Raw genomic sequence first — 50,553 nt, 5'->3', positions numbered from 1 at the left:
GAAGGCGAAGAACCAGCTGAGCCAACCGAGCCAACCGAGCCAACCGAGCCAACCGAGCCAAAGGACAACGAAACTGAGAACGTAACTGAGCCAACCGAGCCAACCGAGCCAACCGAGCCAACCGAGCCAACCGAGCCAACCGAGCCTGAGGAACCAGCAACCAACGAAACTGAAGAACCAGGAATCCCTGGATTTGAAGCAGTCTTCGCAATCGCTGGACTTCTGGCAGTTGCCTACCTCGTAAGGAGAAACTAAGCAGACTTGAATGATAGAAGGGACTAATCCCTTCTACTTCTCTTTTCTTTTTTTTGGTTTGTGTTTTATTCTTTTTTTGATCTGCTCATTGCGGATTACTTTTAAATATCTGAATCTAAATTACAATCCATCCACTTTGGAAAAGGGATCTTTTATGAAAATGAGAATAGTAGCATTGCTTTTGGCCATTACAATGATAATGCTTGCAGTGTCGGGATGTACCGATACAGGCAGTACTGGTGAAGAAATCGATAATCCTGAGATCGGGTCTGTTTCAGATGCAGTGTCACTTGATGAAGTGCCGGCAGGATTTGAGATGATAGGTGAGCGCCAGCTGGACTCTGGAAGTGTGCTGGACGGTGTGGGCAGTGAAGATACGGTAGTTGAAGCCACGCAGGGTATCTACAAAAACGGGGATAGTGTGGAAGTGCAAATCAGCGCCATTGAATGCACTGACACGGAGGCTGCCCAAACCCTGGTCAACGACTACAAAAACGAATTTAATCCAATGGCACAGGGAGAGAGGTTCACCGAGCACTCCATCAATGACCACTTTGCCACACGCATCATCTGGCATGTGACCGAGGGCGGCGAGGACGTGCCACGTTATGCCTATGTCTGGAACAATGACAGCATGGTAATCCAGGTCAGGGGCACTACTTCTGATCCCAACCTGCTGCTTACCTTTGCAGAGGCCACAGGTTACTGATGGGGAGTTTTTCCCCATCTTCTTTTTTTATTTTGGGATTCATGTTAGGGATAGGGCGTAAATGGCACAAACTTATTCAATCAACAACATGATTTTTCAGAAAACTCAATAAAACAAACTTACTTAAGCGCTCAACGATATATTAGAATATACCAGAGCAATGAGGAATTTACATGTCAAAAATAACCGAACCACCAAATGTTCAATCTAAAGTCAGTGAACAAATCGGCACATCAGCATGTAGTAATAGCCTGTCAGATGACAGACAATCTGAACACATTGAACAAATGGCACGAAAGGCAACAACCCGTGCAGCAAATGATGCTCTTAAAAATGGCAGGGCTATTACAATCCAACAGGGTAATGCTATTGTCAGGAAACATCCGGATGGTAGAATCGAAGTGATCAAAACACTAGAAAACGCATTCGTTGTCCCCAAAAAACGTATGTATAAACTATGAAGCGGATTCGAATATTTGCGGGACCAAATGGATCAGGTAAATCCACCCTGGTCCAACAATTTATTGAAGATGACCCGAAATTAATAAATCCACAATTACATATTGATCCTGACAAACTTAATACTCAAAACATTATTAATTTTGAAAATCTTGGAATACAAACGGATATATCTGAATTCCAAGAGCATCTTTTAAATTCAACCCTGTTCCCAATAAGTAAAATTGACATTAAAGATATCAAATTTGAGAATAATTGTCTTATTAATAATATCAACAATTCCTATATGGGGTCTTTGATAGCAGATTTTATTAGAGATAAACTAATAGATCTGGATATCAACTTGTTTTCATTTGAAACAGTATTTTCACATGAATCTAAAATTGAATTCATGGAACGGGCCAGACAAAAAGGTTGGAAATTGTATCTTTATTTTGTAAGTACATCAGACATTGCAATCAACCAGGGACGAGTGAATGAACGTGTTCAAAAAGGACAACATAACGTCCCTGATCATAAGATAAAAGATAGATATAAGCGATCAAATAACTTTTTGTTTGATGCATTAAAATTATGCAGAAGAGCATATGTATTTGATAACTCAAATGATACTTCTGTTTTGATTGTGGAAAAAGATATAGATGGAAAGATCTGGATCAAAGATGAAAATGAACTACCACAATGGGTTGATACATATCTCCTTTCGAAATTTGAATAAGTTACAATCGGTAATGCTATTTTAATCGATACTTTTTAATATCACTTTTACCTTCTGTATGTGCTACCAGGCCCGGATAGCCTAGTTGGTTGGGGCGCCAGACTCATAGGGTAAACGATTGGGTGCTCCCATGTCTCCTGAGACATCTGGAGGCCGCGTGTTCGAGTCACGCTCCGGGCACTTTACTTTCTCATTTTTAGTTCCCTTTTTTGCTAAATAGAACTTAGAGGCACAGAAATTATCTGTTGTTTGGATCTCTGACTCATTCTCACATCGTATAACCACTTACATATCATTTGGCTCACATTCTATCATCCATCAAGACTAAGATATCAACACCATTTGAAATTATGAGATTCTATTTATAGAGCAAAACGAAAAATGTTAGTGGGTTTGAGAGTATAATTAAGCATCTGTCTTAGCTTATTACTTGATTAGTTTTTTTGATAAATCTGCTAACATTAACTAGGAAGTTGGGCACCGCAGTACGGATAATCATAGCAGCACAGTGCATAAACTCAAACAATGAAAGGGAAAAAATCATGAACGAAGATAGCAAAGCCCCGGTAATGGAATCTACAGTCCGAGGTGGCACATCGATACGGGACTGGATGTAAAGGAAGTTGAAAAACTTGCATTCAGGAGAAAAAAGAGCGTTACAAAGACAACTGAAAAGTAAATCATATTCAACTATGATTGCGGTCTTCCATCGCAGGATTAAATTGTGGCTTTGCATCAACATACTAAAATATTTTGCGTGAGGGTTGTTTGGTATGAATTCCAAACACTTTGGCTTTTGTAGATATGTCACGGGGTTTAAGTTATAAATAAGAAATCTCATACAGCAACCCATAATCAATCATCTTTCACAGTGAAAACCATGACCACAAACCTACCTGATCAATTAGAGTTCCAGCTCATAGATGCCGACTACTTCAGACAGGACAACTCTCCTGTAATCCGCCTGTTTGGGCGTTCTTCAGAAGGTAAAAGTATATGCTGTCAGGTACCCGGCTTTGAACCTTATTTTTATGTAAATTGTAATGCAGATCTGGAACAGGTTGCATCTGATATAAAGCAAAAGTTCGAGCAGGTAAAAGCCATTGATGAGGTTGAGAGATTTGAACCGGTAGGCTACCAGACCACACCCACCCGCATGTTAAAGATAATCACCCATGATCCGGGTAACGTGCCGGAGATCAGGGATGATATAGCCGCCATGCCTGCTGTAAAAGAGATCTACGAGGCAGACATCCTATTCAGGAATCGCTTTCTGATTGACAGGGGCCTGCATGGGATGGGCTGGATGCGGTTGACTCCTCAGACTGCCCTGCAGGACCTTCCTCTCTGCAATATAACCTGCAGCAGTGAGGACGTGGAAGAATTTGAAAGAAAGGAACCTGCCCCTCTGAGACATCTGGCCTTTGACATCGAGTGTTTACCAGTGGATGGCAATATGCCCACTCCTGAAACCTCTCCCGTGATAATGATCAGTATCTCCTTTGCACCGGCCTATCAGGGCAAAGAAACCATAGTCCTGATAGCCAAACCAGCTGATGGCGTGGACACTGATGTGGAAGCCTGTCAGGATGAAGCTTCCATGTTGTCCCGGTTTTTTGAGATCTTCAGGGAATATGATCCCGACGTAGTGACCGGCTACAACAGCAATGATTTTGATATTCCCTATATTACCGACCGTGTATCCATTCTTAGCAAAAACGGCCACAGGATCAAATCCGATGTGGGCAGGGACGGCAGGAGCCTGGGTTACAGGAAAATAGGCACTCGCACAATGGTTGATATCACCGGCAGGGCCGTTGTCGATGTTTTGCCCCTGATCAGGCAGGAATTCAGCCTGAAACGCTATACACTCAGGAATGTCTCTCATGAATTGCTCGACAAGGAAAAACTGGATGTTTCCCCTCAGGACATGGAAGAATATTGGGAAGATGATGGCACCAAACTCTATGAATTCATTAATTACGCCAGACGTGACTCCGAGCTTGCCCTGGAGCTGCTCCTGCAACTAAAATTACTCGATAAACATATAGCGGTATCCCAGGTAAGCGGCACTCTGCTTCAGGACGTTATAAGCGGTGGCCAGACCAATATGGTCGAACAGTTGCTCCTGAGTGAATATGGCAAGCAGAACAGGGTCATGTCATCCAAACCCGATGAACATACATCCCAGCAAAGAAGGAAGCTGAATGAGAATCTTAAAGGAGGTGCAGTTCTTGAGCCTCATAAGGGGTTACATGAAAATGTTCTTGTGCTGGATTATAAGTCACTTTATCCCACCATTATAATGGCCCACAATCTCTGCTATACTACCGTTGTGGAAAACACCAATTTACAAGCAGATGACCTTATAGTCTCTCCTACCGGGGATAAATTTGTCAAACCCCATCTATACAAAGGCATCGTACCCTCGGTACTCGAGGAACTTTTGAGAAGGCGCAGTGAGACCAAGCAAATAATGAAAAAGACCCGGGATGAAAATCAACACCGTGTTCTTGATGCCACCCAGCTTGCCCTGAAAATCCTGCTCAACAGTTTTTATGGATATTCCGGTTATGCCCGGGCTCGTCTGTACAGTCTGGGAATGGCCGGTTCAGTAACAAGTATTGGCAGAGAAAATATCGCCCGCACAGAGGAGATTGTCTGCAGCCAGATAGGCAGTGTGATTCTCAGGAATGACGAGGTCTATTTCAGGGATGAAGCAGGCGAGATTAGACCTGATGACAAAAAAGTTAACCTTTCCATTGTTTACGGAGATACGGACAGTGTTTTTGTGCATTGCATGGACAGGGATAACAGGGAAATGTCTCCTGATGACCTAACCCTTGAGGAATCTGCCCGGGTTGGCAGCAAAGTTGCTTCCTTGGTAACCGCATCCCTGCCGGATCCCATGGAACTGGAGTTCGAAGCCACTGCCAGGCGTGTCCTGCTTGTAGCGAAGAAACGCTATGCACAATGGCTTTTTGAACCTGTGGGGGATGGCTGGGAGGATAAAATCAAGGTCAAGGGCCTGGAAACCGTCAGGCGTGACTGGTGTGAGCTTACATCCAATATGTTAAACCAGGTACTGGAATATGTCCTGAAAGAAGGTAATGTCGAAAAGGCAGTGGAACATGTGAAAACTACTGTGGACAGGGTACGCAATCTGGATGTCTCCCGTGACTCTGGTATTATTGATGACCTGGTGCTGACAAAGACATTTTCCAAGAGTCCTTCCAGTTACAAGAACAAGCAACCCCATCTCACCGTGGTGGAGAAAATAGAGCGGCGTACCGGAATGCGTCCTTCCATCGGAGAGAGGATTCCCTTTGTGATAGTTGCGGGGAAGGATCTTTTTGTAAATCGTGCGGAAGACCCTGAGTATGTCAGGCAGCACAACCTAGCTCTGGATGTTGATTACTATATACAGAAACAGCTCCTTCCGCCGGTGGAACGTATCCTTTCAGTATTCGGTGTGAATATGGCAACCCTGGATCATGACTCCAGGCAAAAAGGGCTTTTTGATTTTGCAAAATCCAAACCTGCTGACAAAGGATGTCAGATGAATGCCGAAGTAAGGGAACCTGAAAAGGAAAAACTTCCAGAAAGCGGCAACCAGAGTTCCCTTCTTGATTTCTGAATCATATACTTTCTATAGCTTCCACGGGATTCAGTTTTGATGCTTTTGTTGCCGGATAGACCCCGGCGATCATATTTATTGTAAAAGCAAAAATGGTGGCATAAAAGAAATTCATTGCCGCAATTTTCATGGGCATACATGTAAGTACCAGATACGTTTCAGCAGGCAATTCTATTTCGTGGGATCCAATTGCTAAAGCTGTAAAATATTCCAATACAAGACCCAGCAGCAGGCCGAAAGCTCCCAGGATTGTGGATTCTATCAGGAATATTTTAGTGATGCTTTTCCTGGAAGTATCCATTGCCATGAGCATTCCGATCTCACTTTTCTTGTCCATGAGAATATTGATCAGTGTATTGGCAATATCAAATCCGGCAGTTATATAGATCAGGATATAGTAAAGCCACACAATTACCTTCTGGGTATTGAGTAGATCCAGGAGTTGACTGTTGATCTCAATCCAGCTATCAGCCTTCAGACCTGTTTCTTTTTCAATTTCTAAAGTGGTTGTCTTTGCATTATACGGATCTGTGACATGCATGGATATTGCAGTAATTGTTCCCTTCTCATCATAAAAATCCTGCAGGGTTTCCATTCTTGCATAGGCATCACTTTTATCCCGGCCGGTACCGCTGTCAAAAATCCCGATAACTTTCAGGGAAAGCTCGCCTGCTTGAGGGGAGGTTATCTGTACCCACTCATCGGGTCATCCCCTATAAGGATACCTTTACCACTTCCGGAAAGCTCTTCATGATTTCCCTCAACGATATCGGGTTTAAGATGCATCACTTTATTTTCATCCGGAGGATCCACTCCGAATATGTTGATTCCTGCGGAATTGTCCCGGTATGTAATCACGGCCTGTTTTTCAAGGAATGCAGAAAGCAATAACGGTAGGTGTACTTACGATTACAGACTTATAATGATCATAGAGATGTATGCCTGCATCCTTGTCTTCTGCAGGATACACCCACTATATGAGGAGAGTTTTCCACTGTCTTTTCTATCAGTTCACGGTAAATCCGGTCATAAGGGACATGAGGACTACAATGAACACTACAGCAAGAATGGAAAAGAATGTATTTCGTTGTTCTGAAGCGATATGCCTGCGTGCAATCCTGAATTCGAACATAAAGTTTCAGAGCTGCACATAACGTGCAGCATCTCCCAGGTTTTCTTCAATACGCAAAAGCTGGTTGTACTTGGCAGTTCTTTCCCCTCTGGCCGGAGCTCCGGTCTTGATGAGATCCGCTCCGATTGCCACTGAAATATCTGCAATCATTGTATCCTCGGTTTCTGCAGACCTGTGGCTTACCACTACATTATAGCCGCTGCGGAATGCCATGCTTGCAGCATCAAAAGCCTCAGAAAGAGTACCGATCTGGTTTACCTTGAGCAGAAGAGCATTTGCAGCTTCCATCTCGATACCTTTGGCAAGTCTTGATACATTTGTGACAAACAGGTCATCTCCCACAATAATGGTTTCCCAGGCTTCATTGGTGAGGTTTGCAAAATCCTCAAAGGCTTCCTCATGGAAAGGATCCTCAATCATTACTATAGGATATGTGTCAATCAGGTCGACATAGAAGTCGGTAAGTTCTGCTCCGGTCATGGTGGTCCCGTCGATATTGTAGTTATCCCCATCGAAAAATTCGGAGGCAGCAGCGTCCATCCCGATGGTAACCTCTGACTCGGTATATCCTGCTTCTTCGATGCCACTTACCAGAGCATCCAGGGCATCCACGGTCTGGTCAATGGGTGGAGCATATCCTCCCTCATATCCCACATTGGTTGCAGAAGCACCATATTTGTCTTCCAGGACCTTTCCCAGGGTATGATAGGTCTCGCTTCCCATCTGCAGGGCATTTGAATAAGTATCAGTCCCTTTGGGCTGGATCATGAATTCCTGGATTGCAAGACCATTGCCTGCATGTTTGCCGCCGTTGAGGACGTTCATTGTGGGAACGGGGAGTGCAAAGGAATTCGATCCTCCAAGATACCTGTACAGGGGCATATTGAGCGAATCCGCAGCTGCATTGGCAACAGCCATTGAAACACCCAGGATGGCATTTGCACCGAAAGTTATCTTGTTGTCGGTTCCGTCAAGGGCAATCATTAACCCATCGATCTCTCTCTGGCTGCGTACATCATAACCCGTCAATTCCCCGGCTATTGTTGTATTGACATTGTCCACGGCATCGAGGACACCTTTACCATTGTAGCGTTCATCCTCCTTATCCCGCATTTCAATGGCTTCATTTGTTCCTGTGGAAGCTCCTGAAGGGACACTGGCCCTGCCAAAACCCTTTGGCGTGAACACATCAACCTCCACTGTGGGATTTCCCCTGGAGTCCAATATCTCTCTTGCATGAATCTTTTCTATCCGGTATCCTGCTTCTTCTGCCCTGTAACTCATGATAATTCCGCCTTGGACTTTGTTTACTGAATAGGGAATTACTGTATATATAATATTCTTGTCCCTGAAATCCTTGTTGCTAATGCTTTGTACATCCTTTCCTATAATACATTCATAAAATATATATTAATGGAGCCATTTTTCTTCCTTTATGAATGATGCTGCTTTCATACAGCTTGATTCCAGCAAGAGGGAAATTGCAGGCCTACTTCAAAACCTCTCCCTCTCCCGGATAGAAGCTCTAGCTATGACCTGCCTTATTGATGGCGATTCGCTTACATCAAGCCAGATTGAAAATCTCACCGGCCTGAGACAGCCTGAAGTAAGTGTTGCCATGAAACCTCTATGTGAAAAAGGTATAGTGGAGTCCTGGGATCAGAAGTTATCAAAGGATCGGGGCAGGCCCCGGCGTTACTACAAATTAAAATTAACCTTTGATACATTCATGAGAAATCTGGAAAATGACATATCGGCCGAAATAGAGTGTAAATCCCAGGCGCTCAATAGGCTAAAACAGATATGCATTTAATTCTCTTTTTCCCCGAAATTGATAGGGGCAAATCCTCTTGTACTGTCAAATTTGCGCAAAACATCCATCCCGTCGATTTCAAGAAGAAGGATTTCCGTTACCATGAAGGCTTCATTGTGTTCTCGCATGCATCCAATACTGGCTTTACCGTCTCTGCCCAGACCGGTATGGAGGTGAACTACGGGTTTTTTGTTCTCAAGCATTATGTTACCAATACCGATTATTTCATGCGGGTCCACAAATGAATTCCATATGGGCTCCGGAGGAATCATATCTTTGAGTGGGCCGGTGACCAGATTTGAATTTCTGCATGCTCCCAGCATGAAAAGAAATGCCTTTTCTATAGTTTTTTCTTCTGCAAGGGCGGTTATACTTTCCAGTATGTCTTCACCGTCATCTACCCTGAGGACAAATACTCTTCCTACTTTTCCTTCTCTGTATTCCATGTTATTCCCTTATTCAGTAATTTTGCCATCTACGATCCTGACGATTCTGTCAGTTTTGCGGGCCATGTTTTCATCATGGGTCACCAGGATGAATGTCTGGTCAAATTCTCGGTTCAGTTTCTTTAAAAGTTCGTAGACCTTGTCACTGGAATGGCTATCCAGATTCCCTGTAGGTTCGTCCCCGATAATGATCTTTGGCTGGTTAGCAAGTGCCCACGGCGACACGCTGGTTTTGTCTCCCTGAAAGCTGGTCTGGAAAATGATGCAGACGGTCTTTAAGTCCAACTTCATTGAGCAGTTTTTCAGCTTCTCTGGTAGCTTCATCCTTTTTCTTGCCGGCTATCAAAAGAGGCATCATGACGTTTTCCAGTGCGGTGAAGTCAGGTAAAAGATGATGGTACTGGAATATAAAGCCAAGCAATTCGTTTCGTGCACTGGATCGCTGCCGGTCATCCATGCTGGTGATATCCTGGCCATCAATCAGGATAGTGCCTTTTGTGGGCGTGTCCAGAATATCTATCATGTGGAGCAAGGTACGAAGGTACTTTTGTCGGATCCGGAAGGGTAACTATGGAAAGGATTTCTCCTTTTTTACATCAAGGTCCAGTCCATCAAGCGCCTTCACCTCGACACCATCTCCATAGACTTTTTCCAATCCGCGGATTTCGATTACATTGTCTGCTTGTGACAATGTCCTTTCCTGGAAACATTGCACATCATGTCAGTACTGCGGTTCCAGCCCTTCTATCTGGGAGAATGCTTTATCGACTTCCTTATCTTCCTGGACTCGTTCCTTTTTCTCTTTTTCGGTATTGATAGCACCGACTGCAAGATGATAGAGTTCTTCCAGCTCGGAAGCGGATTCAAGGGTAAGGACAGACAGTACCCGGGGATATTCACCTTTGCGGACAATTATTCCTTTGAAAACATGGCCTACTGAATCAGAAAGTTTCTCAACTTCCGTAGAGATTTCATCGATGCTCAGGGAACTCTTGTCACCTTTGATGATTATCATGGACCTGCTTGCTTCCTCGTAAACATTGGTATTAAACAGTAATCCGCTTGGGGATACAGCCTTTTGTATGGCTGTTCTGATAGGTACTTCCCCGTCTGCTTCGTAGTAACCAATTGTTGCAATCCCGGCTCCCCCACTCATAACAGTCTTGAAATCACCGAGGTCTGTGACCATCATCATCTCGCTGTCCAGGGAATCCAGCAGGAAGAGCAGCCTTTTTGCAATCATCTCATTTATGGAATCATAGGCAGATTCCACATCCCCGCCCATCTGTTTGAGGTACTGGTTATCTGCAAGGATTATCCCGTCAACTCCACTTCCCCTTATATCCCTGAGGGCAAATGCAGCGTTTTGCAGGTACAGTGTCCCTTCTTCCCTGAAGGGGAGGACAACTACTGCATATACAGGATAATCATTTTGTTCTTTCAATTCCCGGATCAGGGAAGGAGTAAAAGATGATCCTGTACCTCCGGAGGCAGAAGTTATTACAAAAGCAATATCGAAACTGCCTCTCTCATCGAGGTTGCGCATAATCTGGGATTTATTTTCATCAAAAACTTTCCTTCCCACATTTCGGTTTGCACCAACTCCATGCAGGTGAGGTATATGGATTCGATCCTTTGCCTTGGTATATTTCATTTCCTTGAGGTCGTTTACGGCAGTATTTATGGCAAGGGTTTGTACATTACTTTTATACTGTTGTTTTGCGTAGAATTTGGCAAATCGACTTTTGGAGCCGAATGCCTGCCTGTTTATAGAGTCCAGAATACGGTTGCCACACTGTCCGTTTCCGACCATAAGTATATTGAGCAATTAATTCCTCCAGGTGATATTTAAAAGCGGTATTGTTGGCGGCGGTAATATATCCATGCTGCTGCCCCAAGGATAATGACTACAGGCACGATATATACATATAGCGGCTGCTCGAAGATCACATCGTATTTGCCTTTTGTGACTTCCAGTGCATTTGTTGTTGTTTCACTGTTTACTTTTTCTGCTTCAGGGTCCTCAGTACTGATGTAGGAATAGGAGGCTGTTACCGGATAACTTCCCATTTCCTCTGCTTTGACGTTGAAAGTGAATTCCTTTTCCTGTTGCACTCCCAGGGTTTGCAGGTATATTGTGGGGGTACCACTGATAATCTCGATCTCACTGTCCCCGCTTTCATACTCAAGTCCATCGGGAAGCTGGATGTCCACGGAAACTGCTTCAGCACCCCCTTCACCGTTATTTCTTATGAGTAAAGTTACTTCAGTACTCTCGCCCCGCGGTATAACAGGTTCCTGAAGCTCTGCCGAGACTTCCACATCTGCCATGGCTGCGGGTTCGCCTTCCACTGTGATTGTAGGAGTATTGGAACTTGCCTGCGGGAAATCAACTCCTGCATTGTTAGAAAAGGTTGCAGTAGTAGGTTTGAGTGTAAATGTGCCGGGTTCTGTCGATTTGATGCGGTAGACAAAAATTTGCTGAGATTCCCCAATGCTCAGGGACATCTTGCCGGATTGGCTTACGAAAGTTTCCTCCAGGATGAATTTCTCGGGGAGGTTGTTGGAAAATCTGAGATCAGTTGCCTCGTCATCCCCTTTGTTTTCTGCGCTGACAGTAACGGTTACTGAATCACCTGCTTGTATGGTATTTGAACTTGCACTTTTGGTAATTTCTATAATGGGTGTACCGGAAAATTCCGCCTTTTCATGACCACCATCGACAACTCCCTTTGTATTGATTATGTCCTCATCGGTAATTGTAATGAGTATATTGACAAGATTTAAAGTAGCTTTCTTTGTATCGAGAAGTTTTACTTCAACTTCTTCATTATCGATTTCAAAGGTAAAAGTGTCGTTAATATCCAGCCCTTTGTCCATCAATTCAGTGTCCTTTTCATACACATAAAACGATGCATATTCGTTTGAAGGGAACACATCGGCTACATCTATTACATGATTGTTTATCTGGTACCCGTCACCGGCTTGTATCTCTCCTTCATAAAGAACACTTTTTGCAGAGGCAGAGCCCACAAATGCCACTGAGGACAAGGCTGCTATCAAGAGCAGGCATACGATCATTTTTTTGAATTCCATGTTCCCCTCGCCATGATTTTTTCATAATTTATTATCTGAATACTGCCTAAATACACTACTGGAAACCAATATAAAGTTTATGACATAAAACTGTAGCCCGAGTTAAAATCCCTTTCACCTTGCTAAGGTTGGGCTAAAAAAGTACACGGATACTAGAGCTCTGTCATGAGTATTTATTCTTACGATACTGCATGCACTAAAAAAGGTAGAAGAAAGTGTAGAACAATCACCTTTTTGTGTCTGCCAGAAGTGGCACACACTCCTTAATCGTGTACCTAAGGGTACGGCAGAATCAAAAGCCAGAGGCATTACGTAGCATGGAAGATGCCGGGTACTGGGTATTTTGAAAAGAGGAGTGGTTTAGAAATCGCTATCAGGGAATTTGTGGAATAAAAATAGAGGGATTATTTTTGCCACGCCGGGCACTTTTGTGTTCGAGTGGAAATGGTGTAGGGTTAACAGGCTTGACTGTCATTTATATGGTTAATTACTTTCACATCAGTTGAAACATTTGTTTAAACTGGGAGTACAATTTTCAATTGGTGTAATAATGATTGAATCTAAAGAAGAATGAGATAAATTGCCAGAATTAAAAATACCTAATATTAGTGATGGTAATGAGGGTCAAATATATAATGTCAAAAAGGTGGCTTTTGTAAGGCATAAGACCAAAGAAGCAATAGAAAATCTTCCTTTGGCTCACTTGAAAAATGGTCAAATTTGTAAATTACCTCAAGAATTATCTGGATGGGCATATGATTGTGTTGCTTTAGCACATAGTGGCCTTAATGCATTTCCTGCAAATGTTGAGTTTGGGATTCAAGATAATGAATATTATGCAGAAATAATCTGAATGGGGTGATTATGATGACTGCCAATTGTCCAAAATGCAATACACAAATGAATTTTGTTTATATAGATAAAATAATGGTTGATTGCGATCCTGATGATTGGAGAGAGGCTCTTTGCTCCCACTTCCCTCCACTCTACACACACCTAAGGCCGAAAGATTTTAAGAGAGTTGCAAACAGGGTAAAAGAAAAGGAAGAAACCTTAACCCGGCTACGGAATTCATGGCATAAAATACCCTTTCATCTCCATACTCAGATCGGCCCATTGTGCTTTATGGATCAGGGAGCCCATAGAGATTACGTCAATTCCGGTTTTTGCGTATTCGGCAAGGTTTTCGGTGTTTATATCTCCCGATACCTCTACTATTACCTTATTCCTTAATCCTTCGTGACGCAACTTTTCCACGGTTGATATTATTTCTGAAGGGGACATATTGTCCAGCATAACGATGTCCACTCCCATCCTTGCAGCCAGGATGGCATCGGTTGCGGATTCAACTTCAGCTTCTATCTTTTGGGTAAAACTTGCCATTTCCTTTGCTTTGAGGATTGCATTTTCCAGGCCCATTATATTCCTGTGGTTGTCTTTTATCATAATGGAATCGGAGAGGTTGAACCTGTGTGGGTCACCTCCACCTGCGATTACGGCCAGTTTTTCGAACTCCCGGATTCCCGGAGTTGTTTTACGGGTTGCAGCCACAACTGCTTCAGAACACTGATTTACAGCTTCCACGCAATCTCTTGTAAGGGTTGCAATACCGCTCAGGTGTCCCAGGAAATTCAAACTCAACCTTTCAGCACGTAATAAGGATACCGTTCCTGCCTTAAGTTCAAAGACCACATCGTTATTCTGGACTTTTTCCCCGTCTGCAACCTTTCTTGTATATTCGATATCAAAATAATCAAAAATGGCCTCTGCAACCTCCACACCGGCAACCACACAATCCTGCTTTGCAAAAACCACGGCTTCTGCAATAGTATCCGGTACCATCTGGCATGAGATATCATGATAACCCAGATCTTCCCGGATGAAATTCTCTATCTGTTCTCTCAGCATCCTTTTCACCAGTTTTACTTTATGTTCGGGGAGTTTTAATATGCTTTGTAATGATAATACTTTTATGCGCTGGCCCTCTAGAACATAAAGGAGTCTCATTTATGCTTAAAATAGGAGTTTTCGGTTGTGGTGCCATTGGTGGAGAGATCTGTAGGGCTATTGATAATGGCCAGATTGAAGCAGAACTCTATGCTATATATGACCACCATGATGAATCCCTGGAATGGGTGAAAAGTTCACTGGAAAATTTTGACCCGCAGATCATGGAAATTGTTGAAATGGTCAGGGAGGTAGACCTGGTGGTAGAATGTGCTTCCCAGCAGGCGGTTTATGAAGTGGTTCCCGCGGCGTTGCATGCAAAATGTGATGTCATGGTAGTAAGTGTAGGGGCCTTTGTTGACACACAACTTCTTGAAATGGCCGAAAACATAGCCCGTGAAAAAAATTGCCGGATTTACGTCCCTTCTGGTGCCATTTGTGGAATAGATGGGCTGATATCCGCATCAGCAGCTGCTCTGCATTCAGTCACCCTGACAACCGAAAAACCCCCAGAGGGATTAAGGGGTGCCCCCTATGTCCTTAAAAATAATATCGATATTGATTCCATAACTGGCAGAACTGTTCTTTTTGAAGGCTCTGCAACCGAGGCGGTACAGTCATTCCCTGCAAATGTGAATGTGGCTGCTACTCTAAGTCTTGCAGGGATTGGATTTGATAATACCAGGGTAAGGATAGTGCTCAATCCTGCCCTGACAAGAAATATCCATGAAATCGCAGTTGAAGGTGAGTTTGGAAGGTTTACCTCCAGAGTGGAAAACGTGCCTTCTCCCACAAACCCAAAAACAAGTTATCTGGCTCCTCTTTCCGTAATTTCTACTTTGAAGAAACTGACTCAATCCTTCAACGTGGGGACCTGAAATCGCATAAACTTATATGTTATATAATCTATGTATTCGCCCGGAATTCATTATCCCGGGATTGCAGTGGTAATATGCAGGATAAGCAGGCTATAATAGACAGGATTAATGTCTTGAAAAAAGAAAAAAATGCGGTGATCCTTGCCCACAATTACTGCCGTGGCGATGTACAGGATATAGCTGATTTTGTAGGTGATTCACTCGGCCTGAGCCGTCAGGCAGTCGAGCAGGCCACTGATATCATTGTTTTTTGTGGTGTGGATTTCATGGCGCAAAGCGCTGCTATCCTGAGTCCCCTCAAGAAAGTCCTCATTCCCGACAGGTTTGCCCGCTGTCCGATGGCGGCAATGGCTACTGCAGATGAGGTAAGGAAAGCCAAAAAACAACATCCTGATGCGATGGTTGTGTCCTATGTAAACAGCAGTGCAGAGGTGAAAGCAGAGAGTGATGTATGCTGTACCTCCGCCAATGCGGTGGAAGTTGTCAACTCACTGGATTGCTCGAAAGTACTGTTCATTCCTGACAAAAACCTGGGGGACTATGTGGCCAAAAACACTGATAAAGAAATAATTCTATGGGATGGCTACTGTCCGACTCACAATCATATGCTTGAATCAGATATGCATTTATCTAAGATATCCCATGCAGACGCTGAGATTCTGGCCCATCCGGAATGCAGGCGTGAGATACTTGAAAAAGCTGATCACATATTCAGTACCACAGGAATGACAAGACACTGCTCCTCTTCGGGTTCAAAAGAATTTATTATAGCTACAGAAAACGGCCTTCTCCATCGCCTGCGCAAGGACAATCCGGATAAGCACTTTTACCCCTGCTCCGAATATGCTATATGTCCGGATATGAAAACCATTGACCCTGCATCTGTTCTGGCTTGTCTGGAAAATGAAGAATATGAGGTAAGAATAGAGGAAAAGGTCACAGCGCAGGCCAAAAAAGCCCTTGATCGCATGCTTGAAGCAGGAAGAGCATAAAGGCGGGCCAGTTCCATGCACCCTTATCTTCAATTAATGCGTATTGCCAATTGTGCAATGGCAGCCTTTGCCGCAGTTATCGGCGTGTTAATTGCCTTTAGAATCATTTTTGAACAACCCTTTCAGGCCCTTCCATTCTTTGAGACAGGGGGTGTGGGAATTGCAGTAATACTTGTAACAGGGGCCGGCAATACCATCAATGATTATTTCGATGTGGCTATTGATACTATAAACAGGCCTGACAGGCCAATTCCTTCTGGAAGGGTAAGTAAGAAACAGGCTCTTTTTTTCGCTGCATTCCTTTTCATTGTTGGAATAACCATTGCCTGGTTCATTAATCTGGTCTGTGCTTTAATAGCGCTTTTCAATTCTCTCCTGCTTGTCCTGTATGCCCGTAATCTTAAGACTACTCCCTTTTTTGGCAATGCTGCGGTGGGTTACCTGACAGGGTCCACTTTTCTTTTCGGTGCCGCTGTATTTGGGATAGAAGGATTGTATGCCCTTTCGGTATTATTCCTGCTTGCAACTCTGGCTACAATTGCACGTGAAATTGTGAAGGATATCGAGGATATGGAGGGGGACCTAAATGCAGGAGCAACCACTCTCCCCCTTCTCATCGGGGAAAAAAAAGCAGGGCTTGTAGCTTCGGTTCTTGCCCTGATAGGTATTGCTGCCAGTCCTTACCCTTACCTGAATTCCATGCTGGGTGAATACTACCTCCCTCTGGTGGGTATTGCTGACCTGCTTTTTATCGCGGCTGTCTATGCAGTGCTGAAAAATGACCCGGCCCTTTCCTCCAAACGCTTCAAACTGGCTATGTTCATGGCATTGTTTGCCTTTGTGGCAGGTGCTTAACGGGATGTATGTCTGAGATATTCCTGCAACATCCGGGGAAATGTTTCGGCGGGAACAAACCTCACTCCCAATTGTTCGGCCCATTTCTGAATCCCGTAATCCTTGGCAACTACGGCTGCATCAAGTTCTTTTGCCAGCAGTAGCACATCGATATCCGGTGCACTGTCCAGTATTCCGTAACGCAGGGCTGAGCGATATTTGTTGCGGAATTTGCCCACAACGGGACCCACTACTTCGCGATCGATATCCTTTTCCACCATATGTTTGGTTTCTGCCTGTGAATTCTGGATAAGACATTCGCGGGAAGCCTCACGTATTGCTTCCTCTGCCACATTCATGCCTTTGTTGATCCTCTCCCTCATGTAGGATACGTATTCGTGGAAGATGCGAGAGGGAATCTGTACCTCATACCTGTCAGGGGTTTTCTTGACAAGCCAGGTATCGATCTTTGCCACTACTTCAGGGTCACAGTTATTGTTATTGGTAAATTCCTGAAGTTCATTATAAACAGAAGGGAAAGGGACATAGCAGCTGATCTGGAGATGCAGCCGGGCATCGGCTATCAGGTCCAGAATATCTTTCATACCTGCGCAGATGGTATCCTGTCCCAGTGACTGACGAGCCTGGATATCGGTAAGCCCGGTAGTATCCATTATAAACCTCTGTCTCAACATGTTACCTCCCCGCTAAAAAATATAATATGAAATAGCCCTGCTGTTTAAAAAAGTTTGTCTGCATGTCAAGCAGGGATTCACGAGCGTAATAAAAAAAATTAGCCAAGGCGGGCGCGAAGCTGTTCTACAAGTTCCTGCTTGATGGATGTACTACGATCCCCCCCACAGACAATACCCCTGACACCCAGGATATCCGGCTTGATGGCTTTTATTGCTTCTATATCCTCGAATTTGATACTGCCTGCCAGAGCCGTCTCCAGTCCATTTGCATGTGCTTTCTCAACGAAATCCTTAAGCTGTGCTTCATTGAGAAACTCGAAGGTGGAACGTCCGTCTTTTACTCCCGTATCAACCATGACCAGGTCAACTCCTGCTTTTGCACCGATTGCCGGTAAGAGGGCCGGGTCGATGGAATTGATCCTCGCATAATCGGAATATGCACATGCGACAACTTTCGCAACATTGTCCATTGTCCTGACAGCTTCAGTAATTCCGGCAAGCATCTCATAGGCCTGTTCCTCGGTCTGGATATCATACAGGCCGATTTTGACATAATCCGCACCTGCAGCTGCTGCACCATAGGCAGCAAGGGCAGCGGTGCCGGGTTTGTAGTTAAAATCCCCCAGGGCGGCACTGATGGGTTTTTGGTTTCCTACAGTTTCCTTTACTTCTTTGATCACTCCCGGGAAATTGGCACCAAGAGAGCCTTCCTTTGGATTTTTGACATCGATTATATCTGCACCGCCTTTTAGGGCGGAGATTGCTTCTTCGTTATTTATTGGACTAACCAGCAGTTTCATGTAATGGCCTCTTTTTTATAGGATGGAATAAAGTGTCATATTAAATATGTTTCGAATTGTCTTTGTATTGGATATATATAATGGTATTGCAGTCCATGCCCGGGGAGGTGACCGGAAAAACTACCAGGCGGTTCATCTATCCAGCCAGGTATGTGAAACTTCCAGTCCCTGTGGTATAATAGAAGCTCTCAGTCCGCGGGAAGTCTATATTGCCGACCTCAATATCCTGCAGGGGGAAGGGGAAAACAAAGCAAATATTGATGAACTAAAATCCCTTTCATCCACATCTAATGTCATGTTGGACGCTGGTGTAGACAGACAGGAGGATGCGGATAAATGGCTGCGAATTGCCGATACTCTGGTGCTGGGCACTGAAACGGCTTCAATGGATGTGATCAGGAACCTGGCAGGCCGGTATCCGGGCCGCATAAGTGTGAGCATTGATCGCAAAAATGGTCAACTATTGTCTAAATCATCGGATATCCCTGAAAATCCTGATCGGGCAATAGAAATGCTCAATGATTTACCCTTGAAAGACATAATTTACCTTGATCTGGACCGTGTAGGCACCTCTTCAGGGATGGACATTGATATGCTTTCCCATCTTGCTAAAATATCCCGTCATCCCCTTCTGCTGGGGGGTGGTGTGCGGGATATGGCAGATATTGCAGAACTTGAAAACGCCGGGATTTCAGGTGCACTTGTCGCAACGGCAGTGCACAAACAAGTTATACCAGTAAAACAACTACGATAAAAATCAGGTGATAACTATGGATGAAGATTCATTTGAGGATGTTGAAGCAGCGTATCATGAAATAAAAATGGGTGGAGGGTGGTATCTTACCATCTCACTGGAAACCAGTGAAAAGTATGAAAAAGAATATGTGGAAATTGCAAAGGAAAGAGGAGGCCAGAAACGGGGTCGTTTTAATCTCAATCCCAAATATGCAAGACAGCTGGGAGAGGCCCTTATCGAATTTGCCGACTCCAATGAGCTTTGATCATTCGAGTCCATTGATGACTTTATCTACTTCCTTTTTCACTTTGTCCAAACTCTGTGATGCGTCGATGATTACAAATCGTTGAGGATTCTCCTCTGCAAGTTGCAGGAATACATTGCGAACCTCCGAAAGGAAATCCACCTTTTCAAACTTGGTTTGTGCATCACGACTGTTACATCTTGATACGGCAATTTCGGGGTCGATATCAAGTAGTAAAGTAAGGTCCGGTACAACGGTCCATCCCCTGTGCAGTTGCTTGATCCACTCCACCGGCTCATCTAACCTGTCTTTAAGGGTAGACGATTGGTAGGCAACTCTGCTGTCTGAGTACCTGTCTGAAATTATCACTCTACCAGTTTTAATTGCAGGTTTGATCGTATTTCGGATGTGTTCTGCATGATCGGCTGTAAACAATAAGAGCTCTGCAAGGGGATCAACGTCCGAATGGATTGCCCGCATTACAGCCTGGCCGATCCAGTCTTTTGTAGGTTCCCGTGTAAAAATAATATCCGAATAAACGGGATTTTGTTTCAGGTATTCCATAATGGTGGTCTTGCCCGACCCGTCGATCCCTTCAATGGTGACAAGTTTTCCTTTCATTTATACCTCTCAGGTACGGACAGTGTCTTCACTGCCACATTGGGGACATTTTATAGGTATGAAGTTGGGGTCTGCCTGAAATACGAAGCTGCATGTATTGCATACAAAATATACCTTTGATTGGTCTATATCATCCATATTTTCACCTGCATAATATTTATCGGTAAATAATATAACTACTTATTCTCCATTTCCAGTGTATGACGATTATAGGAGTAATTACAAGGGGTAAGTACGGCAACAGATTGATAGACACGCTACATCAACATTCGGATTTTTCTGTCAAAACTGCCTCCCTGCCCGCCAGGTTACCCGATTTTCTGGATGAGCCGGAAGAATTTGTAAAGAAACTGGATATCAATCCGGATGTATTCAATGCAGACACCATTATAACTTACTCTCTGCATCCCGATATTACACCGGTGATTGCCCGCCTGGCCGGACAGGCCGGTGTGTCATCATTGATCGTACCCGGAGGCTCGTCCCGGGCCCCGCTTGTCGAACTGGATAGAATATCTTCGGAATATGGTATCTATATCGAGGTGGATGAGGTATGCTGTACTCTTGCGGAAAAGGAAGAAACAGCACCATATTCCAGTGTCTTTGGTCTTCCGGAATTCGAAGTCTCCACTAAAAGCGGCTATATATCGGATGTCCGGGTCCGGAAGGGTGCACCATGCGGCAGCACATGGAAAATGGCGGAAAAACTAATCGGTACAAAAGTAGAGGATGCTCCCGCAAAGGCAGGTTTGTTAATCCAGCAATATCCTTGCAGAGCCGTCAGAGGGCAGCTGGGAGGAATTCATGATTCGGCGGAGTTACATAAAAAAGCAATGGAGAGGGCCCTAATAACCCTCTCCGAAAAATAAAATTACTGGTTTTGCAATTTTATCCTGTCCTTGAGGATGCATTTTCCACCTGTATGGCCGCCCAGGGGATTATGAGGCGTTCCCAGAGAGTTCATACATCGTGCCATAACGGCTGCACCTCTGGCTAGCCCGTCATCGACAAATACGACTTTTTCTTCAATTTTATCTCCCAATCCCATTGTTTCCAGTTTTTCAAGGATAAGTTTGGGTTTATCTCCTGATATGCCGGCCCTTCCGGTGATTCCAATGGAAGTTTCAGGAAATACAACTCCTTCTTTCTGTGCCACTTCCACAAGGCGGTAGATTACACCTGCCATCACTTCATCGATTACTGCGAACAGTACCTTGAGTCCCTCTTCCTTGTATATCTGTGCACCCAACTCTGTTAATTCATGCATTTTTGAACCATTGGTGCCCACGTCACATCCAATGAGCACGACTCCGATTTCAGCTGCAGCGGCAGGATTTACAGGGACACTTCCATAACGGGTGACATTTTCAGGTACCTTTTCGATAGATATTTTTTCCATTAAGCGGTTTGCATATTCTTTTATTTTCTTCCCCTTCAACAACATGGTAATCATGCCCGGTGGTCTTTCGTCAAAGACATCCAGAGCGGTTCCCAGTTCCAAATCCACAAGTTGGGTCCCACGGATTATAGCATCGGGAATGGCTCCGGCATAGCCACAGAAGTTGCCAATGGTCTTTGCATAGGGTTCCTCCGGGCTGATGACACGCCCGTCAAGTGTGGTTCCAAAATCCATCGATAAACAGGGATTACGGAAATCCACATCCACCCATTTAGCTCCTTCTTTTATACCGGCGGTTGCAAGTTCTCCCTCCATCTCATTGGCCACGATTTCCACACCTGTGGCCCCTGTGGGAGGAAGGACACTGGCAACTGCACCATCAAAAATAACTTTATTGAGTTTACTGAACTTCTTGAATCTGGGGTTTATGTTATCCTGGGACATCGGAGGCGTCATGTTCCTGGGTGGGACACCCGCCATAAGGCAACCGTCTGCAAGAGCTTTGATAAATTCTCCCACTTCTTCCGGTACATCGAATCCGGCCACCACGCCGGTGGAGCGGACAACGAAGTGAATATCTTTTTTAATATCCAGATTGGCTTTCTTTACAGCCTCCTGAAGCGTATTCTTGACAAGCTCTGCCACGGATTCGCGGCTTAATTCCACACCTGTAAGCGTCTTGCCGAATACTTTTTCTCCAGGTTTTGGTTGTCTTACATCCCTTGTCATCCTTACGGTTTTCACCACATGGTATGTCGTACCCTTTTCGAGGTCTGTGGCCGTAAGGATGCATTTGGTGGTCGTATTGCCCACCTCTACAGAGGCCACGATGAAATAGGAATTGGATTTTGATTTCAGGTCTATCAGTCTAACGGAAGGAGTCTCGGCCATCCTGGGTTTGTGTGACATAAGGTCTGTCCCTCAGAGGTATGATTTAATTTTTTCCTGTATGCTTACCTGTGGCAATGCACCCACCATTCGGTCTGCAAGTTGCCCATTTTTGAACACAAGAAGGGTTGGAATTGCAGTGATCTGGAATTTTCTCGCAGTAACCTGGTTCTGGTCCGTATCAAGTTTGCCAAAAACAACATCTCCCTGCATCTGCCCGGCAAGGGAATCTATTATCGGTCCGACCCTTTTGCAGGGACCACACCATTCTGCCCAGCAGTCCACTACAACAAGTGGATAACGGCTTACAAAGTCTTCAAAATCGGCATCTGATATTATCATGGCTTCTGCAGGCCAGTTGGTCTTTTCGAGATCTGTCTTAATCTCTTCCATTCTTCTCTTTCTTATTTCTTCGAGTTCGTCCATGCTTCCCCTCGCATCATTTAGATATTTCATAAGCTATATCTGTCATTCTGATTAATTACGAATTATATTGTACTGCATACATTTAAAGGTTTGTATGGTTATTCACAAATAGTGCACAACCAACAATTGCCCGTCCTGGAGGGGTTTCCATTACAAAAGCAGATAGTGAAAAATCAAGCAACCGCACAATATTCGATCAGAAATGTGTAACCTGTGGCACGTGGATGGATAGGATAGAGAATAAAAATAAAAATGCTACCACAACAGTAACATATTCCTGTCCGGAATGTGGTCTGTCCTATACCGTGGATGAATGATTTGATGTGGGAAATTAATCAACTGCTCAATATTGACCCGTATGATTTTGAAAGGCTCGTAGCTCACCTTTTTGATAAAATGGGCTATAATACCCGCTCGACACAACAAAGCAGGGATGGTGGTGTAGATATCGAAATATCTATCGATAATTTTGGTCTTTCCCATCGATGGCTTGTCCAGGCCAAACGTTATTCAGGACCCGTCGGAGTCAAGGAAGTACGTGAATATGGCAGCCTGTCCTACAGGGAAAATGTGGATGGAGTAATTATTGTTACTACTTCCAGTTTTACCGGTGAAGGAAGGAAAGAAGGGGCAAAACACAATCTCAAGCTGATAGAAGGCCCACTGCTTACTGAAATGCTTAATCATTATTGTCCTGATGAAGGAGAGAGTTTCCACCGGAAAGGAAGGGGTGTTGATGTACTTGAAACAGGAGAGGAAGTGTTTGGAAGACATAGCGCAACAATTGAAGGGAACAAAATCTGGCTGGTACTCACAAAGAAACATATCTATTTTGAAAAAATAACTGCCACCCTTTTCTCGAAGAAAAAAGAACTTATCAGGAGAATAGATGCAAGTTCAATTATAGGTTTAAAACAGGATACAAACTCGCTTTATATAGTAATCGATGAGAAAAAACCTGAGGTACTGGCCCTTTCTATCAGGGAGCCAAATAGTTTTGCAGAGAATCTTGAATTGTTTCGTCCTTCTTTTCTGCGGGGCGAAACCCTCCTGAAATTTGAAAAGGAAAAAAAGGGCTGTATGGTGCTTACCAACCGCAGATTTCTCATGATGGATAAAGGCAACACCGAAACTATCAGGTTGAAAGACATTGCAGGGGCAGAGATTGAGAAACAGGGTATTTTGCACAAGGATAAACTTGCAATCCTTGAATCAAAGGAAAGTATTACCAGGCACATATATGATGTGGAAAATGCCTCTGAATGGAGGGAGGCACTCCTGAAAGGCCTGGGAAAGGAATGAATGTTATTTAAGCTGTTGCAAATAGCGCTGGTTCTTGACAACCCGGGTAATTAATGTGGCCACAAAACCAATAGCAAGACCAAGCAATATAACAAGTACCAGATTCCCTTCTTCAGCATACTGGAGAAGGAACTTAAAGAGCAGAGCACTCAGAGCAATCCCCGCTACTATGATATAGCCCACATTGATGTTACAGAGTTTTTCTAACAGACTCATAGTCAACCCCTTGGAATCCCTTTGCAATAAATACTTTCCTTTATTATCGCACAGTGGCATATTTTATAATTAGCACAAAATTTGTCGACTGATTTTTATCCCAGATCTCTATGAGGGCCCAGATCACAACCTGTGCATGGCAGGCACATTGTCCTGAACAGTCTTGTATCAAGCCCTGCTTGATCCAGCTCCTCTTTCAGGAAACGGGTGAGTTTGAGGATACGTTCCTTTGAAGGCCTCTCTATATTAACCTCTTTCTTTCTGAGGGGATGGCTTGTTGCGGGTCTCAGGATAGGAACCACACCTCTTCGTACAAGTTCCCGGATTCCTTCCATTGCGGTTTCATCGCTCTCTCCCAGACCGATTATGAAATTGGAACAAACCTTGTTCTTGCCAAACATCCGGACAGCTTCGGAAAGGCAGTCCAGTATAAAATCAAGGTCCTGTTCACCACAGAGTGCGCTGTACAGTTGGCGGTCCATGGTCTCTACATTATATTTTATCTCATCTGCGCCGGCTTCTTTTAGCAGTTTGTTGGAATTGATTGTGGGATATACTGAAACCCCGATGGGTACATGGTATCTTTCGCATTTTCTGACAACCTCAACCGCCCGTTCAACTTCCTTTTCAACTGTCTCATCAACCCCGGCAGTGATGGATATGGCTTTCATCTTTTTCGTATCATGTGCTTTTTCTATCATATCCAGCACTTCTTCAACTGATTTGACCCTGCCATTGAGTTTTGGGACAGGGCAGAATTTACAGTCAAATATACAGGTCTCGGTCATATTAATATACGCCTGCTCGGGACAGTGAAGCAGTTCTTCCTCAATTTGTCCGCAGGCAAGCAGTTTATCCTCTTTGTAGATACAGATCTTTCCATCCTTTTCAATCGCTTTTAAAGGAGATTTTGCATCTGCTCCAAGTTTTACCCGGCGTCCTCCGGAACTAAAAAAGAATCCTACTTTGCCGGCACCCGGTCCTGCAGTTGAAACAGTAGTTTTCCCGAGTAGTTTTTCATCGATTGCCACTCTTCCTGTTGCCAGTAATTCGGCTTTTGTCTGGGCATCCATATACTCATGGTGGGTAGTAAGATTAATTATAGTTTTCTGCCATCAGTTTATAATAGTGCAGCTATATCCTATTATAGACAGTTTTTGCGGTGGATATAATGAAACAGGATCCGATTTGTAAAAAAAAAGTAGAGGAAGACACTTCTTTCCAGCAGGAGTATGATGGTAAGACCTATTATTTTTGTTCAAGTGAATGCCTGAAAACATTTAATGAGATGAAAAAAAGCGTAATACGTCTCAAACGCAGTCTTGATGAGAAAAAACGTGTTTCTTTTGGCAAACTTAACAAAGATGTTATCAAGCCAGGCATATGTACCCTTTGCGGAGCCTGTGCCGCATCCTGTGAATCCATAGCAATAAAGGGTAAACGTCCCAGGATTGTAGGCCCATGTACGTCCTGTGGTGTGTGTTACAACCAGTGCCCTCGCACTATTACTACAGAAGAGGAACTTGTGGGCAAACTCAGGTTTGCATACAGTGCCAAAAGCCTGCTTCCCCGACATAATGGACAGGATGGAGGTGCTGTTACGGCATTGCTGGCTTATGGACTGGAGGAAGGCCTGATTGATTGTGCGGTAGTAACCACTCATTCAAAGGATCAACCCTGGAAACCGGTTGCAATTATTGCTGAGGATCGTGCACAGGTGCTTGAGTCCTCTGGTAGCATGTATTCTCACAGCATGACAATGGAACAGTTGATGCAGGCCATTCAGCAGGGTATGCGAAGTATTGCTTTTGTAGGTCCAAGTTGCAATATAGATGCGGTCCACAAGATGCAGCGCAGTCCCTATGGCTTTTTGCATCTGTTCATGAGAGCCAATGTGTTGCGTCTGGGATTATTCTGTATGGATACATTTTCTTACGAAGGCATTAAGGAATTTGTTGAAACCCATGGTATGAGACTTGCGGATATCGATGCAATGAAGATTCGTAAGGGTAAGTTCGAGTTTGAGCAGGCAGGTCAGATAAGCAGATTCTCTCTGTCCGAATTTGATGAATACAGGTCCTCCTCATGCAAGTTCTGTACCGACATGGCGGCAGAAAATTCCGATATAAGTTTCGGGGGTGTGGGTACGCCGGATGGTTACACCACGGTTTTTGCCCGCTCCAGTATTGGTTATGAGATATTCAATGAAGCTGTGGAAAATGGTTTTCTGGAGGCCCGGGCCCTGGAGGATTATGAGATGGACAGGGTACTCAATCTTGCCAGGATGAAAAAGGTACAGATGTATGGTGTAAACCGCAGGAGTAAAAAGACCTGATAAGAACATATTAATAGCATTACCTTTTGTGTAACACATACGCTATATTACGCTTACAGAGGCTTCATATTATGATTACAAAGGAACAGGTAGAACACATCGGCTGGCTTGCACGGGTCAATATCGATGAGGAGGACGCTTTTGAATTTGCATCGGAACTAAGCACTGTGCTGGATTATTTCGGACAGCTGGATGAGGTGGAAACCTCGGGTGTCAAGCCTACATATCATGTTGCCGATGTCATGAATGTATTCAGGGAAGATAAGCCAACAGATTCCCTGGAGCAGGCTGCCATTCTTGCAAATGCTGAAGACATACAGGAAGGCTACATAAAAACTCCAAAGATCATCTGAGGGCCAAAAAATGCTGGAAGGTTTATCTGATCTAAAAAACAAGATAGGTTCCTCATCAGCCGAGGATGTTGTTGCCTCCTATCTGGAAAGAATAGAAAAAAGTGATATTAATGCCTTCACCTGTATTGCAGAAGACGCTATTGATCAGGCTAGAAAAGTTGACTCTCTGGACATTGAAGGCCCTCTTGCAGGTGTGCCCATTGCAATTAAGGATAATATTTCCACGAAAGGGTTATCCACAACCTGCAGTTCTGCCATCCTGGATGGTTATGTGCCACCCTATGATGCTCATGTGATCGAAAGATTGCGAAAGGCCGGTGCAGTGATAATCGGTAAATCCAACATGGATGAGTTTGGTATGGGAACCTCCACTGAAACAAGTACCTATGGCCCGACTCTTAATCCCTGGGATGCAGAAAGAGTGGCCGGGGGGTCATCAGGTGGCAGTGCCGCTGCTGTAGCTGCAGGGCAGGTTCCTGTCTCGCTGGGTTCGGATACAGGTGGCTCGGTGCGCTGTCCGGCGGCCTTTTGTGGGACTGTGGGCCTGAAACCGACTTACGGGGCGGTCTCCAGATACGGATTGGTTTCTTATGCCAACTCTTTAGAACAGATTGGTCCACTGGCAAATCGTGTGGAAGATGTAGCAGCCCTGATGGACGTTATTGGCACATATGATAACCGGGATTCAACCTGTGTTAAACATAATGCTGGTTATACTGATGCCCTGCAGGACGATGTGGAAGGGTTAAAGATCGGAGTTCCTGCCGAATACTTCGGGGAAGGCATCGATGATAATGTACAGAAATTGGTATGGGAGGCTATTGGCAAGTTTGAGGATATGGGAGCTGAGTACACAAAAGTTTCGATGCCAAACACACCCTATGCACTGGCAGCGTATTATATCATAGCCATGAGTGAAGCCTCCTCCAACCTTGCCCGTTTTGACGGTACTCGCTATGGAAATCGTTCAGAAGGGGAAAACTGGCATATGATGGCTTCAAAGACCCGGCAGGAAAAGTTTGGTGCAGAGGTAAAAAGGCGTATCCTGCTTGGAACCTATGCTCTTTCTGCGGGCTATCATGACAAATATTATCTAAAGGCCCTCAAGGTTCGCACCCTTGTAAAACAGGATTTTGAAAGAGCTTTTGAGGACGTGGATGTATTGATGGCACCCACAATGCCAACTCCTGCCTTCAAGATAGGGGAAAAAATGGATGATCCCCTCTCCCTGTATCTTTCGGATGTCAACACTGTCCCGATTAATCTTGCAGGAGTGCCTTCCATATCAGTGCCATGTGGTTTCTCCGAAGGTCTGCCTGTAGGACTGCAGGTAATCGGGAACTACTTTGATGAAGCTACCATTCTCAAGGCAGCCCACTCTTTTGAGAAAAATACCAATCATCATACTAAACTGGCCCCCGGAGTGGTATAAATGGTATACGAAAATCCCGATGGTGTCATGATAGGCCTGGAGATACATGTCCAGCTCAACAAGCTTGCTACCAAGTTATTCTGTGGCTGTTCCACGGACTATCATACTTCAGAACCCAATACTCATGTATGTCCGGTATGTATGGGCCTTCCCGGATGTCTGCCGGTGCTGAACAAAAGGGCTGTGGAATATGCTATCAGGATCGGACTGGCCCTAAACTGTGAGATTGTGGAACAAACCCAGTTCCATCGTAAGAATTACTACTATCCCGATCTTCCAAAAGGTTTCCAGACCACCCAGTATGATTACCCGATTGTCAGTGATGGCAGGGTGGTAATTGAAGGTGAGGACGGTGAACATGTCGTTCGGATCAGGCGCGCCCATATGGAGGAAGATCCGGGTAGACTGATGCACATGGGTACCATTGACAGGTCCAGGGGTACACTGATTGACTACAACCGCTCGGGCATGGCCCTGATTGAGATTGTTTCCGAGCCGGATATGCGCAGTCCCCGGGAAGCCAGACGTTTCCTGGACAAGCTGCGTAACATCCTTGAGTATCTGGACGTCTTCGACAGCACCCTGGAAGGCTCGATGAGGGTGGATGCCAACATCTCTATTGCGGGGGGTGACCGAACCGAGGTTAAGAACATCTCTTCCCACAAAGGCGCCGAAAGGGCCCTGCTCTATGAGATCATGCGTCAGAAGAATATCAAACGCCGTGGAGAAGAGGTTGTTATGGAAACACGTCACTTTGACGAGGCTCGTGGGGTCACGATTTCCATGAGGACCAAGGAAGAAGAGCACGATTATCGTTATTTCCCCGAACCTGATCTGGTACCCATGAGGGTTGGAAGCTGGGTTGAGGGTATCCTTGAAACCCTTCCCGAGCTGCCTGATGCCAGGCGTAGCAGGTTCATTTCGGACTACGGAATGGTGGATACCCATGCCAAGGCGCTGACATCTGACATCAGGGTGGCGGATTTCTATGAAGAGGTTGCCTCTAAGGTAGATCCTGCAGCAGCAGCGGTATGGGTTTCCGATGTCCTCAAGGGAGAGCTCAATTACCGTGATCTCACCGTAGCTTCCTTTACAGTAGAAGATATGGTAAAGATCATCGAGCTGGTAGTCAGTGGTAAGGTTACCGAAAAGGCAGCTGTGGAGATCATACGTACCATCCTTGATGAAGGCGGGTCCCCGATGGACATTGTAAAGGAGAAGGGGCTGCTGAAGGTAGAAGGGGATGTGGTCGACCAGGCTGTAGAGGCAGTTTTGAAAGAAAACCCGCAAGCTCTGGAGGATTATTTTGCAGGTAAGGAAAAATCCCTGAACTTCCTTGTAGGTCAGGTAATGAAGAAAACACGTGGTCGTGCGGATGCCCGCTCAGTACGTGAGATGATGCTGGAGGAAATTGATAAGAATTATCGATGATTGCCCCAAAACAATTATATGTTTTGAGGGCTATTTAGCCAGCCCGATACTATTAATTTAATTACAATTATTACAAAGGTGAGAATATGGCAAGATTCCCCGAAGCTGAGGAACGTATACTTAATAAGAAGATTTGCATGAATTGCAATGCCCGTAACGCTGTAAGGGCTGTTAAATGCAGAAAGTGTGGTTACAAAAATCTCCGTGTAAAATCCAAGGAAGTAAAGAGAGGCTGATCGGTCTGATGCAGGTGGAAGAGTACCTCAATAATATTGTAAAGAGGGACGGTTGTGTCCATCTGACACTTATAGACCCCGCCTCCCAAAAACCCGAAAGGGCGGCAGAGATTGCAAAAGCTGCCGTTGAGGGAGGCACCGATGCTATAATGATTGGGGGTTCCACCGGAGCGATGGGTCAGGTTCTTGATCAGACCCTTCAGCTGATGAAAGAACAAATTGATGTGCCAACTATTCTTTTCCCCGGCGATTCCGCAGGCGTGAGCTCATACGCCGATGCTATTTTTTTCATGAGCCTGCTGAATTCCAGGGATATCAACTATATTGTTACCAACCAGGCGATGGGTGCACCTCTTGTACGCAAATTCGGCATTGAACCCATTCCAATGGCCTACCTGATAGTGGAACCAGGCGGCACGGTTGGATGGGTAGGGGATGCACGTTTGCTGCCCCGTACAAAACCGGAGCTTGCTGCAGCCTATGCTCTTGCAGGATCCTACTTTGGAATGCGCTATGTTTATCTCGAGGCAGGTTCGGGTGCAGATAATCCGGTTCCGGTTGAAATGGTGGGTGCTGTGAAACATGCTATCGATAAAGGACACTTGATAGTAGGTGGAGGTATCCGCGACCGTAATGCTGCAGCTGCCTGTGCAAAGGCAGGGGCGGATATGATCGTGACAGGTACTGCCGTGGAAGATGCTGGCGATGTCCGCGCAAAGATTGCTGAATTCGTTTCTGCGATCAAAAGTTAAAAATGGATTTCCCTTAATGAGGTGGGAAATGCTTAAAGTAAAAGGTATTTCAAAAATTTACGATTCTCCCTGCGGGAAAAAACAGGTACTTGAGGACATCAGTTTTACCGTACAGAATGGCGAAATACTTGGTATTACAGGTAAAAGCGGTAGTGGCAAATCTACCTTGCTTAAAATTTTGCGTGGAATTGAAACCTTTGACAGTGGGACGATTGAGATTGACGAAACGGCTATAAGTCCGGATATGGGGCAAACCGGTCAACGTTTTTTGATGAGCAATAGTGCCCTTCATCTTCAGCGCAACTTCAGCCTCTGGTCCGGTAAAGCAGTTGAAAATATAATCCGCAGGCTTTATTATGCAAGGGAAGGTTACGAAGCCCTTCCGGATAACGATCACCCTCTTTACGATGAAATGTATGAGGAGGCAATGGCCTATCTGGGTATTGTGGGTTTGAAGGAAAAAGCCCTGCATTTCTCCGGAGCATTGAGTGGAGGAGAAAAACAACGTCTGATTCTTGCCCGCCAGCTTGCATCCCGGCCATCCGTGCTGCTTCTTGATGAGCCTGTCACAATGGCTGGACCGGATTCCAAACAGCAAATACTGGACATAATTCTTCTTCTGAAAGAAAAACTCAACATTCCTATTCTGGTAGTATCCCATCTGCCGGAAATTTTGAGTTACCTTGCCGATGATATGCTCTGCATTGATGAAGGAAAAATTGTAGCATCAGGTGACTCTGGACAAGTTCTGGACAAGTTCCTTCATGGGATGGCTGACAAAAAACCTCTGGGTACTTTTTCAGAGGAGGTTTGTGTCAGGGCAGAAAATCTTGCCAAGCGTTATTCCCTCTGGAGGGTAGGAGAAGTTCTGGACCTGAAGGATATCTCTCTTTCTGTTAACAGGGGTGAGATACTGGGTTTGATAGGCCCTTCCGGAAGTGGCAAGACAACCCTGCTGCGGATGCTTGCCGGCCTTCTCGAACCTCAAAGCGGAAGGGTCCTTTATTCTCTTGAGGATAACTGGATTGATATTTCCCGTTTCAGCCCGCAAAGAATGGAAATGCGTCGCAGAATGAGTATCATGCATCAGGAATTTACGTTGTCCCCCCATTCCACAATAGGACAGCATATTGCCTTTAAACTCAGGCTCAAAAGACAGGGTGCGATAGAACACGCCCGTCAAAAAGCAGAGGAGTTGGGTATTTCTGAAAAGATGCTGGATACGATTTATCAGTTGCCCGATATGGCAGAGGCAGAAAAAGAACAATCCCTTTCAAAAATGGGACTGACGCCACAGGTCTATCTTGAATTATTCCCCGCATGGCCGCAACTCGATGTGGCCAAATATGCAGAACCTGTATTTGATGCTCTGGATCTTTCTCCTGACATACTTGAAAAGAAACCTGCACAGATAAGTGGCGGAGAACATGTGAGGTCCTACATAGCGGTATCTCTTGCCACATCTCCGGATATACTCATGCTGGATGAACCTTTTGGAGATCTTGACCCGATTACTCTGAGAGATGTTACCAATTCGCTCAAGGAAATAAATCGCAGGTTTGGCACGACAATAGTTTTTGTCAGCCATCATATGGATTTTGTGAAAGAAGTAGCCCACAGGGCAGTTTTGTTATCCGGAGGTTCGGTTATTGAAGAGGGGGATGCCCGGCAAGTATGTGATAACTTCATAGAATCAACCGGTGTGACCTACATTGGAAAGGGTATTGACGGGATGATTTCAAAGTAATTCTGATATTTTTTATGCGGATACAGTTTTCAGGCTGTGTGGTAATTCTTTCTTCTGCTTGTTTTCATTTTGTTTATATATGGTGAAATACAATATACTTCTTGGAGGTTTAATAAAATGTACGATCCAGTATATTATATGAAAAAATTTGGGCTTTTTACCGTGGGCTTGTATGCCCTGACCGAAGAGAAGATTAATGAATATGTGAAAGAACTCGTCGAAAGGGGGGAAATTAACAGGGAAGAGGGTAAAAAGTTCGTGACAGACTTGATTGAATCCAAGAGAAAGCAGCAGGAAGAGATGGAGGAAAAGATGTCTTCCCGGGTCAAGGAAGCTGTCAACAAATCCGATGTTGCAACCCAGGAACATGTAAAGAACCTGGAAGAAAAAATCGACCGGCTTGAAAAGATGCTTGCAAAATCTTTGGGCGAGGATGTACCCGCTGAAGAAAAAGACAAGCATGAAAAAGATGATGAGTGGTCCTGATACCATTCATTTCTAACATCTCTTTTTTGATACCATGGTACCGGGTATTTCTCACAGATATTCAATGGTTAAACGATACGGGCGTATCATAGACGTACTTGTATCGAACGGATTTGGTTACTTTGTGGATAAAATGGGCCTCAGGTCAATGGGGTCTGTTCGCAGCCGTGTAAAAGGTCGGTTTGGAAGGGAGCAGGAAAAGGATACCCGGCCGGAAAGGGCACGTAAGGTACTTGAGGAACTGGGCCCCACCTATGTCAAATTCGGCCAGTTACTCAGCATGCGGGAAGACCTGATACCCCTGAAATACGCACAGGAATTTACAAAACTTCAGAACGATGTTCCTCCTTTTCCCTTCGAAGATGTAAAAGCAGTACTCAAAACTGAACTTGGCGGGGATATACCTGAACTTTTTTCTGATTTTGATGAAAAACCGGTCGCAGCTGCATCTATAGGTCAGGTTCATAAAGCACGCCTCCATAGTGGGGAAGATGTGGTTGTAAAGATACAGAGGCCCGGTATCCGCCGCATAATTGAAGCGGACCTGGATATCATGTACAGTCTTGCCGGATTTGCCCAGCAGCACATCGAGGAAATAAAACTCTATAATCCGGTAGCTGTTGTAGACGAACTGTCAAGGTCAATTCACTCGGAAATGGACTATACTCAGGAAGCAAGAAATATCGAACACTTCCTGTCCAACTTTGAAAACGATCCTGTTATTGTAATTCCCCGTGTATACAATGATTACAGCAGTGATCGCATCCTGACCCTCGAATATATTGAAGGGATAAAATGTAACAAATTTGAAAAGCTGGCAAATGAGAATCTGGACCGGGAAAAAATTGCCACAGATGTTTCTGAAGCTTTTATGAAACAGGTTTTTGAACATGGTTTTTTCCATGCTGATCTTCATTCAGGCAACATATTTGCCCTGGAAGACGGCAGAATCGCCCTGCTGGATTTCGGTATGGCGGGTCATCTGTCCGAAGATATGCGTGGGCTTTTGGTAGATGCCCTTCTAGCCGTAACAAACGGGGATAGCACCCAATACATAGAGGTTATGCGTGATCTGGGAGTAGCGGATGAAAAACTGGATGTGCGTTCCTTCAAAGTTGATTATGATCATTTCCTTTTCAAATATTACGGACGCACGCTGGATCAGGTGGATGCCACAGAGGTTTCCTCTGAAATGCTGTCTCTTTTGCGTAAACATCAGATACAGGTACCTCCGAATATTGCCCTGCTTTTTAAAGGAGTAATGACTGTGGGTGGGTTTGCTATGCAAATGGTCCCGGATTTCAATGTAACTGAGATCGCCGAGCCCTATGCACGTAAATTCATGAAAAAGCGCTTTTCTCCGCGTAATATGGCCAAAAACAGTTCCAAAAATCTCTGGTATGTAAGCAGGCTTCTCAGTCGTGCCCCGCTGCAACTTTCACACATTCTCGAGGTCGCCGAAAAAGGTTACCTCAATCTTAAATTTGAACATGAAGGCACCGACCGTCTCCTTTCGGAAATAAGCGTTGCCTCCAACCGGCTTGCTTTCAGTCTTATTATTTCTGCCATTATAGTTGGTTCTTCCCTGGTTATACAAACCGGTATGGAACCCCAGGTGTGGGGTGTTCCGTTATTTGGTCTGTTTGGCTTTTTTGCTGCCGGGATTTTCGGTATGGGTCTGATTATATATATTATTAGGACTGGAAGTCTATAATATCACAATTTACATATTGCAAATATGCTAAATATAATGCCCATAAAAACGGAGGAATCCTATGACTGATCCCCAGATCGAAAGAAAACTTATCGAAATCATGCGTATTATCAATGAAAGTGACAGGCCTGTAGGTGCCCGTATCATTGCCGACGAATTACGCAACAGGGGTTACAATCTTGGTGAAAGGGCGGTACGCTATCACCTCAGGATACTGGACGAGCGTGGCTTTACCGAAAAACACGGCTATACAGGTCGCTCCATCACATTAAGAGGTAAGGAAGAACTGGAAGAGGCCCTTATAGGTGACAGGCTTGATTTTGTAATCACAAGGATTGAGGACTTGATCTATCGCACAGATTATGACCCCGTAACAAAGCAAGGGAATGTGATAGTAAACGTATCTTATGTGGACAAGGATGATTTTGAAAAAACTGCCGACTTGATGAGAAGTGCAGTTGATTACTCAATAAGTCCCAGGGTGGGAATATTTGAAGAAGATTCGGAGGATATATTTGTTTCACCGGGGAAAGTGGGGATTGCGACAGTTTGCAGTATTACTTTTGATGGGGTTCTCCTGCGGCATGGAATTCCGGTCAAGCCTAACTTTGGGGGAATTCTTGCCGTGGAAAACAATGAACCAGTGGTGTTTAAAGACCTTATCTCGTACAGGGGTACATCTATAGACCCGATTAAGATTTTTTTGATGCGCCAATCCACATCGGTAACAGGATTGCTTCAGTCGGGTTCTGGGACCATACTGGCTAATATGCGTAGTATTCCACAATCTGCTGCGGGAGATGCCCGTCTTCTTTTCCAGCAATTGCATGAATCTGATATAGGCGGGTTACTTGCAATGGATAATGAATCGGGTAATGTGCTGGGAGCACCTGTAGATGTTGGTATGTCGGGGATTGTTGTTTCTGTAGGTGTAAACGCCCTGGCTGTTGTTGAAGAATACGGTATCGATGTAACTACCCGGCCGGTTTCAATGATTATGGATTATGGAACAATGAAAACCCTGTAAGATCATCTATTTTCATTTTTTATTTATATCGTAGGGTTTAAGGAATTGTCCTTCTACCTCATCCCTGTGGAATGTATTGTAACTACAGAAAGGTATTATCCTTCCGTCCGGTGTGGCATAATGGATGCCACAGCGGCAAACTCTTTCCAGGTCAAAATTGTAGAGATCCTGGAAATGCATTGCTCCAACAAAAAGCGTTTTTCGGTGGAATTGGCTGGTTACTTCCCGATCCCCTTCCTTTATTATGTTGATCAGCATTTTTGTAACATTGATTGATTTCGGGGCTTTTTCCTGATTGACCAAACCCGGAATCTGTCGGACTACTTTGGCAAGGGTAATTAAATTTCTGGTTTTTTTACCGTTGAGATTTTGTGTGGCATCATCAAGCAACTCGACGAATCCCTCAACATCAAGGAAATCCGTAATCGGTATTATCCTGCCCTCCTCCACAAAAAGGTATGTTGCAGCTCCACAGTGCGGATGGACTGTGAATTCGGGAAGGTGTTTTCCCTGTATTCCTTCTATAAAACGCGAGATGGGTACAACAAAAGGTACTGGGTACCAGGCTGTTTCGGGTACTTGGCCAGAGGTTTGATCTGCAAGTCCCTTGATCAGGTCAGGTATGGTGAATCTTTGTTTTTCTCTGCTTTGTCTGTCGATTCTACCGGTGAATGCCACAGGCTGGAAGTTGATTCCTTTCACCACGTCCAGTTTATCGGTGGCAAACTGAACAATATCGGCAAGTTGATCATCGTTTTCCCCTTTAACCAGGGTGGGCACGAGAACAATACTGCGAATACCCGCTTCACGGCAATTATTTATTGCTTTTTCTTTTACGGGCAAGGCATTGAAATTACGTATCTTTTGGTAAGTTTCTTCTTTGACCCCATCAAAGGAGAGGTATATTGTATGCAATCCCGCATTTTTCAGTTTTCGGGCAAATTCAATATCCTTTGCGATTCTGACGCCGTTTGTAGCAATTTGAATCTGGACAAACCCCAGTTCCTTTGCCTTCTGGATCATAGCAGGCAGGTCATCTCGGACAGTTGGTTCTCCGCCTGAGAATTGTATTGCCGGACAGGGGGTTGGTTTTTCTTCTCTCAGAGTTTTTAGCATATCTTCTATCTGCTGGAAACTAGGTTCATAAATGAAGCCCCGGCTCTTTGCATTGGCAAAACAGATGGGACAATTGAGGTTACAACGATTTGTAACATCGATGTTTCCAAGAAGGGTTGTTGTTTTATGGGACGGGCAAAGTCCGCAATTCAAGGGACAACCCTCATCATCTGAAGTCCGCGGGTTTGAAACTTCGTTTCCTTCATGTCGATATTTCTGGAATTTTCGGTACAGGTTGGCATCCGACCAGTAGACTTCTTCGAATTTGCCATGCTCCGGACATTCTTTTTCCATCAATACTCTGCCATTTTTCTCAAATATACTGGCTTCTATGATTTCCTTACATTCCGGACAAACAGATTTAGTGCTATGCATATATGTATCCTTCTCAACTGTGAACTTATGTTCTGCATCTATTTATCAGGTGCCTATAAAAGGGAGGTATATATCACCCCATCAGCAAACCTCCCTTAAATATCACTTATTCTTCAAGTATAATTCTTGCTATGTCATCTCCCACATCAGAGGTTTTAGAGTTGCCTCCCATATCATAGGTTTTGACATTGTTTTCCATTATGTTCTGTTCAATGGCAGAAACAATACTTGCACCAGCTTCGGTTTCTCCGAGCTGGTCTATCAGCATGGAACCGGCCCATATTGTGGCGATAGGGTTGACCTTGTTCTGCCCCTTGTACTTGGGTGCAGAACCGTGGATTGGTTCGAACATGCTGGTTCCTTCGGGATTGATGTTTCCGCCGGGTGCAAGTCCCAGTCCTCCCTGTATCATTGCGCCCAGGTCGGTGATAATGTCCCCGAACATGTTGGGGGTTACAACTACATCAAACCAGTCGGGATTTTTAACAAACCACATGGTAATAGCATCAACATAGTTGAAATCTGTATCAACATCGGGGTGTGTGGCAGCTACCTCTTCAAATTCTTCTCTCCAGAATCCATAGATCTCGGAGAGCACATTTGCCTTATCCACAGAAGCCACATGCCTGTCTCTTTTTTCTGCAAGATCAAAGGCATACTCGATAACCCTTTTGGTACCCTCTTTGGAGATCATTCCTATCTGATAGGCGATCTCCTCGCTGTCGGTTTCGATGTCAAGGTCAAATTTTGCGGAGTACAGGGAACGTGAGACTTCAAGCATTTCCTTGCTGGTACCCTTTTTGGACCTTCCACCGATTCCGATATAGAAATCTTCAGTGTTTTCCCTTACCACCGTAAAATCAATATCTGTCGGGGTTTTATCTTTTACAGGAGTCCATACTCCCTCGAGAAGTTTTATTGGACGTAGATTAATATACTGGTCAAAATAAAAACGTGCAGCAAGCAGGATGCCTTTTTCGAGCACACCCGGTGCAACCCTGGGATCCCCTATAGAACCCAAGTATATGGCTGAATAGTCGGACAGTTCTTTGAGTGTGTCCTCGCTTATCAGTTCTCCGGTTTCAAGGTAATGGTCAGCACCGTGCGGATAATCAATCCAATCCACATCGAATCCGAATTTTTCTCCTGCGGCATCTATAACTTTCATTCCTTCTGCTACAATTTCCGGGCCGATGCCATCTCCGGGAATTACAGGCACTTTATATTGGGTCATTGTTAATTATCTCCGGTATTATTAAGATTTATCGATTATCTTTCGTGTGTACTCTATCAGTCCACCGGTATTTACAATCTCCCTTACAAAATCAGGGAGGGGTGTTGCCTGATACTTTTCTCCTTTGGACAGGTTCTCGATTACACCGGTGGAAATATCCACTTTAAGCTTATCGTTCTCATCTATCCTGTCGGTATCAGCACATTCCAGTAATGGTACACCGATATTGATCGCGTTTCTGAAAAAGATTCTTGCAAAGGATTTTGCAATAACGCATCCAACCTTTGTCCCTTTTAGTGCCAGGGGTGCATGTTCTCTGGATGAACCGCAGCCAAAATTGCTTCCAGCAACGATTATGTCATTTTCCTTTACATTTTCTGCAAAATCTGATCTCACTCCTTCGAATGCATGTGCTGCAAGTTCTTCAGGGGTGTTTAGGACCAGAAATCTTCCCGGGATAACCGCGTCAGTATCCACGTCATCTCCGAATTTCCATACTTTTCCTTCCATTCTATCACCGGCAAATCAAATCACTGGATGAGATGGCATCTTGTATCCAGAATTGTGCTAATAATACAAATAATCATATAATAATCTCATCCCTGAATGATATATTTTTCCCACATTTCATCTGAAATAGCAATTTGTAGCATCATGTATGGTTGTATCGGGTTTCCAATAGCAAAATATATCCACTTACCTGCCAGATTCCAGATGATGGCAGCTCATAATAATCCATTGTGCGTCAATGAATCCCTTCCTTTACGCAAAATAGTGCATATGTCGGGAGTGGCGGTTCCTTTTATCGCGGATATTTATGGCAGAGAATATGCCGCACTGGCACTTGCGAGTGCAACACTTATTTTTCTCATTATGGAAGTTATCAAACCGGCTGAAAAGAAATGGTATGTATATGGTCTTTTATGGAGGAACAGGGAGAAAGAAGTGTTTGCACTGGATCCTTTTTTTTACATTCTATCTTTCTTTGTCCTTCTGGGTCTGAGTTATTTTGTAAACGAAGGTATATGTTATGCTTCCATGGTAGTTTTGGCTCTGGGTGATGGAGTAGCTCCGCTGATCGGTCATCTGGGGAAATTGAAACTGCCTGGCTCATGCAAGACGGTGGAGGGCACTACCGGAGGAATAATCCTGTCTTCTATAGTAGGATTTTATTTTGTTGGAGCGCTGGCTGTTGTTGGTAGTGTGGTTGGTATGGTCACGGAATGTTCAATTTCCCGCCATGACAACCTTTTTATACCATTTGCTGCACTTGTGGCAATGCTTTTAGTAAGAGTATTTTTTAAAATTAATGTATGAAATATTTTTTAAAAACCTCTTTCACTGAATCGGAATCTGTATTTTTGTATTCAGGATTGTTAATTATTATTAGTTGAAATTAAATAGAAAACAATATATGGGTCAACAAGGAAAGTCTTTTCCCTAGGGAATGATTTTATCTAGCTCATTTAGATTCTATCTCTGAGTTTATGCTGCTTTAAATTGATATAATACAGGTTGTTACAATGCACAAAGATGAACTGATCCAGTTGCATACTTTGATGGTCCAAATCAAAAGGTATCTGGAAGATCAGGGTGTAGAGCATGATTTTGAGGATTATAATTCCCTCTCCATAAGTCCGGTCCACATCCATCGAAGCAAAGCAGAACACAAGCATGCAATCTTTATCCTCGGCAATCACCTGGCATCCATCATATCAGAAGATGAGATCTCCAGTATAAGCAGGACTTCTGTCAGGATGCAGGAGTTTGCCGAGAGATCGGGAGATGGGTTTTCACATAGTAACTGAAAGGAACTTAAGATATGACAGGCCAATTATCTGTCAATAAATCTTCATACAAACCTGCGGGATATAGATATTTCTTCATAATTATTCCGCATTCCCCGTCGATGTAATAACCCGGTTCATACCAGCAGTCAACAAATCCCATGCGACTATAAAGACGTCGGGCGTTTTTATTGCTGGCACGTACTTCCAGGCGCACATATTTTACATTACGGTTGCGGAAATGTCTCTGCATTATCTGCAATAATGCCTGACCGATTCCCCTTTCCTGAAATTCTTTTTTAACGGCAAGGGAAAATATCCTCCCTTCCTGTTCACTACTGCGATATCCCATTACAAAACCTGTAATGTTTTTCCCGCTTTCAGCAACAAGAAAACCTTCCGGGTTCATTTCATAGAAATTCATGTAGGTGTAGGGGTCATGGTCTTCGAATGCCTCCATTTCAATCTGCAGTACTTCGGCAAAATCCCTTCCTTCGAACCTTCTAAACAGCAATGTTGCCCTCCAGGCACTGTTATAATTTTTTGACGTGCCTTACATCCACGGCAATGCCCCGGCTGGAGTGTATCATCTCGGGGCCGCTCATTGCAGCACGTCCAACACAGAATGCTTTATCTCCGCATATGAACACTTCATCATTGGGGCGAATCCGCTCATCTGCATCGATGACTCCCGGTGCCAGTATTGAACCCCGCGGCACGAAATCATCAATATTTACAACATAATCTCCTGTTTCAATAATCCTCTTAGCTCCTTCGATGGTCAGGGCTATCGTACCATTTTCGGGTATCAGGGTTATGAGTTGTTCCTTATCCAGGAATGCCTGGTAGCGGGGGAAAGGAGCTTTTATTTTTGAATCAGGGGGTAATAGTTTTTCACCGGCACCTGCACCAAACTGGTAATCTGCAATGGCTTTTAGCATGTCCCGTCTGTAATCTCCTCTATAGCTGAGCCCGCTACATAATTCTTTCATTGTATCTTCCAGTTTGTGCAGGGAGGTTGGAGACGTCACATTTCCGTCGGAGGTGTAAGTTATTTCCAATCCGAGTTTTTTGGACACGTTCTCACATATACTGCGATATTCATCTTCCACATGCGCTACAATATGTTTGTAAGGATGTTTTAGCAGGAAGTCCTCCAGACATTCCTCTACCCATCTGTGTTCCTCTGCATCCCAGTAGCCCGTTACTGTGGTGTCATAATGTGCTGCAGGATATGTGACTTCCAGTTCCCGGGGTACTATTCCCAGGGGTGAGGTAATTATGACTTCCTGCACAAGTTTAAGATTCTTACCAAGTGCCTTGCGGAATCTGGAATGGGTCATAGAAATAGAGTAAGGTTTGCGGGCCGAACAGGGTAAAAGTAGCAGGATATCTTTTTCTGGTGGTGTGTATCGCTGCTGTACTCGTCGGGCAAAGCGTACAACTTCAGGCCTTGTCAGGGATTCAGAGGTTGTTGCAAGCAGGGGTGCGGGTTTGAAAAGGGCTGTTCTCTCTTCGAGGAAATCGTATTCTACATCACTCAAACGCAGCATTGCCACAAGGGCGGGGTCATGACGGCATCTTCCTTCCACATATTCCCTGAGAGAGGCACTGCGTATCCGTTGTCTGACAAGGGCTACTTCTGCCTCAAGGGTGGCGATATTATGTTTTTCAAGTAGGCGGGCGCGTTGCTTTTTATCCATGCCTTTCACTTCTTTTGCACTCGTGCCGCTGCAATGGGCGCAGCAGCAAGGCAATTCTGCAAGTCTGTCCAGATGGATGAAACCGGCTGATGTCATGTATTTATCTTCAAAGGCAGCGATCGTTGCCCTTGTCGTATCCAGGATGTCCACGCCCAGATAAATCAGCATGGCAACATTTTCAGGCAGGGCGATATTCGGTGCATACAGGGCCGAATCCGGTGCAATGTTCTTCCTTACCTTCATGAGCTCGGCCAGCAGCCTGCGAGGGTTGCCTTCATGACAGCCGATGCCGTCTGCCACATAGAGGTCCCGTGTAGTTTCCGGGTCTCTTTCAGAATAGGCTATACCCGTGGGTCCCTCGTCAGCTGGCACATCAATCTTTTCACAGGTAACATCTCCTGCTACCATGGACGAATATGTGCAGGAAGGCATGATTATGAGTTTATTTTTTCCCACACGTTCCCTTAATTTCAGGGTAGCTTGTGTTGCTGCTTTTCCATTCCCGAAATGCCATTGGCTGCCTGGATATATTATATCTCCTTCTGCCTCTGGTTTGAGGGAAGAAGGGTCAATTACCGCTGGTGTAGGGATTGTGTTGTTAAGATAGAGGCTTCCCGTTCTTGCAGCCCCATCTCTCTGGTGGACTTCAAAGTATCTGGTCATGGCATAGAATAGAACTATATAGATCTAAACGTTTTCTACTCAATCACATAATATTGATCAATACATTACAGGTTGAACGTATATGCTTCTTAACAGGCTGAAGGAGATAGTCGGCGATAAAAACGTAAGTAATTCGGCCTCGGACATTTGTTGCTATTCTTCGGATGCATCCCGGGTAAAAGGTCGTCCTGAATATGTGGTACGCCCCCATAATTCAGAACAGGTAAGCAAGATAGTAAAACTTGCTTCTGAAAATGAAATGCCTGTGGTGGCCCGGGGTGCTGCCAGTGGGCTTGCAGGTGGTGCAGTACCGGTACGTGGTGGAATTGTGCTGGATATGAGCGGTATGGATGAGATTATCGATATAGACATTGATAATCTGCAGGTAACCATCGGACCTGGGGTCGTGCATTCCAGGCTAAACGAAACCCTGAAACCCCATGGTTTTTTCTTCCCTCCCGATCCGGGCAGTACTGCTATGTGTACCCTGGCGGGCCTTATAGCGAACAATGGCAGCGGAATGCGTTCCGTGAAATATGGAACTACGAAACGTTATGTGCTGGATCTTGAAGTAGTTCTTGCGGACGGCAGCATCATAAGGACCGGTTCAAGAACACTAAAAATGGCTTCAGGTTATGATCTGACATCCCTGATGGTAGGTTCTGAAGGAACCCTGGGCATAATTACTGAGGCGGTTTTGAAGATTTATCCCCTGCCCCGCGCCAGGCTGGTAATTCTCCTTTCCTTTGATAGTGCAGAAAAAGCGGGAGGCGCAGTTGTGCGTATCCTTTCCTCGGGAACTATTCCCTCCGCCTGTGAAATACTGGATAATACCACTATTCGTGCCCTGAAATCCTATGATCCGAGTCTTGATATCCCTGATGCAGGTGCTATTCTTATGGTTGAGGTGGACGGTTCAGAAGGTGCGGTCTCCGAGGCGTCAGAAATGGTGAAAAAGGTATGTGAAGGGATTGCAGATGACATACGTGCGGCAAAGGATGAACAGGAAAGTGACCGCATATGGGCCGGTCGGCGTATCGTGGGGGCGGCAATAAGTCGCCTGGACCCCCTGCGCAATCGGGTGTATGTAGGAGAAGATGTCGGTGTGCCAATAAAAAAGATACCTGAGATGATCGAGAATGTACACAGGATATCCGATGAAGTAGGAATTCCGATCATGATATATGGCCATATAGGAGATGGCAATCTGCATACCGGTATGAGTATCGATATGCTCAGTGAGGAAGAATGGGACAAGCTCCACAGGGCTGCTGACCTTATCTATCGCAAGGCAATAGAACTGGGGGGGACTGTCTCCGCAGAACACGGAATTGGTGGTGCACGCTCGAACTATATGGAACTTGAGCATCCTACATCCCTGCCGGTAATGTCCCTTATCAAGAAAGCCCTTGATCCCAAAGGAATCCTCAATCCAGGAAAACTGGGGTTGGATAAATGAATGATGAAAATCGCAGGTCGATCCTGAAATGTGTGCACTGTGGAACCTGCAGGGCTTATTGCCCGGTATTCAATGAATATGGCTGGGAATCCACCAATGCACGGGGCCGAATGCTCATCGCCCAGCAAATAGATGAAGGGGCGGATATTGATGACAGTTTCCGTTTTTCCCTGGATACCTGTACAACCTGCGGCATATGTGAGCAAATGTGCCCTTCAGGGGCAATACCTCCGGATGTAGTTGAAAATGCACGTGCAGCAGTTGTGCGCAAGGCCGGAGCCAGTAAGGCTCAGGAAAAACTCAAAAAGGATACTGTTGAATGGGGCAATCCCCTGCGCGAATCCCGGCAACGTCTGCACTGGCTTGAACCGACGGAGAGAGATGAACTGCCTGATAAATGCGAATATGTTTATTTTGCAGGTTGTATGACTGCATACAGGTATCCGGAAGTTGCACGTAAAACCTTTGATATACTCAAGAAGTTTGGGGTGGGTGTTTTGGAGGACGAGGTATGCTGTGGTTCCCCTCTGCTTCGCACAGGCTCTGATGCCTGTGAATTAATCGAGCACAACATGGAGCAGATAAAAAAGAGCGGAGCAAAAACCATAATCACAGGATGTGCTGGTTGCTACACTACTCTGAAAAAGGACTATCCCGATGGGTTTGATGTACTTCATGTTTCCGAGTTTTTAGAACAAAAACTCGATGAACTGGATATCCACAAACTTGATATTTCCGTGTCCTATCACGACCCCTGCCATATAGGCAGGGCACATGGTATATACGAAGCACCGCGCAATGTTATCAGGCGTATCTGCAATCTAGAGGAGATGGACACCCACCATGAAAATGCACACTGCTGTGGTGGCGGAGGTGGTGTGAGGAGAAGTTTCTCAGATCTTTCCCGCTCTCTTGCCTCCAAAAGACTGGATGAGATTCCAGAAAAGGCCGAATTACTCGTAACTTCCTGTCCCCTGTGCCGCTCCAATCTTGAGATGGCTGCAGAAGACTGTGAGCTCATAGATCTTATTGAGCTGCTCGAAAGGGCAATGTGTTAATTTTGCTATGGCGGAAGTTTCCATATATCGATATCCTCCCTTTTCAGGGTTGTGATGGATATTATGGAATCTGTCGTGTCTATGTACTTAAGTGCCAGGTCCCTTTCCTGGCGGATCTGCTCCTGCAATCCTTTTACTTTTAGCAGGGTCTCAATACGGCTCTTGAGTATGAACTCATCAATTGGTTTCAGGACAAAATCGTCTGCACAATTATTGAAGGCCCTGATTTTATCTTCCCTGTTGTTTATGGCTGTTGGATTCCCACATGCCGTTTTTGCCGGAAATCAGACATTTCCAGCTGTTACCCACAAGATCCATTCGGTCTGCCGTTTTTAAAGCTTCAAGAATATATTTACGATTTCGTTTGTCCCTGTAATGGAGGATTGTGCGCTGGATTTTCTTGTCTCTTCGTGATGTAGCAACTTCTATATTTTCCCCTGTGAAGGGATCAATTCCGGTATGATACATGCAGGTGGATGCTGTCATGGGGGTTGGTGTAAAATCCTGGACCTGCTCACTATAAAGTTTATTATCACGTATGTATTCGGCAGTTTCGATCATCTCTTTTAGCCCGCAACCCGGATGGCCGGACATGAGATATGTCTGGAGGTATTGCTCTTTGCCCATTTTCTTGTTGATTGCTGAATACATTTCCACAAACTTTTCAAAAACATCCCTGCCGGGTTTTCTCATGCTGTCGGTGACTTTTTTTGAATAATGCTCCGGTGCCACAGCAAGTCTCCCACTGACATGCTTTTTACATATCATTTCCAGATACTCAGGTTGGGTCAGGGCAAGGTCGTAGCGCACACCGTAGGTTATGAAAACCTTTTTCACCCCCGGAATTTGTTCCAGGCGATTTAGTAGTTCCATGTTTTTGCTGTGGTCAGTATTCATTGAGGGACAGACCTTGGGGTAGAGGCAGAACTTGTCGGTACACACGCCCTTGCTTTTCCATTGGGGGCATTCCATTGAATACATATTTGCGGTGGGTCCTCCCACTCCATTGATATTTCCCTTGAAATCTTTCATTTTGGTGAGGCTTTTTGCCTCTCTTAAGAGTGATTCAATACTCCTGGAATTAACCATGCGGCCCTGATGGTGGGCGATGGCGCAGAAAGAGCATGCACCAAAGCAACCCCTGTGGGTAGTGAGGGAGAAGCGCACCGGCTCAATAGCAGGGATATCTTCTTTGTAAGCGGGGTGTTTTTGTCTGGTGTAAGGTAACTCATAAACCTCATCCAGTTTTTGGGTTTCAAGAGGTTTTGCCGGAGGGTTCTGGACAATGATAGTTTTGGGGTGGGGCTGGACCAGTACTTTCCCATTTCCCGGATTTTGCTGCTGCCAGAGGGTTCTGTAATTTCTGGCAAAGGCTTCCTTTTCTTCTGAAACCGTAGTGTAGGATTCCAGTTCGATATAATACATGCCTTTAAGTTCTTCTTTCCAGCTCTTCACCGGGGTTTTCCAGACGGTACCGGGAATGTCCTTTATTTGTTTGATATCTTCTCCTGCCTGTAATCTGCGTGCGATTTCTTCTGTCTGGGTTTCGCCCATCCCATATATAAGGAGGTCTGCCGGGGCATCTGCAAGAATTGATTTCCTTACCTTTCCTGACTGGAAATCATATTGTGCAAGTCTGCGCAGGGAGGCTTCCACACCTGCAATCACAATAGGGGCATCCGGGTATGCCTGATGTATACGATTGGAATATACAATGGTCGCCCTGTCCGGTCGCATACCGGGAGTACCTCCCGAAGAATACATATCACGTTTCCGTGGTTTGAGGGATGGTGTATAGTTGGACACCATTGAGTCCATGTTGCCGGCAGTTGCGGCAAAGAAAAGTTTTGGTTTTCCAAGTTTCTTAAACTCTTCCGGTTTATCGTGAGTCGGCTGGGCTATTATTCCCACTCTGAATCCTCTGGCCTCAAGGAGGCGGCCTATCAGGGCAGCCCCGAAGGAAGGGTGATCAACGTATGCATCGCCTGTCACTATGATTATGTCAAGGGTGTCCCATCCCCTCTGATGCATTTCTTTTTTTGACATGGGGAGGGGCTTTGATGTTTTCTTATCGTGTTTCATTGTTATGGATCACCATATGGTTCGGGATGCACGCATTGAAAGCTGGATCTGGCGGTTGGCATCACTTTTTATCACCGGTCCATGGCCTGGATAGAGGGTTTCTACATCTATTTCTGCCAGTTTTTCGATTGATTCTGTGAGTTGCCTGGCTGAGCCGCCTTCAAAATCCGTGCGTCCAAATCCGCCGGATGCAAAGACTGTGTCTCCCGAGAACAGGCTTTTGGAAAAAGGTTCGTAGAGACATATGCCTCCCGGAGTGTGGCCGGGTGTGTGGATTATCTGAAGGGCTTCGATTTCGTCTAATTTGATCATATCCCCATCTTCATAGAGGATATCCGGCTCAATAGCAGGCGCTTTTTGCCCAAAGAATGTTGATACGCTTCCCATATCATCCGCGAGCATGGCCCCATCTGCCCTGTGGACACCGACCTTTGCCCCGCTGAGTTCCACAAGCAGGGGTACAGCTGCTGTATGATCATAGTGGCAGTGGGTCAGGATTATCAGTTCCAGTTTATTGAGGTCTATATGACTTTCAATTTCCCGGGCAAGTCTTTCTCCATTCAGGCCGGTATCGATGAGGATACTGTCATTTATAAGGTAGGAGTTTGCATCATTGGTAGTGGCATTGCATTGTATGACTTTCATGTAAATCCCTTTAGATTTTGAATGCGTTATAGGTATTTTTCCGTGTGATTTCTGCCACATCGGCAGGTTCCATGTCCTTTATTTCTGCGATTGTATTTATGGAATCGACCAGGAACTTGGGTTCATTGCGGCCTTTACGCGGTGAAAGATAAGGGCTGTCTGTTTCTATCAGCATAAGTTCTTCAGGTACGGTGGCAGCGATCTCTTTGTGATGGCTGGAGAAGCAAACCAGGGTAGGTATGGATATGTAGTGGCCGGCATCAGTTATTTTTTTCATTGTCTCTAAGGAGCCGCCATAGCAGTGGAAGATTACTGTGTCGAGATGACCTGCCATTGCAAGCGCTTCATCTTCGGCATCCCTGCCATGGATAACCAGGGGTTTTGCATGATTCTCTGCAATCGTGATGACCTGTTTAAATACTTCCCTCTGTTTTTTACGTAGAGTTTCATCGGTGCAGTGATAATAGTCCATCCCTGCTTCTCCAATGCCGATAGCCTGGGGGGCATACTCATCAAGCTGGGAAAGGACTTCCGGTACCCTGTCTTTATCGGGATTGGTGGCAAGCATGGGGCTTAACCCTATTGTTGGGTGGATGCAGTAATGGGTTTTGGCCAGTTCAAGGGTTGAAAAGTTGGTTTTCAGGTCAATTCCCGAATTGATCATTTCTCCTGCCCCGGCTTCCTGTGCACGGAGGATGACTTCTTCACGATCCTTGTTGAACTTGGAAAAATCAAGATGGCAGTGTGAATCTATAAAATAAGGTGACATGTTCCTCACTTCTGGAGGAGCATGTTAATAGCGGTTACGAGTGCTTCAACGGATGCATATACAATATCTGCACTTGCAGAACGTGCGGATACTATCCGTCCGTTTTCATCCTGTACGCCGACTATTACCTCTGCAACGGCATCCGATCCTCCGGTTATTGCTTCAATACGGAAGTCATGGATACTGATGTTTGCGTGTTCACCGATTATTCCTGTAACTGCTTTCAGTGCCGCGTCGACCGGCCCGATTCCGATATTGGAGAGTACTCTCTCCTCATCGTTAACCAGTGCTTTCACAACTGCTGTGGGTGTTGTGACGTTACCCGTCATTACAGACAGCTCTTTGAGGTCGATTGCAGGCTTGCCCATTGGTTTGTGCATGACTGCACAGGCAATCGCGTAAAGGTCAGCATCTGTCAGTCGTTTGCCCTTGTCTGCTATTGTTTTTACCTTTTCAATGATGTGATTGAGTTGTTCATCATTGGGGTTAAGGTTGGCAGCTTCAAGGGATCTGCGTACTGCATGTTTGCCGGCATGTTTGCCCAGTACGATACGGCGCGTGTGGCCCACCATCTCCGGAGTCATTATGCCCGGTTCGAAGGTGTCAGAATTTTCGAGGACGCCGTGGGTATGAATTCCTGATTCATGCGCAAACGCATTCTCACCAACCACCGGTCGATGGGCTGTGATTGGAACCGTGGTGTAGCGCTCGACCATACGTGCAGTTTCAACCACATATTCAGTATTGATATTCAGACTGGCACCGTATATGGATTTGAGGCTCATAACCGTTTCCGCCAGGTCTGCATTGCCGGCTCTTTCACCAAGACCGTTTACCGTCACCTGCGCCTGGTTGGCGCCTGCTTCGATTGCCATCAGGCTGTTTGCCACAGCAAGCCCGAAGTCGTTGTGGCAGTGTGTGTCTATCGGTATACTGATCTCTTGGCGAAGGTCACTTATCAGGTTGTACATGCCCGACGGGGACATGACACCCACGGTGTCTGGCACGTTAATAATGTCGCAACCTGCTTCTTCTGCTGCCCTATAGATTGCTACCAGGTAGTCAAGGTCGGTTCGGGTGGCATCCATGGCAGAAAACATGCATCTCAGTCCGTGATCTTTTACGTATCCCACGGCCTGGGTGGCCATTTGTTGCACCTCTTCACGACTTTTGCGTATGGTGTGTTCCCTCTGGATGTCCGATGTGGAGACGAAGGTGTGTACCATGTCCACTCCTGCGTCTATACAGGCGTCGATATCTTTTGTGAGTACCCTGGCAAGGCCACAGACCTCTGAAGTTAGACCTGCATCGGCTATGGATTTAACCGAATCCTTGTCTCCTTCGGATGCAATTGGAAAACCTGCTTCAATCGTATCTACCCCAAGTTTGTCAAGCTGCTTTGCAATATTGAGCTTCTGTTTTGGGGTCAGGGATACACCAGGGGTCTGTTCCCCGTCGCGAAGAGTAGTATCAAAAATGGTTATTTCTTTATTTCTAATCGATTCAGCGCTGTAAAAAGCGATCCCTCAGTTTGTTCTTCGCATACATGATAATTCCTGCAAGCCACTTTGTTTTTCTACTATTTATATTTGCGTGTTATTTATGGTTTAATTCCGGAAATCTATGTGAGATGTCCCGCCACGAAATCTATATATACTATGATGGTATCTTAGGGCTGCTTTCGATGACCTGTTTCATGCGCGAACCTTCCTGGTTTGCCGTGTGAAATGTTCCGGTCTGGCCGGAACATAAGGTTTATATACCAGAAGCAATATTCATGAGTTCCCGCACAGAACGTGTGTGGGAGAATAAATCACCTTCATATTCATGGAGACAGGAGATAACAATTCTGTCTGACTCACGCAATGGCAGTTCGGTGAATTCTGATCGTTAGTATTAAGAATTC

56 protein-coding genes and 1 tRNA gene are annotated in these 50,553 nt (G+C 45.0%); 29 read left to right on the top strand and 28 right to left on the bottom strand.

All coding sequences use genetic code 11. From position 1 onward, the window contains the following. The 6 genes from CP947_RS10835 to CP947_RS09280 form a co-directional block, all read left to right on the top strand. On the top strand, positions 1–255 hold a 255-nt coding region (locus CP947_RS10835; RefSeq protein ID WP_143745142.1), incomplete at its 5' end, for a PGF-CTERM sorting domain-containing protein. A gap of 154 nt (positions 256–409) precedes the next feature. Next, positions 410–964, top strand: coding sequence for a hypothetical protein (locus CP947_RS09305; RefSeq protein ID WP_096712928.1), 555 nt, complete (start codon positions 410–412; stop codon positions 962–964). A gap of 173 nt (positions 965–1,137) precedes the next feature. Then, complete coding sequence (locus CP947_RS09300) at positions 1,138–1,425, top strand: hypothetical protein (RefSeq protein WP_096712927.1); 288 nt, start codon at positions 1,138–1,140, stop codon at positions 1,423–1,425. After that, positions 1,422–2,141 carry a hypothetical protein gene (locus CP947_RS09295; RefSeq protein WP_096712926.1) on the top strand — a complete coding sequence of 240 codons (720 nt, stop codon included), beginning with the start codon at positions 1,422–1,424 and terminating at the stop codon, positions 2,139–2,141. Before CP947_RS09300 ends, CP947_RS09295 begins: the two co-directional genes overlap by 4 nt. Before the next feature lie 70 nt (positions 2,142–2,211). Then, positions 2,212–2,321: transfer RNA gene (locus CP947_RS09290), tRNA-Met, on the top strand. Between the two features lie 700 nt (positions 2,322–3,021). Further along, entirely contained in the window at positions 3,022–5,778 is a 2,757-nt protein-coding gene (locus CP947_RS09280) for a DNA-directed DNA polymerase (protein WP_096712924.1), read from the top strand. Position 5,779: 1 nt separating this feature from the next. On the opposite strand, the gene CP947_RS10830 is transcribed toward CP947_RS09280, so the two are convergent. From CP947_RS10830 to eno, 4 genes are all read right to left on the bottom strand, one after another. After that, complete coding sequence (locus CP947_RS10830) at positions 5,780–6,373, bottom strand: ABC transporter permease (protein WP_243641507.1); 594 nt, start codon at positions 6,371–6,373, stop codon at positions 5,780–5,782. A gap of 89 nt (positions 6,374–6,462) precedes the next feature. Beyond that, the gene (locus CP947_RS10825) at positions 6,463–6,666 is read right to left on the bottom strand and encodes a hypothetical protein (RefSeq protein WP_243641508.1); all 204 of its coding nucleotides are present in this window, start codon (positions 6,664–6,666) and stop codon (positions 6,463–6,465) included. A 118-nt stretch (positions 6,667–6,784) separates the two neighbouring features. Further along, positions 6,785–6,910, bottom strand: coding sequence for a hypothetical protein (locus CP947_RS10965; protein ID WP_258082607.1), 126 nt, complete (start codon positions 6,908–6,910; stop codon positions 6,785–6,787). A gap of 6 nt (positions 6,911–6,916) precedes the next feature. Continuing rightward, on the bottom strand, positions 6,917–8,194 hold the full coding sequence (gene eno, locus CP947_RS09270) for a phosphopyruvate hydratase (protein ID WP_096712923.1): 1,278 nt from the start codon (positions 8,192–8,194) through the stop codon (positions 6,917–6,919). A 151-nt stretch (positions 8,195–8,345) separates the two neighbouring features. Between eno and CP947_RS09265 the strand changes: the two genes are divergently transcribed. Further along, a complete protein-coding gene (locus CP947_RS09265; protein ID WP_096712922.1) occupies positions 8,346–8,723 on the top strand; it encodes a transcriptional regulator in 378 nt (125 codons plus the stop codon). Here the strand turns inward: CP947_RS09265 and CP947_RS09260 are convergent. From CP947_RS09260 to CP947_RS09245, 6 genes are read right to left on the bottom strand one after another with little or no spacing between them, the layout of a single operon-like run. After that, positions 8,720–9,169: a PPC domain-containing DNA-binding protein gene (locus CP947_RS09260; protein ID WP_096712921.1), complete on the bottom strand. Its 450-nt coding sequence runs from the start codon at positions 9,167–9,169 to the stop codon at positions 8,720–8,722. The genes CP947_RS09265 and CP947_RS09260 overlap by 4 nt on opposite strands. 9 nt (positions 9,170–9,178) lie before the next feature. Beyond that, a complete protein-coding gene (locus tag CP947_RS11085; RefSeq protein WP_341539145.1) occupies positions 9,179–9,394 on the bottom strand; it encodes a P-loop NTPase family protein in 216 nt (71 codons plus the stop codon). After that, entirely contained in the window at positions 9,372–9,692 is a 321-nt protein-coding gene (locus tag CP947_RS11080) for an ATP-binding cassette domain-containing protein (protein ID WP_341539146.1), read from the bottom strand. The genes CP947_RS11085 and CP947_RS11080 overlap by 23 nt, the downstream gene beginning before the upstream one ends. 45 nt (positions 9,693–9,737) lie before the next feature. After that, positions 9,738–9,860 carry a hypothetical protein gene (locus CP947_RS11075; RefSeq protein ID WP_308736821.1) on the bottom strand — a complete coding sequence of 41 codons (123 nt, stop codon included), beginning with the start codon at positions 9,858–9,860 and terminating at the stop codon, positions 9,738–9,740. 30 nt (positions 9,861–9,890) lie between these two features. Beyond that, positions 9,891–10,997, bottom strand: coding sequence for an FtsZ/tubulin family protein (locus tag CP947_RS09250; RefSeq protein WP_096712920.1), 1,107 nt, complete (start codon positions 10,995–10,997; stop codon positions 9,891–9,893). Between the two features lie 20 nt (positions 10,998–11,017). Next, positions 11,018–12,265 carry a COG1361 S-layer family protein gene (locus tag CP947_RS09245; RefSeq protein ID WP_096712919.1) on the bottom strand — a complete coding sequence of 416 codons (1,248 nt, stop codon included), beginning with the start codon at positions 12,263–12,265 and terminating at the stop codon, positions 11,018–11,020. Between the two features lie 580 nt (positions 12,266–12,845). Here CP947_RS09245 and CP947_RS09240 point away from each other — a divergent pair. Next, positions 12,846–13,118 (top strand): hypothetical protein, encoded by a 273-nt coding sequence (locus CP947_RS09240; RefSeq protein WP_096712918.1) that lies wholly within the window; start codon positions 12,846–12,848, stop codon positions 13,116–13,118. Between the two features lie 218 nt (positions 13,119–13,336). On the opposite strand, the gene nadC is transcribed toward CP947_RS09240, so the two are convergent. After that, positions 13,337–14,173: a carboxylating nicotinate-nucleotide diphosphorylase gene (nadC, locus tag CP947_RS09235; RefSeq protein ID WP_096712917.1), complete on the bottom strand. Its 837-nt coding sequence runs from the start codon at positions 14,171–14,173 to the stop codon at positions 13,337–13,339. 101 nt (positions 14,174–14,274) lie between these two features. Between nadC and CP947_RS09230 the strand changes: the two genes are divergently transcribed. The 3 genes from CP947_RS09230 to CP947_RS09220 all read left to right on the top strand — a co-directional run bounded on the left by CP947_RS09230 (position 14,275) and on the right by CP947_RS09220 (position 16,937). Next, positions 14,275–15,090: an aspartate dehydrogenase gene (locus CP947_RS09230; RefSeq protein ID WP_096712916.1), complete on the top strand. Its 816-nt coding sequence runs from the start codon at positions 14,275–14,277 to the stop codon at positions 15,088–15,090. Between the two features lie 74 nt (positions 15,091–15,164). Further along, positions 15,165–16,082 carry a quinolinate synthase NadA gene (nadA, locus tag CP947_RS09225; RefSeq protein WP_096712915.1) on the top strand — a complete coding sequence of 306 codons (918 nt, stop codon included), beginning with the start codon at positions 15,165–15,167 and terminating at the stop codon, positions 16,080–16,082. Positions 16,083–16,097: 15 nt separating this feature from the next. After that, positions 16,098–16,937 carry a geranylgeranylglycerol-phosphate geranylgeranyltransferase gene (locus tag CP947_RS09220; protein WP_096712914.1) on the top strand — a complete coding sequence of 280 codons (840 nt, stop codon included), beginning with the start codon at positions 16,098–16,100 and terminating at the stop codon, positions 16,935–16,937. On the opposite strand, the gene CP947_RS09215 is transcribed toward CP947_RS09220, so the two are convergent. Together CP947_RS09215 and CP947_RS09210 are read right to left on the bottom strand one after the other, a co-directional pair. Further along, entirely contained in the window at positions 16,934–17,611 is a 678-nt protein-coding gene (locus CP947_RS09215; protein WP_096712913.1) for an RNA ligase partner protein, read from the bottom strand. The genes CP947_RS09220 and CP947_RS09215 overlap by 4 nt on opposite strands. A gap of 98 nt (positions 17,612–17,709) precedes the next feature. Next, the gene (locus CP947_RS09210; protein ID WP_096712912.1) at positions 17,710–18,411 is read right to left on the bottom strand and encodes a (5-formylfuran-3-yl)methyl phosphate synthase; all 702 of its coding nucleotides are present in this window, start codon (positions 18,409–18,411) and stop codon (positions 17,710–17,712) included. A gap of 46 nt (positions 18,412–18,457) precedes the next feature. Here CP947_RS09210 and CP947_RS09205 point away from each other — a divergent pair, with 46 nt between their 5' ends. Together CP947_RS09205 and CP947_RS09200 are read left to right on the top strand one after the other, a co-directional pair. After that, positions 18,458–19,165 (top strand): HisA/HisF-related TIM barrel protein, encoded by a 708-nt coding sequence (locus tag CP947_RS09205; protein WP_096712911.1) that lies wholly within the window; start codon positions 18,458–18,460, stop codon positions 19,163–19,165. Between the two features lie 16 nt (positions 19,166–19,181). Further along, positions 19,182–19,412: a hypothetical protein gene (locus CP947_RS09200; RefSeq protein WP_096712910.1), complete on the top strand. Its 231-nt coding sequence runs from the start codon at positions 19,182–19,184 to the stop codon at positions 19,410–19,412. Here CP947_RS09200 and tmk read toward each other — a convergent pair whose 3' ends face one another. Then, a complete protein-coding gene (gene tmk / locus CP947_RS09195) occupies positions 19,413–20,012 on the bottom strand; it encodes a dTMP kinase (RefSeq protein WP_096712909.1) in 600 nt (199 codons plus the stop codon). 9 nt (positions 20,013–20,021) lie between these two features. Further along, entirely contained in the window at positions 20,022–20,150 is a 129-nt protein-coding gene (locus tag CP947_RS10960; protein ID WP_258082620.1) for a hypothetical protein, read from the bottom strand. A gap of 62 nt (positions 20,151–20,212) precedes the next feature. On the opposite strand from CP947_RS10960, the gene CP947_RS09190 reads away from it, so the two are divergent. Further along, a complete protein-coding gene (locus CP947_RS09190) occupies positions 20,213–20,881 on the top strand; it encodes a DUF166 domain-containing protein (RefSeq protein WP_096712908.1) in 669 nt (222 codons plus the stop codon). 2 nt (positions 20,882–20,883) lie between these two features. Here the strand turns inward: CP947_RS09190 and CP947_RS09185 are convergent, their stop codons facing one another. Together CP947_RS09185 and trxA are read right to left on the bottom strand one after the other, a co-directional pair. Further along, positions 20,884–22,320 carry a methanogenesis marker 14 protein gene (locus tag CP947_RS09185; protein WP_096712907.1) on the bottom strand — a complete coding sequence of 479 codons (1,437 nt, stop codon included), beginning with the start codon at positions 22,318–22,320 and terminating at the stop codon, positions 20,884–20,886. A gap of 12 nt (positions 22,321–22,332) precedes the next feature. After that, positions 22,333–22,725 (bottom strand): thioredoxin, encoded by a 393-nt coding sequence (trxA, locus tag CP947_RS09180; RefSeq protein WP_096712906.1) that lies wholly within the window; start codon positions 22,723–22,725, stop codon positions 22,333–22,335. Positions 22,726–23,046: 321 nt separating this feature from the next. Between trxA and CP947_RS09175 the strand changes: the two genes are divergently transcribed. Further along, complete coding sequence (locus CP947_RS09175) at positions 23,047–24,027, top strand: restriction endonuclease (protein WP_181079362.1); 981 nt, start codon at positions 23,047–23,049, stop codon at positions 24,025–24,027. A 3-nt stretch (positions 24,028–24,030) separates the two neighbouring features. Here CP947_RS09175 and CP947_RS09170 read toward each other — a convergent pair whose 3' ends face one another. Both CP947_RS09170 and CP947_RS09165 read right to left on the bottom strand, forming a co-directional pair. After that, positions 24,031–24,243, bottom strand: coding sequence for a hypothetical protein (locus CP947_RS09170; RefSeq protein ID WP_096712904.1), 213 nt, complete (start codon positions 24,241–24,243; stop codon positions 24,031–24,033). Between the two features lie 95 nt (positions 24,244–24,338). Continuing rightward, positions 24,339–25,316: a radical SAM protein gene (locus CP947_RS09165; protein WP_096712903.1), complete on the bottom strand. Its 978-nt coding sequence runs from the start codon at positions 25,314–25,316 to the stop codon at positions 24,339–24,341. Positions 25,317–25,414: 98 nt separating this feature from the next. On the opposite strand from CP947_RS09165, the gene CP947_RS09160 reads away from it, so the two are divergent. The 10 genes from CP947_RS09160 to CP947_RS09115 all read left to right on the top strand — a co-directional run bounded on the left by CP947_RS09160 (position 25,415) and on the right by CP947_RS09115 (position 35,756). Further along, complete coding sequence (locus tag CP947_RS09160; RefSeq protein WP_096712902.1) at positions 25,415–26,578, top strand: Coenzyme F420 hydrogenase/dehydrogenase, beta subunit C-terminal domain; 1,164 nt, start codon at positions 25,415–25,417, stop codon at positions 26,576–26,578. Positions 26,579–26,649: 71 nt separating this feature from the next. Beyond that, complete coding sequence (gene gatC, locus CP947_RS09155; protein ID WP_096712901.1) at positions 26,650–26,931, top strand: Asp-tRNA(Asn)/Glu-tRNA(Gln) amidotransferase subunit GatC; 282 nt, start codon at positions 26,650–26,652, stop codon at positions 26,929–26,931. Positions 26,932–26,941: 10 nt separating this feature from the next. After that, on the top strand, positions 26,942–28,363 hold the full coding sequence (gene gatA, locus CP947_RS09150) for an Asp-tRNA(Asn)/Glu-tRNA(Gln) amidotransferase subunit GatA (protein ID WP_096712900.1): 1,422 nt from the start codon (positions 26,942–26,944) through the stop codon (positions 28,361–28,363). Continuing rightward, on the top strand, positions 28,364–29,794 hold the full coding sequence (gatB, locus tag CP947_RS09145; protein ID WP_096712899.1) for an Asp-tRNA(Asn)/Glu-tRNA(Gln) amidotransferase subunit GatB: 1,431 nt from the start codon (positions 28,364–28,366) through the stop codon (positions 29,792–29,794). An 86-nt stretch (positions 29,795–29,880) separates the two neighbouring features. Then, positions 29,881–30,030: a 50S ribosomal protein L40e gene (locus CP947_RS09140; protein ID WP_013038400.1), complete on the top strand. Its 150-nt coding sequence runs from the start codon at positions 29,881–29,883 to the stop codon at positions 30,028–30,030. Between the two features lie 8 nt (positions 30,031–30,038). Next, positions 30,039–30,782 (top strand): phosphoglycerol geranylgeranyltransferase, encoded by a 744-nt coding sequence (locus CP947_RS09135; RefSeq protein ID WP_096712898.1) that lies wholly within the window; start codon positions 30,039–30,041, stop codon positions 30,780–30,782. Between the two features lie 28 nt (positions 30,783–30,810). Further along, positions 30,811–32,529, top strand: a complete 1,719-nt coding sequence (locus CP947_RS09130) for an ABC transporter ATP-binding protein (protein WP_096712897.1) — start codon at positions 30,811–30,813, stop codon at positions 32,527–32,529. Between the two features lie 117 nt (positions 32,530–32,646). Next, the gene (locus CP947_RS09125; RefSeq protein ID WP_096712896.1) at positions 32,647–33,015 is read left to right on the top strand and encodes a phasin family protein; all 369 of its coding nucleotides are present in this window, start codon (positions 32,647–32,649) and stop codon (positions 33,013–33,015) included. 64 nt (positions 33,016–33,079) lie between these two features. Then, complete coding sequence (locus CP947_RS09120; protein ID WP_241645907.1) at positions 33,080–34,729, top strand: ABC1 kinase family protein; 1,650 nt, start codon at positions 33,080–33,082, stop codon at positions 34,727–34,729. Between the two features lie 61 nt (positions 34,730–34,790). Continuing rightward, positions 34,791–35,756, top strand: a complete 966-nt coding sequence (locus CP947_RS09115; RefSeq protein WP_096712894.1) for a DUF128 domain-containing protein — start codon at positions 34,791–34,793, stop codon at positions 35,754–35,756. A gap of 12 nt (positions 35,757–35,768) precedes the next feature. Here the strand turns inward: CP947_RS09115 and tes are convergent, their stop codons facing one another. The 3 genes from tes to CP947_RS09100 all read right to left on the bottom strand — a co-directional run bounded on the left by tes (position 35,769) and on the right by CP947_RS09100 (position 38,991). Continuing rightward, on the bottom strand, positions 35,769–37,247 hold the full coding sequence (gene tes / locus CP947_RS09110) for a tetraether lipid synthase Tes (protein ID WP_096712893.1): 1,479 nt from the start codon (positions 37,245–37,247) through the stop codon (positions 35,769–35,771). Between the two features lie 106 nt (positions 37,248–37,353). Beyond that, positions 37,354–38,481, bottom strand: coding sequence for an isocitrate/isopropylmalate dehydrogenase family protein (locus CP947_RS09105; RefSeq protein ID WP_096712892.1), 1,128 nt, complete (start codon positions 38,479–38,481; stop codon positions 37,354–37,356). A gap of 21 nt (positions 38,482–38,502) precedes the next feature. Next, complete coding sequence (locus tag CP947_RS09100) at positions 38,503–38,991, bottom strand: 3-isopropylmalate dehydratase small subunit (RefSeq protein WP_096712891.1); 489 nt, start codon at positions 38,989–38,991, stop codon at positions 38,503–38,505. Between the two features lie 204 nt (positions 38,992–39,195). Between CP947_RS09100 and CP947_RS09095 the strand changes: the two genes are divergently transcribed. Together CP947_RS09095 and CP947_RS09090 are read left to right on the top strand one after the other, a co-directional pair. Further along, positions 39,196–39,798 carry a diacylglycerol/polyprenol kinase family protein gene (locus CP947_RS09095; RefSeq protein ID WP_132130923.1) on the top strand — a complete coding sequence of 201 codons (603 nt, stop codon included), beginning with the start codon at positions 39,196–39,198 and terminating at the stop codon, positions 39,796–39,798. Positions 39,799–40,004: 206 nt separating this feature from the next. Then, complete coding sequence (locus tag CP947_RS09090; RefSeq protein ID WP_096712889.1) at positions 40,005–40,289, top strand: UPF0058 family protein; 285 nt, start codon at positions 40,005–40,007, stop codon at positions 40,287–40,289. A gap of 7 nt (positions 40,290–40,296) precedes the next feature. On the opposite strand, the gene rimI is transcribed toward CP947_RS09090, so the two are convergent. After that, complete coding sequence (gene rimI / locus CP947_RS09085) at positions 40,297–40,782, bottom strand: ribosomal protein S18-alanine N-acetyltransferase (RefSeq protein WP_096712888.1); 486 nt, start codon at positions 40,780–40,782, stop codon at positions 40,297–40,299. A gap of 19 nt (positions 40,783–40,801) precedes the next feature. Continuing rightward, the gene (gene arcS, locus CP947_RS09080; RefSeq protein WP_096712887.1) at positions 40,802–42,634 is read right to left on the bottom strand and encodes an archaeosine synthase subunit alpha; all 1,833 of its coding nucleotides are present in this window, start codon (positions 42,632–42,634) and stop codon (positions 40,802–40,804) included. A gap of 82 nt (positions 42,635–42,716) precedes the next feature. Here arcS and CP947_RS09075 point away from each other — a divergent pair, with 82 nt between their 5' ends. Further along, positions 42,717–44,093: an FAD-binding oxidoreductase gene (locus CP947_RS09075; protein ID WP_096712886.1), complete on the top strand. Its 1,377-nt coding sequence runs from the start codon at positions 42,717–42,719 to the stop codon at positions 44,091–44,093. After that, positions 44,090–45,151 (top strand): (Fe-S)-binding protein, encoded by a 1,062-nt coding sequence (locus CP947_RS09070; RefSeq protein WP_096712885.1) that lies wholly within the window; start codon positions 44,090–44,092, stop codon positions 45,149–45,151. Before CP947_RS09075 ends, CP947_RS09070 begins: the two co-directional genes overlap by 4 nt. Positions 45,152–45,379: 228 nt before the next feature. Here the strand turns inward: CP947_RS09070 and CP947_RS09065 are convergent, their stop codons facing one another. Genes CP947_RS09065 through CP947_RS09050 form a run of 4 tightly spaced genes read right to left on the bottom strand, consistent with a single transcriptional unit; the run spans position 45,380 to position 50,125 of the window. Further along, positions 45,380–47,233, bottom strand: coding sequence for a YgiQ family radical SAM protein (locus tag CP947_RS09065; protein WP_096712884.1), 1,854 nt, complete (start codon positions 47,231–47,233; stop codon positions 45,380–45,382). Positions 47,234–47,242: 9 nt separating this feature from the next. After that, positions 47,243–47,878: an MBL fold metallo-hydrolase gene (locus CP947_RS09060; RefSeq protein WP_096712883.1), complete on the bottom strand. Its 636-nt coding sequence runs from the start codon at positions 47,876–47,878 to the stop codon at positions 47,243–47,245. Positions 47,879–47,888: 10 nt separating this feature from the next. Further along, entirely contained in the window at positions 47,889–48,647 is a 759-nt protein-coding gene (locus tag CP947_RS09055; RefSeq protein WP_096712882.1) for a TatD family hydrolase, read from the bottom strand. Between the two features lie 5 nt (positions 48,648–48,652). Next, positions 48,653–50,125: a 2-isopropylmalate synthase gene (locus CP947_RS09050; RefSeq protein ID WP_455565255.1), complete on the bottom strand. Its 1,473-nt coding sequence runs from the start codon at positions 50,123–50,125 to the stop codon at positions 48,653–48,655. Positions 50,126–50,553: the final 428 nt, after the last annotated feature.

Source organism: Methanohalophilus euhalobius (genome assembly GCF_900215215.1).
Taxonomy (GTDB): Archaea; Halobacteriota; Methanosarcinia; order Methanosarcinales; family Methanosarcinaceae; genus Methanohalophilus; species Methanohalophilus euhalobius.
The sequence above is the reverse complement of the archived record's forward strand: the minus strand, read 5'-3'. Positions and strand labels throughout refer to the sequence as shown.

Bases quoted from the DNA above. Each gene is read 5' to 3' on its own strand.
- CP947_RS09305 (WP_096712928.1), top strand. From the start codon at position 410: ATGAAAATGAGAATAGTAGCATTGCTTTTGGCCATTACAATGATAATG.
- CP947_RS09300 (WP_096712927.1), top strand. From the start codon at position 1,138: ATGTCAAAAATAACCGAACCACCAAATGTTCAATCTAAAGTCAGTGAA.
- CP947_RS09295 (WP_096712926.1), top strand. From the start codon at position 1,422: ATGAAGCGGATTCGAATATTTGCGGGACCAAATGGATCAGGTAAATCC.
- CP947_RS09280 (WP_096712924.1), top strand. From the start codon at position 3,022: ATGACCACAAACCTACCTGATCAATTAGAGTTCCAGCTCATAGATGCC.
- CP947_RS10830 (WP_243641507.1), bottom strand. From the start codon at position 6,373: ATGGAAACCCTGCAGGATTTTTATGATGAGAAGGGAACAATTACTGCA.
- CP947_RS10965 (WP_258082607.1), bottom strand. From the start codon at position 6,910: ATGTTCGAATTCAGGATTGCACGCAGGCATATCGCTTCAGAACAACGA.
- eno (WP_096712923.1), bottom strand. From the start codon at position 8,194: ATGAGTTACAGGGCAGAAGAAGCAGGATACCGGATAGAAAAGATTCAT.
- CP947_RS09265 (WP_096712922.1), top strand. From the start codon at position 8,346: ATGAATGATGCTGCTTTCATACAGCTTGATTCCAGCAAGAGGGAAATT.
- CP947_RS09260 (WP_096712921.1), bottom strand. From the start codon at position 9,169: ATGGAATACAGAGAAGGAAAAGTAGGAAGAGTATTTGTCCTCAGGGTA.
- CP947_RS11080 (WP_341539146.1), bottom strand. From the start codon at position 9,692: ATGATAGATATTCTGGACACGCCCACAAAAGGCACTATCCTGATTGAT.
- CP947_RS09245 (WP_096712919.1), bottom strand. From the start codon at position 12,265: ATGGAATTCAAAAAAATGATCGTATGCCTGCTCTTGATAGCAGCCTTG.
- nadC (WP_096712917.1), bottom strand. From the start codon at position 14,173: ATGCTGAGAGAACAGATAGAGAATTTCATCCGGGAAGATCTGGGTTAT.
- CP947_RS09230 (WP_096712916.1), top strand. From the start codon at position 14,275: ATGCTTAAAATAGGAGTTTTCGGTTGTGGTGCCATTGGTGGAGAGATC.
- nadA (WP_096712915.1), top strand. From the start codon at position 15,165: ATGCAGGATAAGCAGGCTATAATAGACAGGATTAATGTCTTGAAAAAA.
- CP947_RS09220 (WP_096712914.1), top strand. From the start codon at position 16,098: ATGCACCCTTATCTTCAATTAATGCGTATTGCCAATTGTGCAATGGCA.
- CP947_RS09215 (WP_096712913.1), bottom strand. From the start codon at position 17,611: ATGTTGAGACAGAGGTTTATAATGGATACTACCGGGCTTACCGATATC.
- CP947_RS09210 (WP_096712912.1), bottom strand. From the start codon at position 18,411: ATGAAACTGCTGGTTAGTCCAATAAATAACGAAGAAGCAATCTCCGCC.
- CP947_RS09205 (WP_096712911.1), top strand. From the start codon at position 18,458: ATGTTTCGAATTGTCTTTGTATTGGATATATATAATGGTATTGCAGTC.
- CP947_RS09200 (WP_096712910.1), top strand. From the start codon at position 19,182: ATGGATGAAGATTCATTTGAGGATGTTGAAGCAGCGTATCATGAAATA.
- tmk (WP_096712909.1), bottom strand. From the start codon at position 20,012: ATGAAAGGAAAACTTGTCACCATTGAAGGGATCGACGGGTCGGGCAAG.
- CP947_RS10960 (WP_258082620.1), bottom strand. From the start codon at position 20,150: ATGGATGATATAGACCAATCAAAGGTATATTTTGTATGCAATACATGC.
- CP947_RS09190 (WP_096712908.1), top strand. From the start codon at position 20,213: ATGACGATTATAGGAGTAATTACAAGGGGTAAGTACGGCAACAGATTG.
- CP947_RS09185 (WP_096712907.1), bottom strand. From the start codon at position 22,320: ATGTCACACAAACCCAGGATGGCCGAGACTCCTTCCGTTAGACTGATA.
- trxA (WP_096712906.1), bottom strand. From the start codon at position 22,725: ATGGACGAACTCGAAGAAATAAGAAAGAGAAGAATGGAAGAGATTAAG.
- CP947_RS09175 (WP_181079362.1), top strand. From the start codon at position 23,047: ATGTGGGAAATTAATCAACTGCTCAATATTGACCCGTATGATTTTGAA.
- CP947_RS09170 (WP_096712904.1), bottom strand. From the start codon at position 24,243: ATGAGTCTGTTAGAAAAACTCTGTAACATCAATGTGGGCTATATCATA.
- CP947_RS09165 (WP_096712903.1), bottom strand. From the start codon at position 25,316: ATGGATGCCCAGACAAAAGCCGAATTACTGGCAACAGGAAGAGTGGCA.
- CP947_RS09160 (WP_096712902.1), top strand. From the start codon at position 25,415: ATGAAACAGGATCCGATTTGTAAAAAAAAAGTAGAGGAAGACACTTCT.
- gatC (WP_096712901.1), top strand. From the start codon at position 26,650: ATGATTACAAAGGAACAGGTAGAACACATCGGCTGGCTTGCACGGGTC.
- gatA (WP_096712900.1), top strand. From the start codon at position 26,942: ATGCTGGAAGGTTTATCTGATCTAAAAAACAAGATAGGTTCCTCATCA.
- gatB (WP_096712899.1), top strand. From the start codon at position 28,364: ATGGTATACGAAAATCCCGATGGTGTCATGATAGGCCTGGAGATACAT.
- CP947_RS09140 (WP_013038400.1), top strand. From the start codon at position 29,881: ATGGCAAGATTCCCCGAAGCTGAGGAACGTATACTTAATAAGAAGATT.
- CP947_RS09135 (WP_096712898.1), top strand. From the start codon at position 30,039: ATGCAGGTGGAAGAGTACCTCAATAATATTGTAAAGAGGGACGGTTGT.
- CP947_RS09130 (WP_096712897.1), top strand. From the start codon at position 30,811: ATGCTTAAAGTAAAAGGTATTTCAAAAATTTACGATTCTCCCTGCGGG.
- CP947_RS09125 (WP_096712896.1), top strand. From the start codon at position 32,647: ATGTACGATCCAGTATATTATATGAAAAAATTTGGGCTTTTTACCGTG.
- CP947_RS09120 (WP_241645907.1), top strand. From the start codon at position 33,080: ATGGTTAAACGATACGGGCGTATCATAGACGTACTTGTATCGAACGGA.
- CP947_RS09115 (WP_096712894.1), top strand. From the start codon at position 34,791: ATGACTGATCCCCAGATCGAAAGAAAACTTATCGAAATCATGCGTATT.
- tes (WP_096712893.1), bottom strand. From the start codon at position 37,247: ATGCATAGCACTAAATCTGTTTGTCCGGAATGTAAGGAAATCATAGAA.
- CP947_RS09105 (WP_096712892.1), bottom strand. From the start codon at position 38,481: ATGACCCAATATAAAGTGCCTGTAATTCCCGGAGATGGCATCGGCCCG.
- CP947_RS09100 (WP_096712891.1), bottom strand. From the start codon at position 38,991: ATGGAAGGAAAAGTATGGAAATTCGGAGATGACGTGGATACTGACGCG.
- CP947_RS09095 (WP_132130923.1), top strand. From the start codon at position 39,196: ATGATGGCAGCTCATAATAATCCATTGTGCGTCAATGAATCCCTTCCT.
- CP947_RS09090 (WP_096712889.1), top strand. From the start codon at position 40,005: ATGCACAAAGATGAACTGATCCAGTTGCATACTTTGATGGTCCAAATC.
- arcS (WP_096712887.1), bottom strand. From the start codon at position 42,634: ATGACCAGATACTTTGAAGTCCACCAGAGAGATGGGGCTGCAAGAACG.
- CP947_RS09075 (WP_096712886.1), top strand. From the start codon at position 42,717: ATGCTTCTTAACAGGCTGAAGGAGATAGTCGGCGATAAAAACGTAAGT.
- CP947_RS09070 (WP_096712885.1), top strand. From the start codon at position 44,090: ATGAATGATGAAAATCGCAGGTCGATCCTGAAATGTGTGCACTGTGGA.
- CP947_RS09065 (WP_096712884.1), bottom strand. From the start codon at position 47,233: ATGAAACACGATAAGAAAACATCAAAGCCCCTCCCCATGTCAAAAAAA.
- CP947_RS09060 (WP_096712883.1), bottom strand. From the start codon at position 47,878: ATGAAAGTCATACAATGCAATGCCACTACCAATGATGCAAACTCCTAC.
- CP947_RS09055 (WP_096712882.1), bottom strand. From the start codon at position 48,647: ATGTCACCTTATTTTATAGATTCACACTGCCATCTTGATTTTTCCAAG.